A 57,671-nucleotide genomic window follows, 5' to 3' on the forward strand; every position below is an offset into this window, starting at 1 on the left:
AGCTGCAACAAGCTCTCGACGAACCCGGTCGTCTGCCGGAGCGCTATGCCGAACAGCACCTTCATCGAGAGGCACGTCTGTATGGCGGCGTCGCTGTAGCTCTGCTGGCGGCCACGCCTGCCAGTTGGTGCGGCCTCCCAGCTCATCTCGGGATCGAACCAGATCATCAGCGATCCGCGGCGCTTGAGCGCTTCATTGTAGGATGGCCAGTTCCTGGTCTTGTAGGTTGGAGGTGTGGGTCTGCTCATGGATTCCAGCTACCACGCTGGATTCATGAGATGAATCCCACAAGGGATTTGTACAATAGAGCCAGGCTCACCCGAAACCTATCCCGATTGCGCTGACAGCGGCGGGTCATCTCGGCGGTAGCATGACCGAGCTGCTTTTGGACATGGCGCTCGTCGATCTCGGCTGATGTCGCGAGGCCTACGCGCAGCGAATGCCCCGCGAACAACGCCCGGCGCTCGGACTCCGGCAGCCCGGGCCGCAGCCCGGCGGCCAGTGCCGTGCGCTGCACCATCATTGCTATCGCACGAAGGCTGATCACCATCGCAAACGCGAACTTCAAACCGGCAAAACATGGCAGCATCAGCCGCGCTGACAGACGCAATTGCTTGTTTGTAATCATTTCAATACCTTGACTGATTTCCGGGGGACAACACTTTTTTCTTGACCGTACTAACATGTTACCTGTTAAATCGGCTAAGCGATTGCATAGTCGCTAGGGAGGAACAATGTCATACGATTACATCGTCGTCGGCGGTGGCTCTTCGGGGTCTTTGCTGGCTTCAAGGCTGGCTGGTGCGGGTTCGCGAGTTCTCGTGCTCGAAGCTGGGGGAAGCGATAATAACCCGCTCATTTCCATGCCTGCCGGTTTCGTGAAGCTGCTTGGTGTCGAGAAGTTCATGTGGTTTTACCACTCTACGGTTCAGAGCCAGTTGAACGGGCGGAAACCTGTCGTTCCGACTGGGCGCGTCGTGGGCGGTGGATCTTCTGTCAACGCGATGGTCTATATCCGGGGGCAGAAAGCGGACTATGCCCCTTGGGCAGAAACCACGAAAGACACCTCATGGGACTGGGACTCGCTTCTTCCGATCTTCCGCGGCATGGAAGACAACAACCGTTTTCATGACGACCTTCACGGAATTGGCGGACCCTGGACGATTTCAGATCCGATCCAGATCTGCGAACTGAGCCGGAAGTACGTCCTCGCCGCTCAGGCGATCGGACTGCCGTTCAACCCGGATTTCAACGGGCCGGTACAACGCGGTGCTGGGTTCTTCCAGCTGTCGATCAAAGACGGCAAACGCTGTTCTGCCGCGACAGCATTCCTGCAACCGGCGATGAAGACCGGAAATATCCACCTTTTGACCGGCTGTCTGGTTCACCGGATCATTGTCGAAAACGGGCGCGCGGTTGGCGTGCAGTTTTCGCGGAACAGCTCTTTAGAGACTGCACGCGCCTCGGGTGAGGTGGCACTGTGTGCCGGTGCGATTGCGACGCCTAAGCTGATGATGCTCACGGGGCTTGGCCCGCAGGATCATCTCTCGGAGCACGGGATCGACACGTTGGTTGATCTTCCGGGGGTCGGTCAGAATCTTCAAGACCACACCGAAGTTCCAGTATTGGCCTTTACCAAGCCGGGCTATGGGTATTTCGGTGAGGACAAGGGCCTGCGCCAGATTCGCAATGGTCTGCAATATATGATGTTCAAGAATGGCCCGGTGGCGTCCAACGGCGTTGAATCCTGTGCATTTTTTGATCCTGACGATCTCTCTAAAGAGGCCAAGATTCAACAGTTTTGCGTGCCTTCTGTCTATCTCGATCCGGACACCACGGATATCAAGCCGACTTACGGCATTACGATCAATTCGAGTGTCGCGCGCCCCGGCTCCAAGGGATCGGTCCGCTTGGCGACAGCCAGCGCTCAAGACCAACCTCTGGTCGATACGAACTATTTTGACGACCCCGAGGATCTGCGTCTTTCCATCGAAGGGCTGCGCATCGCGCGACGCATTCTCGATCAGGAGCCGCTCAAGAGCATCATCACCAAAGAGATATTTCCCGGAACCGGGGTCGATGACACCGCCGCGTTGGAAGCGCACGCCAAAAAGTTCGTCAAGACGGTCTACCACCCGACCGGCACCGCCCGCATGGGGCATGACGGCGACGAGATGGCTGTCGTTACCCCGGATCTCAAGGTGCGCGGTATTGATGGTTTGCGCGTTGCGGACGCATCCGTCATGCCGAATATCATCAGCGGCAACACGAACTCGACGACACTTGTAATCGCAGAACGTGCCGCGCGCTTTATGATTGGCGAGGAGTAACCCATGACAGCCGTGCGCAAAATCGAACGTCCGAGACAAGTGTCGGAAGTCGTTCTCGAGCGTCTCCGAAAAGACATCGTCACGGGTGTTTTTGCGCTCGGGGAGAAAATCTCGGAAACCCATGTCGCAGAGACCTATGGGGTCACCAAGGCGCCCGTGCGGGCTGCGTATGTTCGATTGCAATCCGAAGGGTTGGTCGAGATACGCCCACAGTCCGGAACCTTTGTTTTCGCGCCGACCCAAGATGATCTGCGGGCGCTGTGCGAACTCAGAATCGCGCTTGAATTGGAGGCAGTTCGTCTGTCACTTTTGCGGAACCCCGAGGGTCTCAAATCGTCCGTCTACAATATTTGTGCCCGTATGCAGGATGCCTTGGCAAAGGGAGAACAGGATCGCTACCAACGCCTTGATAACACGCTGCACCTCATATTATTTGAATTGGCGAATTCGCCTTATCTGAAAGAGACTTACGAGGCGCGCATTTCGAGCGCTTTCGCTGCCCTGCGTCATCGGTTTGCGCAGGATGCGTCCCATAATAGTGCTTCAATCAAGGAACACACGGAAATCGCCGACCGCATCGGAGCGGGCGACATCACCGGACTTCGTGCCATCCTGCGTCAGCACATCCAAAACACAGAGGCTTACTACGAAAAACTTCTGAGCGCGGATTGACCTGAGCTCTCAATACAACGGGCTCCCACCCAGAACTAACATGTTACATGACAGAAAGGTCGCGAAAATGCCCCTTCAAGACGACGATATAGACCCACGGACGCCGTATCAGCTCCCATTCCCGCAGGATGCTCTGGAAGAAATCGTGATCCCGAATGCAATGGAGTGCGATGAGCGTCTCTGGGTGCCCCAGGCGGAAAATGTCTGGTTTCGTCCTCTGTGCCTCAACCGCTCGCAAGGCTACTGGATGAACCTTCTTAAGGTGCGCAAATCCGGAGTCCTGTCGCGCCACCGCCACCCTCAAGCCGTGCATGGCTGGGTCCTCAAGGGGCGCTGGCACTATCTTGAACACGATTGGGAAGCGATCGAGGGCGGCTATGTCTATGAGCCGCCGGGAGAGACCCACACGCTCATCGTGCCTGAGGGCGTAGAAGAAATGATCACGTTTTTTCAGGTCAACGGTGTCATGTGCTACGTTGATCCGTGGGGCAAAGTGCTCGGCTACGAAGACGTTTTCACGAAAATCGACATGTGCCGCAAGCACTTCGAAGAGGTCGGTCTCGGAGCCGACTATGTCGAACAATTCATCCGCTAAGACTTACAACGGAGACACACCATGCCCGAACTTCGCATGATGCACACAATGCTGCGGGTTGGCGATCTGGACAAATCGCTGGCCTTCTACACCGAACTGCTTGGGATGCAGATGATCAAGAAACTCGATTTCCCGGAAGGCGAATTCACCCTCGCCTTCGTCGGCTACGGCCCCGAGGAAAGTAACACGGTGATCGAGCTGACCTACAACTACGGCACGACGAGCTATGATCTTGGCAAGGGTTACGGTCATATCGCGCTCGAAACCAGCGATATCTATGCCACCTCGCAGGTGCTCAAGGATGCCGGTGCAGAGTTCACCCGCGAGCCGGGGCCGATGAAACACGGCAAGACGCTCATCGCCTTTCTCAAGGACCCCGATGGCTACATGATCGAACTTGTGCAGCCTGACTGGCTCAAGGACGCACAATGACTCTCCTTACGGCGGCATTTCCGGCCCGTTATGTCCAAGGCCCCGACGCGCTTGGCCATTTCGGCGAAGAGGCCGCCCGGTTCGGCCAGCGTATTCTTGTGCTGGCCGACGCAACGCTCCCTGAGGAGATCGTGGCCCGCCTCGATCCAACGGGCGTCGAAATGACGGTCGAAACGGTAGAGCCTGCCGCGACAGAAACTGCCATTTCCTATGCGGTGGATCGCGCTAAAGCGCTTGGCGCCGATGCGATTGCGGGCCTTGGTGGAGGTAAAACGCTTGATCAGGCCCGCGCCGCAGCCGACATCTGTCGGCTTCCCTTTATTTCCGTTCCATCCTCTGCTTCCTCGGACGCGCCCTGTTCTGCCCTTGCTGTCATCTACGGCGAAGATGGCGAAGTGATTGAAGACCGCTTTGTGCGGACCAACCCTGCCTTGGTTCTCGTTGATAGCTCCGTGATCCTCAGTGCGCCCGCACGCCTTCTGGCCGCTGGGATTGGTGATGCGCTCGCCACTTGGTTCGAAGCGCGCGCATGCCTGATGTCCGGGGCCAACAACATGACTGGCGGTCGCCAGACACGCCTCGCGATGCAGATCGCGGAAACATGCTATGACACTTTGATCGAATATGGTGTGACCGCACTGGCTGATCTCAAGGGCGGATTTCTATCCCCCGCACTCGAAGCGGTGATCGAAGCCAACATCCTGATGTCCGGTCTCGGCTTTGAATCCGGCGGCGTCGCGGCCGCCCATGCGATCCACCACGGCCTGGCCGAATTGCGCGAGACGCACGGAGCCTTGCACGGCGAAAAGGTCGCTTTCGGGGTGCTCGTGGGGCTGGTGCTCAATGATGCGCCCATCGAAGAGATCACCAAGGTTCGCGAATTCCTGGCACAGACCGGATTGCCGACATACCTCGGTGCCGTCGGAATCACCGATGCCGACGCAGCCATCCCTGTCATTGCGAAACGCGCCTGTCGGGCGGGGGAAATCATTCATAACGAACCGATCGAGATTACAACAGCGCTGGTCGAAGCAGCCCTTCGCGAAGCGGATCTCATCGGACGCCCCAAGGAGCTGAGCAATGCCTGAGTGCAACACCTTTGCTCCTGATCTGTTCCAAGGTCGCCATGTGCTCATTACTGGCGCGAGCAGCGGAATTGGTGCGGCCATCGCCGCAGCCTTTGCCGCACATGGGGCATGTGTGACGGGAACGGCAAGCACCCACGCGCGTGCTGCAGCTATCGAAATTCCGGGCGTTGCTCTCAAAGCCTGTGATGTGCGCAAGGATACCGAAGTTGACGCACTTCTTGAGAGCCTGCCGCAACTCGACATTCTCGTGACCGCCGCAGGGATCGCGCGCCGTGTCGAGGAATATGATTGGGATGTGTTTCAGGATGTCGCCGACGTGAACCTTTACGGGACGGCCCGCTTTGCGCTCCGCGCCCGTGAAGCGCTCAAGACGACCAAGGGTTCAATCGTGACCATTGCATCCATGCTTTCGACCTTCGGCGACCGCCTCGTTCCGGCCTACGCAGCTTCGAAAGGTGGGGTCAGCCAACTCACGAAATCCTTGGCAATTGAATATGCGCCTGACGGCATTCGTGTGAACGCCATCGCGCCGGGCTGGCTCCATACGGATATGACCGACAGCCTCGTGCAGGACAGCCTTCACGGTCCAACGATTGCCGAACGCACGGCGATGAAACGTTGGGGCGCGGCGGATGAAATCGCCTCCGGAGCTTTGTTCCTGAGTTCTCCGGCCGCCTCCTACATCACCGGATCAACCCTCACAATCGATGGCGGCTACGCGATCACCTAGCCGCAGATCACCTCCAAGAGATAGCGCGTAGAAATGCGCAAATAAGGATAAACGCACATGTCCATCTGGCCCACTGACTGTTTCAAAGATCGCCACATTCTCGTTTCTGGCGGCACCTCGGGAATCGGCGCAGCGATTGCAAGTGCCTTTGCCTCCGAGGGGGCGCACGTCACCGTCACCGGGGCGAGCGAGAAAGAAGCCGAAGTTGCGCGCACCGCGATGCCTGGAATTACCGCAAAGGCGCTTGATGTCCGTGACGCTGAAGGGGTCGCAGAGTTCGTTGCAGGGTTCGATCAATTGGACCACCTCGTGAACTGCGCAGGCGTCATTCGTCGCGGCGACGAGCTTGAACCTGATGTGTTTGCCGATGTCGTCGACATCAACCTCAATGGCTCCATGCGTATGTGTGCGGCGGCGCGTCCGCTTCTGGCGAAAAATGGCGGCACCATCGTCAATACCGCGTCGATGCTGAGCTTTTTCGGCGGCGGTCTTGTTCCGGCCTATGCCTCGTCGAAAGGTGGCATTGCACAGCTCACGAAATCGCTGGCAATTGCCTACGCAAAAGACGGTATCCGTGTGAATGCGATTGCGCCCGGCTGGATCGCGACGCCGCTCACACAGGCGCTCCAGAATGATCCGGAGCGTGCGGGACCGATCCTCGCCCGCACACCGGCGAACCGCTGGGGCACGCCGGAAGATCTCGCAGGGGGCGTGGCCTACCTGTCTTCACCGATTGCGTCCTTTGTCACGGGCGCGGTGCTGGTGATTGACGGCGGATATCTCATCACCTGAAGCTGCCCAATTTCAAATCCGAAATCCCGATAAGACAAAACAAGGGAAGGACATTAAATGCGCACAATCCTTTGCACCAACCCCGGCGGGCCGTTGAGCGATACCCGCGTGGAAGACCGCCCAAATCCAACACCCGGCCCAGGCGAAGTCCGCGTGCAGATGCGTGCGGTGTCGCTCAATCCGGTGGACTGGAAGCTCTGCGTTGGTGTCGCCCCTTGGTGGACCGAACCTATGATCGTGGGCGTCGATGGCGCCGGTGTGGTGGATGCTTTGGGTGAAGGCGTTGAAGGGGTCGCGATCGGCGACCGCGTGGTCTGGCACCACAACCTATCTAAACAAGGCGTCTTTGCCGACTATGCCATCGCACCCTCACATGTGCTTGCCCGCATTCCGGACTCCGTGTCTGACGAGGCCGCCGCCGCGCTGCCCTGCGCCGGTATGACCGCCTATCAGGGGCTCGTGCGTAAGGCGCGTCTTGGCGCAGGTGAAACGGTGCTGATTCAGGGCGCATCGGGCGGCACAGGCGGCTTTGCGCTCCAGATCGCGAAAGCGCTGGGGGCCACAACAATTGCTCTCGCACGGACCAAAGATCATGACCGTGTCCGCGCCTTGGGGGCCGATCATGTGCTGGATTACACCGCAGACGACCTCCACGACCAAGTACGCGCCATCGCGCCTGATGGGGTCGACCTGATGTACGAGGTTGTCAAGGCAAAGGATGCCAACGTCAATTTCCGCCACATCCGCTACAACGGCCAATTCGTGACGACCGACCCGCTGCCGGATTTGTCCAACGTTCCGGCCTACACCTATGCGCTCTCCATGCATGAGGTTGCACTTGGCGGTGCCTACGGTGCGAGTGACATGCGTACCCAGAAAGATTTCGCCGTGATGCTCGAAGCGATGCTCGAGATGGTCGCACAGGGCACACTCGACCCGATGATCGAAGCTGAAATCGGGTTCGACGACATCCCCAAGTATTTGGGCCGCCTCATGGAGCGCAAGGTCACTGGCAAGATCGTGGCAAGGCTCTGAGATGTTTGAGGGAGGACAGACCATGACCCGAACCGCCGTGATCATCGAACCGGGCTACGCGGATTACAGCCATGAGCGGGATATTCTTGGCCGGTTAGGCTTGGGGCTCAAACCTGTGGATGGGGCCGGGGATCGCACCGCGCTCAAATCTGCGCTGTCAGAGGCGGAAATCGTCTTCGTGCGCGATACGGTGCTCGACGCCGAGCTGATTGACGCCATGACACAGGCCAAGGGCATCGTGCGCTACGGCATTGGCGTGGATACGATTGATCTCGATGCGGCAAAGGCGAAAGGCCTGGTTGTCGCGCGCGTCAATGACTACGGCGCGGATATCGAAGTGGCTGATCATACTGTCGCGCTGCTTTTGGCGGCGCAACGCCGGATCGTGAGCCGCGACCGTGATGTGCGCGCAGGCGCGTGGCAAGTTGGTCAGAAAGAGCCGATCCGCCGGATTGCTGGCTCCACGATGGGCTTTCTTGGGTTCGGCCGGATCGCCCGGTCCGTGGCCGAGCGGATGAGCGGCTTTGGCGTGACCGATTTTATCGCGCATGATCCTTATCTGGGTGACGCGCCCGACGGCGTGCGCCTAGTCTCACTCGAGGAGCTCGCCGCACAAGCCGATCTTCTGTCGCTGCACGCACCAGCGACAGATGCGAACCGCGGCATCATCGGGGCAGAGTTTCTGTCCCGCATGAAACCGCACGCGATCCTCGTGAACACTGCACGTGGACCGTTGATCGACGAAACAGCCCTGCACAAAGCGCTCGAGGAGGAGCGTCTGCGTGGGGCCGCTCTCGATGTCTTTGCGATCGAACCGCCAGTGGGCAATCCGCTCCTGTCGCTCGACCGCGTGGTGATCTCGGATCATTCCGCCTGGTATTCCGAAGCCACAGTCGCCGCCATTCAAAGCGGCGCGGCACGGGAGGCAAAGTTGATCTTAGAAACAGGCGACGCGGAACACCGTATCGTTTGAATAACAAGACCGTCATCATCTCAGGGAGGAAATAAGATGATTTCGAAGAAAGCACTTCTGGCTGCAACCACCATTCTTGCTGCGCTGTCAGCACCGGCATTTGCCGACGTGGACCTTCAATGGTTCGAAGCGCAAACTGAGGACATGACCGCTGCGGGCGCCTATCAGAAAGAAGGTCCGTGGACCGTCGCACTGGTCTTCCCCGACTTATCGAATTCATGGCGTGTGCAGGCTGTCGAGGAGGCCCGTGTCGCGGCCGCCAACAATGGCAACATAAAAGAACTGATCGTTACCAATTATCAGGAAGACGTATCGGTCATGGTTTCGGATATGGAAGACATGGTCGCCCGTGGCGTGGACGCAATCATGGTTCACACCGGCCAGATCGGCCTTCTCGGAGAGGTGGTAAAAGCCGCAAACGAGAAAAATATTCCTGTCATCAATCTGGGGCAGATTGACAGCGGTATCGATTATCCCGTGCAGATGGGCGCGGGCGGAGCCTCCTATGGGCGGATCGGTGGCGAATGGCTCATCGAACAGCTCGGGGGGGAAGGCGAAATCTGGGCGTTGCGCGGCATTGCAGGTCATTCCGAGGACGTCACCCGTTATCAGGGAATGCAAGAGGCCATCGCCGACAGCAACTTGACAGTCACGCGGGAAGACTACGGCACATGGTCCTATGAAAACTCTAAACCTCTGTGCGAGAGCTGGGTTCTTTCCGGTGAACTTCCTGATGCGATCTGGTCTGCAGGCGCGGATATGACCCGCGCTTGTGTCGATGTTTTCGAAGAACTGGGCGTGCCTCTCATCCCGATGACTGGCGAAGGAAACAATGGCTTTCTACGGCAATGGAGTGATCGTGGGTTCGAGTCCGTCGCAGCCCCGTTCCTACCATCGATGTTCGCCGTGGGCTTGGATGCCGTCGAAGAGCTTTTGAACGGTGGGTCACTGCATCGCGTATACTGGGCCGAACCGGAGGCGATCACGAACGACAACCTGGCCGAATACTACCATCCGGAGGCGAACGACAACCTCTGGGTGCCCACCACACTCACCGACGAAGACATCGCACGTCTTTTCCCGCGTTAATCCCTCGAGCGATGTCAAATGTCGAGACCGGCATGGCCACGCGCCATGCCCCCGCCGGAGCCCTAAGCTCTGGCGGGTCCCCCAAAAAAGAGAGCGCATTGCTCCGCTTCCAAGGCGTCACCAAGATCTTTGGCGGCACGAAAGCCGTCGATACCGTCTCGCTCGACGCCTATGCCGGGTCCGTTCACGCGGTCACCGGCGAAAACGGAGCGGGCAAATCGACGCTTATGAAAATGTTGTCGGGTGTTCACATACCCGATGGCGGCCATATCACTCTGGACGGTGCGCCGTTCGAGCCCAAGAGCCCGAAAGACGCACAAATGATCGGTGTGTCTACGATCTATCAGGAGTTGAACCTGATCGGGAATCTCACCGTGGCCGAAAACCTGTTCTTCGGGCATGAACCTATCCGCGCCGGTGTGATCAATCGCAAGGCACTGGTGCAAAAGGCGCGGACCTTGATGGCTGAAATCGGTCTCGACATCGACCCGAACATGCCCTGTGCCAAGCTGTCGATTGCCGAACAGCAATTCGTGGAGATCGCAAAGGGCCTCGCTTTTGACGCAAAGGTCTACATCTTCGACGAACCGACCGCGGCGCTCAACACAGCCGAGGCGGAACGCCTGTTTGAGCTGATCCACCGCCTGCGCCGCGAAAACAAACTGATCTTCTACATCTCGCACCGCCTCGACGAGATCTTTGATCTTTCCGATCGCATCGCGGTGATGAAAGATGGACGTCTGTCGGCGCAGTTCGAACGGGGCGAGACCGATGAGGCGGGTCTTATCCGTGCCATGGTTGGTCGTGATCTCGGGGACTATTTCCCGCCGCATCAAGACCGGCAAAATGCGCCGGTCAAACTCTCCGCCCGGGATCTGCAGCCGAAGGCAGGGACACCGGCGGTGTCCTTCGCGCTCCACCAAGGTGAAATCCTCGGGCTGGCCGGACTGGAGGGGCAAGGGCAGCGGGACATCATTCGCGCGCTTGTCGGCATCGAAGGCCCTGTTTCCGGCGAAGTCACGCTCGATGGCGTACAGATCGATCCACGCGCAGGTATCGTCGGGACCGTGCGCGCCGGGATCGGGTTTGTTCCGGAAGATCGTAAAACCGAGGGGCTTTTTCTCGAAGACAGCATCGAAAAGAACATCGCGCTCGGCCAGTGCCGTGAGCGCCGCTTGTTCAGTCGCGCGAACTGTCCGCCCGACGATATCGTCTCGATCTCGCAGAGGATCCGTCTCAGAGCCGAAAGTCTCGTGCTTCCGGTTGGCAAACTGTCCGGCGGCAATCAGCAAAAGGTCATGCTCGGCCGCTGGCTCGTCTCCGGTGTCGAAGTACTCGTCGTCGAGGAGCCAACCCGTGGCGTCGATGTCGGCGCGAAAGCGGAGATATACGCAGCCCTTCGTGACTTTTGTGCGCAGGGCTACTCCATCGTGCTGACGTCGAGTGAGATGAACGAGGTGATCGGCCTGTGTGACCGCATCCTGGTGGTGCGTGGCGGGCGGATCGTGACCGAAATCCATGGCGGCGACGCGGACGAGGAGAGCATTCTCGCCCATGCCATCACAGATCAAGAGGAGTTTACTGCCCAATGACCCGGCTCCGCTTTAGAACCGCCCAATACCGCAGCCGCAATGCGGTCGGCCCCTTCGTCGTTCTGCTTCCTCTTGTCATCGCCGGGTTGGTTGCGTTCCTCGCGCCGGGGTTCTCCTCCTCCGAGAACCTGTTCAACCTGTTTCCGCAGGCCACGCCGCTTCTGATCCTTTCCCTCGGGCTCATGTTTCCTGTGATTGCCGGGGGCATCGACATTTCGAACGGGGCGCTTGTTTCCGTTCTGGCCGCGATCCTCGTATCCTACGGGCAGGCCAACGGTATGGCCATCGCCATTGTGGTGACGCTTTTGACGGGCCTCGCCAACGGGATCGGCGTCACCTATTTCCGCGTGCATCCCATCGTTATGACGCTCGGTGTCATGATTGTGTTCAGCGGGGCGACGCCGCTTATCCTTCCTGACGCCGCAGGCCAGATCAAAACCTTCCTCGCGCCGCTGACACGCTCTACTGTTTTCGGTCTGCCCGTGGCGATCATCTGGTGCGCCGTCGGGATCGGGTTCACGTGGTTCGTGCTGTCGCGCACGGCCATCGGCACGCGGATCTATGCCATCGGCGCGAATGAGAACGCGGTCTGGCTCTCGGGCATTTCGAGCCGCCGGATTGTCATTGCCTGCTACATGTTGTCCTCCATGTCCGCCCTCATGGCCGCGATGTTCATCGTCGGGCGGGTCGGATCGACCACGGCCAACATCGGCGAACCGTTGATCCTGAATTCGATCACAGCCGTGGCAATCGGGGGCGTGCTGCTCTCCGGCGGGGTCGGGTCGGTTGTGGGCGTCGTTTGTGGCGTGGCTGCTCTGACCTTCGTGAACAACGGCATGAACCACCTTTCGGTCGATCCATTCCTCCAGCGCGTGGTGACTGGTGCGATCCTTCTCGTCGCCATCGGCTTTCAAAAGCGTGAGGAGATCGGCGTATGACCACCGCGGAAAACTCATCTCCACATAGGGAGACCTCCCTCATGTCCAAGCTGACCCGTGTTCTCAAACAGATTGGCGGCGTGCCATTTGTGTATCCGCTTTTTGCGCTTTTTCTTGTGATTGTCTGGATTGAGCGTCCGGTCATGCTCAAACCGATGTTCTTCTTTACCATCTTGCGACAGGCGGTCCCGCTGATCCTCGTCGCAGTGGGTCAATCGCTCTGCATGCGCGTGCGCTCGATTGATCTCAGCTCCACGGGCGTGATTGTCGGTGCCGTCTATATCCTCACCGGGGGTTGGATCGAGGCGCCGACGCTCGTGCTCTGCCTTCTCGCCATCGGCCTCGGCCTGTTCGTCGGGGCGGTCAACGCATGGTTCATTGCCATTCGTCGCTCATCTGCGGTGCTCGTGACCCTGGCCACGGCCATGATCGTCAGTGGGAGCGTTCTCATTCTGAGCGGCATCCGTCAGCCGGATCGTGCGCCCGCAGACCTCGTTGAATTCGCTCGCCTTCGGTTCGAGGGGATGCCGGTCATTGCGCTCTTGACCATCGTTCTGGTGATCCTCTTCGCCATCGCGTTGCGGATGAGCGTGCTCGGGCGTGTCATGAATGCCATCGGCACAAATCCGAAAGCGGCCTGGACCTCCGGTCTGCCTTATGTGCGCACCGTTTTTACGGTCCATATGCTTTCGGGTGCATTTGCATCTCTTGCCGCCATCGTTCTCATCGCCTCTCTGGGCAAAGGCAGCGTCACGCTAGGGGCCGATCTTGCACTCTTCTCTCTCGCGGCGGTCGTGCTCGGCGGTGTGAGCTTTGGGATCTCGCGCGGCGGGGTCATCGGGCCTGCTCTCGCGGGGGCGATGCTCACTTTCCTGTTCAACTTCCTCACGGCATATGACGTCGCACAACCCGCCCGCCTGATTGTGGTCGGTCTCGTGATCATCGTCGCCGCTATCGTGATCAGCATGCGTGAGAACAAAGCGCATTAAATGCCGGGGGCGCCGCTCTGGTGCCCCCTCACCTGCACCGAGGACATCACCCCATGCACCGAAGCTATCGCAGCGGTCGAGACGTCGCGCGGGCCCTCTCGATCGAAGAATTACGCGTTATGGCCCGAAAGCGCTTGCTGGCCTTCTGCCTCGAATATCTTGAGGGTGGCGCTGAAGACGAGCGTAGCCTCCACGATTTGCCGTAGGGCCTTGCGTAGACGGCTGATGTCGCGGGCGATCACAACGCCATGTTCGGCCAGCAAGCCTAGGATCTGGTTCACAAGCCGCGTCCGGTCCGAGATCAGCCTCTGCCGGATGCGGTGGACGGCTTGTATCTCCAACTGTCCCGGTGATTTCTGTGGAACGAACCGCATCGAAGGACGGCCGACGGCCTCACAGATCGCTTCGGCGTCGTTGCGGTCGTTCTTATTGGATTTGACGTAGGGCGCGACGAATTGCGGTGAGATCAGACGGACTTCGTGCCCGAGTTCGGACAGCACCCGCGCCCAGTAGTGCGAGCCGCTGCAGGCTTCCATGCCAACGAGGCAGGGCGGCAAATCGGCGAAGAACGGCACGACGGCATCGCGGCGCAGCGTTTTTCTAAGCACGGTACGATCATCACTGCCAACGCCGTGGACCTGAAACACAGTCTTGGCCAGATCCAGGCCGATCCTAACGATATCCATGGCATGTCTCCTCTCTCATCCTGTGGATGTCGAAGTGTCACCGACGCCGGGCGGCGGGGTCCATACCATTGGCCCCTTGGCAAGCATAATCTTCGATTTGTCGGGCAGGTCTTCGATCGGACGTGTGACAGGCCTCTGAACGTGGCCTTCATGACGCCACGGGCCGGTATGCTGTTCGGAAGGCTGGGTTCACATCGGTTCAGAGAGCTGCAAGCGCTCGAGGCCCGGGTCTGAATCTTCCTGCCTTGAACTTCGAAGCCCGTGTCGCCTACTCCTCGTCGATCGCTCACCCCGGCCTTGCGGCCATGTCGTGTCGTTCCCCTTCGTGGGCTCGGTTCACGCCATTCTGTAATCCTGCTCCTTTGTCGTCAGCGCCCAGATCATCCGTGCCATTTTGTTTGCCAGCGCAACGGCCGCGACCATCCTTGGCTTGCGCATCACCAGCATTGCCAGCCAGCGGTTCGCGCTGCCACCCTTGCGGACGACCCAGCGTATCACGCTCATGGCGCCCACAATTAGCAGGCGGCGGATGTCGGTCTGACCCATCTTGCTGACCGAACCCAACCTGGTCTTGCCGCCAGTGGACCTCTGTCGTGGCACCAAACCAAGCCAAGCGGCAAAGTTGCGCCCGCTGTCGAAGGTGTCGAGATCTGGCGCAAACGCAGCGACGGCGCCCGCGGTGATAGGCCCGATCCCCGGGATCGTGCAGAGTCGACGTAGTTGATCGTCCGTCTTCGACGCTGCCTCAAGCTCATTAGCCAAACGCACGATCACTTCCGTCAACGTCGCAATCTGATCGAGATAAATCGCTCCCATCCCCCGAACCTGCCCAGGCAGGACGCTGTTCTCGTCGGCCAGCGCGGTCTCGAGCACCTTCAGGCTCGCCGGACCTTTCGGTGCCACCAGCCCGAACTCGGCCAAATGCCCCCGCAGCGCATTGATGAGCTGTGTACGCTGCCTGACCAGACACTGGTGCGTCCGAAAGGCTACTGCCCGTCCTCGGGTTTCAGCGCTTTTCACGGAAACGAACCGCATGGTCGGGCGAGAGGCCGCCTCCGCGATGGCTTCAGCGTCTGCTTTGTCGTTTTTCTGGCGGTTGACAAATGGCTTCACATACACCGCCGGCACCAGACGCACCTCATGACCATGGGATTTCCCCAGTAGTGTGACGTGGCGCAGGCCTCCATCGCCACGATACAGGATTTCTGCTCAGCCAGCAGCGACACTAGCCGGGTGCGCGACAGAACACGGTTATATAGAACCGCCCAATCCAATCCTATTGGGCAGATCTGAAAACTGCCCTTCGCCAAGTCGATTGCCAAGCATGTTGATCGGTGTCGTGATCGATGTGCCCTCCCTTCGGTTCCGATGAAACCATCATGGCATAAGAAATGCCGTTGGGTGGGGGCATCCACCGCATCAGTTCACGATCACGCTGCCTTCCGCCTCGTCGAGCCAAGCAAGGATGCGCGCGAGCAGGCGACACGACACTTCTTCAAACGAGCGCAGCGGTAGGCGCGAGATGCATGACCTTCTCCAAGCCGTTTTGAAACTCTCGCGTATCTTTTAGTTCGGTTCTGCCCCAATCTGGGTGGCGGAACAGCAGCATTCTCACCCCAGGCCCTTCCGGGCAGTTGCCGCGTTCCAGTAAGAGCCTTCCTTACGATCGATATGGGAAGCTAGGAGGGACAGTGCTGTCGCGGTGTCGCGCTTCCGGACGGCTTTGCTGATCTCGATATGTTCGCGGAAGGATTTCTCCATGTGATCGGGATGCCGGCCGAGGCGATTTCGGATCGCGGCCATCTTCAGCGCGATGGTCTGAAACGCGTCGTTCAGGAACCGGTTGTCGGCATGATCAAAGAGGTGCTGGTGAAACACCGTGTCTTGGGCCAGGTATTCTGCGTCGTCCCCGACCTTTCGCGCCGTGGTCATTTTGGCCACGCAAGTGTCAAGCGCATCGGCCAAGGCATCGTGGTCTGCGACGATTGCCTGCTTCAGCGCCTCTGACTCCAAGCAGGTCCGCGCGTCGCACAACTTGGCAAGCTCTTCGGGTTCAAGATTGAAAACGTAAGAGCCGCGCTGAGGCTCGACCACCAGCAACCCTTCCATCTCAAGCCGGTTGATCGCCTCGCGCACCGGCGTACGACTGACGCCAAGGTCCTTGGCGATTCGGGCTTCTGACAGTTGTGAGCCGAGTTCGAATTCCCCGCCCACGATCCTGTCACGCAAGTCCGACGTTACAAGTTCCGTCAATGATTTAGGTCGATCAAGCAACACGGCAGGCGCCTCCTTTTCCGCATCTTAGCAGACCTGCATCTAGCATACAATATGCTGCCCCTTGACGGTTAGCATACTGTATGCCAGTATTGTTCCAGCTTCGGGTAGGGAGGGACCTTTGGCACGCATCGAACGCATAATCACAGAATTGAACCGGGCGCTGGTTGCCGGGCTGCTCGCTTCGGTCTTCGTGATCGTTTTTGCCAACGTTGTCGGGCGCTATGGCTTCGGCGCGTCGCTGGCTTGGGTGGAAGAAGCGGCGCGACATTTGATGATCCTCGGGGCATTTGCCGGCGCAGGGCTTGCCCTGCGTGAAGGCCGCCTCGTGGCGATCACCACGCTGCCTGATTTCCTGCCAGAGGGTGCACGCAAAGCGCTGCGCTGGGGCGTCGTTACGGTGATGTTCGCCTTTATGGCAACACTGCTTTGGCTCGGCATTCGTTTCGTAGACTTCGGCTGGAACAAGGAAACGATGTCGACCGGCATCTCACGCGGCATCCCCTACATGGCGATCCCGTTCGGCTGTGCACTGTTCCTGATCCATCTGGGGCTCTTCGCCCGACGTTTCGTGAAGCAGGACTTCGAGTTCGGCCCCGACGAAACCGCAACCGAAGGCGAGGTGTAGTCATGGCAAAGACGCTTATCCTTCTGTTCTTTGCAACTTTGCTGCTCAGCGTACCGGTTGCTTTCACGATGGGGATTGCGGGCCTTTCAGCGATCTTCCTGCATGGCGGACTGAACCCTCTGGTTGCGACCCAACGCCTGTTCGCCGGGATCGACAGTTTTCCGCTCATGGCGGTGCCATTCTTCATTCTCGCGTCGGAGCTGATGACTGCGTGCGGGCTGACAAACGCACTGTTGCGCTTTGCTAATGCGTTGGTCGGCCATGTGCGGGGCGGTCTGGGGCACGTGAACATTCTTGTGTCGATGCTCTTTGCCGGGATCAGCGGATCGGCATTGGCGGATGCGGCCGGACCCTCGGCCATCGTCATGCGGATGATGCGCGAAGCGGGGTATGAGAAAAACTACGCTGGCGCGCTTTCCGCCGCCACGGCCACCATCGGGCCGATCATTCCACCGTCGATCCTGGCCGTGATCTTCGCGATCTCGACCAACGGCGTCACCGTGGCCGGGCTATTCCTGGCTGGTATCCTGCCGGGCATCCTGCTGGGCCTGTCACTGGCACTCGCCAACCACGTCGTGTCGACCCGTCATGGCTATCGCGGTCGTGAAACTCGGGCAGACCGGGCCGAGCTTCGCCAGGCGACCCTGGCAGCGCTTCCGGCGCTGATCATGCCCGGGATTATCCTCGGCGGCATTCTCTTTGGGGTTTTCACCCCAACAGAGGCGGGCGCGGTCGCCTCGGCCTATGCGCTTCTGCTCGGCTTCGTCCTGCGCGCCTTTAGGCTGCGCTCGATCTACCACGCCTTTGTGCGAGCCGCTGTGATCACGTCTTCCGTATTCCTGATCGTGGCGATGGCATCGATCTTTGCCTGGCTTCTGACCTACCTGCAAATTCCCCAATCGTTGGCCGAGGTGATCACCGGCATCACCGAGAACCGGATAGGAATCCTTCTCATCTTGGCAGGTTTCGCGCTGATCTGCGGGTTCTTTATCGACACGCTTCCGGCGCTGATCATCCTGACACCGATCCTCGGGCCCATTGCCTATTCCGCCGGGGTCGACCCCCTGCAGTTCGGCATGATGCTGGTACTGAACCTGACCATCGGCATGATCACGCCCCCGGTCGGACCGGTGCTCTTCGTGGTTGCGGCGGTTGGACAACTTAAAATCGAGTCCCTGTCGAAGGCGGTGTTGCCGCTTCTGCTGGCAGAGCTTGTGGTACTTCTTCTGGTCATTCTCGTGCCCGAAGTCAGTACTTTCGTCCCTAACTTTTTTGGATTTGCAAACTGACATGAAAGGGAGGATCTTCATGAAAACCATGTCAAAAATGATGGCTGCCAGTGCCGCTATCGCACTCATCGCCGGCGCTGCTAGCGCCAAGGAACTGAAATACGCGCACTTCCAGTCGGCGGACCTCAGCTCGCCGAAACACGCCGCCGCGCTGGCCTTTGAATCCTGCGTTGAAGGCAAGACGTCGGGCGGAATCGACGTTCAGATCTTTCCGGCATCGCAGCTTGGCGGAGACTCAGAGATCATTGAGGGCTTGCAGCTGGGCACGGTGCAGATGGCCGCGATCCACGACGGGCCAATATCGGCGGTCTACAAGCCTTTTTCGGTGCTGGCGATCCCTTACCTTTTTGAAGATCACGCGATGGCCTGGTCAGTGATGGACGGTGATTTCGGCGACGCTATGGCCGAGGACATGCTGGCCAAGACGGGTATCCGCATGTTCGGCGTAGCCGACAACGGGGTGCGCAACTTCACCAACAACGTGCGCCCGGTGGCCGAGCCCAAAGACATGGAAGGTCTCAAGATGCGCGTCATGACCGCGCCGGTCTGGGTCGCGTTGGTCGAAAGCCTGGGCGCCTCGGCGACGCCTGTGTCCTGGCCGGAACTGCCGGGCGCCCTCCAGCAGGGCGTTGTCGACGGACAGGAAAACGGGGTGACCAACATCGTCAATGCCTCGCTCTACCAGCACCAGAAATACGTCTCGCTCGATAGTCACGTGTTCAGTTGGCACGCCTACCTGATGTCGGACATGTTCTATCAATCGCTTACGGCGAACGAGCAATTGGCCGTCGAGCAATGCGTTGAGACCGCCAAGGTGATCCACCGCGGTATGACCGCGGCGCAGGACGCCAATGCCAGTGCGATCCTGTCCGAAAAAGGCATGGAAGTCGTGCCAGTTAGCCCCGAGCAGAAGACGATGTTCCGCGAAGCGGCGCAGCCGGCTGTGCGGGCCCATGTAGTTGAGGACATCGGCGCGGAATGGCCGGATCGACTCGACGCGGCGATCGACGCCTACAGGGCGAACTGAGCCATGGGTCGGGACTGTCAAACCAGGATGGCCGATGTGGTCGTCCTCGAGCCGGGCTATGCGGCCTATGACACAGAGCGAGCAGTGCTTGCGGGCCATGAAGTGCAGATCACCCCGGTCAGTTTGGATGAACCGGCGGTCCCGGCCCTGCAGGCGCTTGACCCGGTTGCCCTCCTGGTGCGCGAGCGCCAGATCGGGGCGGCAGAGATAGACGCCTGTCCGAATCTGAAAATCATCGCGCGCTATGGCGTCGGATATGACAACGTCGATCTGGTATATGCCAAGGCGCGGGGCATCTATGTCACTAACGTGCCCGACTACGGCGCCGACCGCGAAGTCAGCGAACATGGCGTGGCGCTCTATCTTGCCGTGCAACGGCGGCTGGTATCACGTGACGCGGATGTCAGGGCAGGAAAATGGGGGATCGGTCAGGCCGCCCCGGTTCCGGGCCGCCAGGACGCTGTGCTGGGCCTGATCGGCTGCGGCAAGATCGGATTGCAGGCCGCGCGAAAATTCCGTGCGCTGGGGTTCGATCGCGTGGTGGTCTACGATCCATATCTCGAGGAGGCCATAGCTCGCGATGAAGGCATCGAGCGCACGGACCTCGACACCCTGTGTCGCGAGGCCGACGTGATCAGTCTGCACGCACCGCTTACCCCGGAAACCCGGCACATCCTGAACGCCGGGCGGATCGCCCTGATGAAACCCGACGCTATCGTCGTGAATGTCTCGCGCGGCGGACTGGTGGACGAGGCGGCGCTGGCCGCCGCGCTCACCGAGGGCCGTATCTTCGGTGCCGGGATCGATGTCTTCGAGCAAGAGCCGGTCCGCCCGGACAACCCGCTTCTCAAGGCGCCGAACACCATCCTGACCGATCATGCCGCTTGGTACTCGGAGCGTACGGTCGGGTTGTTGCAGACCAAGGCGGCAGAAGAGGTCAGCCGCGTGCTGAACGGCAAGCCCCCCCTCAACTGGGTCAACAAGTAGACGAAACTGGCGGCCGCCACCGCCGGACTTCATTCAGAAACGCAGAACAAGGAACAAAGTCATGGATACCAAAGAACTCGTCGCCGGTTTTCGGCAGGTTGCCACCGCTTCGGTAGCGGATGCAGTCGACAAGATCGCCGGGCGCGGCGGCTTTCTGCCCTCGAGTATCAAGCCGCGGATCAACGACAAGAAGATCGTCGGTCCCGCCGTGACCATTCTCGAAGGCCCAACCGATGAATTCCTGCCGCCCCAGCATGCACTGGACGCGATTGACGAGGCCGAGGAAGGCTCAATCATCGTAATTTCGACCAATGGCACCACCGAGGTCGCACTTTGGGGCGGTCTAATGACTGCCGGTGCCGTAGCCAACAAGCACGAGGCCGCAGTGCTCGATGGTGGCGTGCGCGACCTGGTCGAGATCAAACGCGACTACGACTTCCCGGTCTATTCGCGCGAAGTGTCGCCCGGAACAACGCTGGGTCGGATCAAGACGCTTTCGGCCAATACCGAGATCTCGATGGGCAACGTAATCGTGCGCCCCGGCGACATCGTCGTCGGTGACGTCGACGGCGTCGTGGTGGTGCCGCGCGGTCATGCCGAAGCGGTTCTCGAAATGGCGCAGGAAATCGACGAACGCGAAGCCGAGCAGGCCAAGCTGATCATCGCCAATGGTTCGCTGCGCGACGGGCTGGCAAAGTACGGCCGCATCTGACCGCAGGCCTCTGCAGGCCAGCCATAGCGGCCTGCAGAGGCCAATGAACAAAGGGGGGGGGGAGTATGCGACACAAACTGACCAAATCCATCGGCGCAGCGCTTTTTCTGGCGCCACCATTGTGGGCGGCTGAGCCCGAGGTTATCGCCGAATGGGTGAGCCTGCCCTATATCGTCGTGGACACGGCCACCAAATCCACTTGGGAGAACAGCGAACTTTTCGGCAAGGCCCTTGTCCAGGGTGCCAAGGTGGACAGCCAAGGCAATTTCTATGTCTCGACGGCACGTTGGGGCGGCAAAGAAATTCCGGCTACCCTGTCCAAACTGGTGAAAACGGGCGACGGCTGGGCGTTGGAGGCCTATCCGAGCGAGGCAATGAACGACATTGCGAATGCCGCCGGGCTAAAAGCCGTTCTTGGCTTCGAAATTGATCGCAATGACGTGATGTGGATTTTCGACCAGGGCCATGTGGCGGGCGAGCCAAATGCCAATGGAGATGCGAAACTTGTCCTCTGGGATATCAAAGCTAACCAAGAAGTTCAGCGCTATAACTTCACGGCGGAAGACCCAGATCCGCAGTGCTCTTTCCTGAACGTCGTCGTCGTCGACAACGACAGCGGTTTTGCCTATATCGCCGACAGCGGCATTTTCTGTGATCCGCTGCATGGCGGCTTGATCACCTATGACATGAACACAAACTCTGTCCGGCGTCTTCTTGATCAGCACCGGTTTACCAATGACGAACCCAACTTCTTCTTCAACATCGGAGACCGACCGATTCTGAAAAACGGCAGGATGCGTACAGGTGCGGACGGCATTGCATTGTCAGCTGACAAGCGCACGCTGTATTGGACGAACCTGACCGGGAACCATCTCTACAGCCTGCCCACCCGGATTTTACGCGACTTCGGCACAAATGAAACGGTAATCGAAGGCGCGGTAGAGGTGGCGGCCGTCTTGCCAACGAACACCGATGGGATGACCGCTGACAGCGCCGGCAATATCTATATGACGGCGCTGTCGCTCGACGGGATCATGAAGTTCGACCCCTCCACGCGCCGCGTCAGTCGTTTTGCGTACCATCCTGACATGAACTGGCCCGACACGCTGGCCTGGGGTCCCGATGGCGAGATGTATGTGGTTTCCAACAACCTGCATCTCTGGGTCGATGGCGACATGACATTTGACGACTCGCAAAGCCCGAACTTCCGCATCTGGAAGATCCCCGACGTTGGTCAAAGCTACACCACGCAATAATTCTTCTGAAATCGCGGCCGTACTCATCGGGTGCGGCCCACTAAACACGAGAGTGACATGACACCTGACATCCTGTGCCTCGGCGAACCAATGCTGGAGTTCAACCAGAAACCCGACGGCAATTACCTGCCCGGCCACGGCGGCGACACCTCGAACGCGGCGATTGCCGCGGCGCGACAGGGTGCGCGCGTCGGCATGATCACCCACCTCGGCACCGACGCTTTCGGACAATCATTCCTTGATCTCTGGGCCTCAGAAGGTGTCGACACCACCTCTGTTCGGCAAGTCACGGACGCTCATACCGGCGTCTACTTCGTGACCCACGGGCCGGACGGGCATGAATTCAGCTATCTCCGCGCCGGATCGGCGGCCAGCCGTATGGGTCCCGGCGACCTTCCTGTAACCGCTTTGCAGCAAGCGAAAATTCTGCATGTTTCGGGCATCAGTCAGGCCATTTCCGACACCGCCGCAGATGCGGTGTTCGAAGCGATCCGGCTGGTCAGGGAAGGGGGAGGCCGGGTGTCCTATGACACCAATCTTCGCCTGAAACTCTGGCCGCTCGAGCGGGCGCGTGCCGTAACCCATGCCGCCATGGCGCAATGCGATATCGCGCTTCCCGGTCTGGAAGATGCGGTGCAGCTGACTGGCCTTGAAGCGCCCGAAGACATCGTACAATTCTATCTCGACCTTGGACCGAGCATCGTCGCGCTGACTCTCGGCTCCAAAGGAACGCTGGTCGCCACCTCCGAGAAACAGAGCATCGTGCCCGTTCGCGAAGTAAAGGCGGTCGATGCAACCGCGGCAGGTGATACCTTCGACGGAACCTTCCTTGCTCGTCTCGTCGCTGGTGACGATCCGTTCGAAGCCGCGCGTTACGCTAATGCTGCCGCCGCCCTCACTACGCTGGGGTATGGTGCCGTGGCTCCGATGCCGCGCAAGGAGGCCGTAACCGAATTTCTGGCGCAGGAGGCCGTTTGAGGCAACAGGCTGTAATCATCGGAGGCACACGTGGTACTGGCGAGGGCGTCGTCTCGGTCCTTCTGGAAGAGGGCTGACGCGTGTTGGCCACCGGAGTGTCGCAGGACGAGATTGATGCCGTTGAGGGTGACCATGAAGCCGTCAACGCCGCAGTGCTGGATGTGCGCGATACCATGGTGGTGAAGTTGAGCAGCCTCATCTGACTGGTCCAAGCTGATTGTTAGGTTCCAGACCCATTGATTTCAGGCCTTTAGCGTGATTCAGGTTCCGCAAGGAGACCTGATTGATGAGCAACCTTTTCTGGCTGACGGATGCACAAATGGAGCGTCTGAAGCCGTTCTTTTCCAAGAGCCATGGCAAGCCTCGCGTCGATGATCGCCGCGTTCTCAGTGGCATAATCTTCATCAATCGCAATGGGTTGCGGTGGTGTGATGCGCCGAAGGAATACGGCCCGGCGAAGACCCTTTACAACCGTTGGAAACGCTGGAGCGACAATGGCGTGTTCGCCCGGATCATGGTGGGCCTGGCCGCCGCGAGCGCCGAGCACAAGACGATCATGATCGACGCGACGTATCTGAAGGCGCACCGCACGGCCTCGAGCCTGTGCGTCAAAAAGGGGGGCGTGGGCGTCAGATCGGGCGCACCAAAGGCGGTATGAACACCAAGTTACACGCCGTTGCCGATGCCAAAGGTCGGCCGATCGGGTTCTTCATGTCCGCCGGCCAGGTCAGCGACTACACCGGTGCGGCGGCGCTGCTGGGCAGCTTGCCGAAGGCCGAGTGGCTGCTCGCCGACAGAGGCTATGATGCCGATTGGTTCAGAGAAGCGTTGAAAGACAAGGGGATAAAAGTCTGCATCCCAGGCCGGAAGTCGCGCAAGAAAGCCGTGAAATACGACAAGCGGCGCTACAAACGGCGCAACCGCATTGAGATCATGTTTGGGCGCCTGAAAGATTGGAGGCGGATCGCCACCCGATACGATCGGTGTCCGGAAACCTTCTTCTCCGCAATCATGCTCGCCGCAACCGTCTTGTTCTGGCTGTGATCAAGAACGAGTCTGGACCCTAGCGAAGAAGGCGTCCACGAAACATGGGGCTATTCAATGCAGAACAGCCCGCAGAAGGCGCGACGGTATTGTCACGTAAACTCGGCGTCGGTTGTCGGTGTACCGACATCAGCGTAAGCGAAGTCAATGAGCCAACCCTCGATCAGCTACAAACGCCACCGGTTCCCACCCTCGATCATCGCCCACGCGGTTTGGCTGTATGTCCGTTTCAATCTCTCCCTGCGCGAAGTCGAGGAAATGCTCCTGAAGCGTGGCATTTACGTTTCCTACGAAACGATCCGGCGTTGGGTGACGAAATTCGCCCCGCAGATCGCCCGAAACTTGCGCCGGCGGCAGGCGCGTCCAGGGGATGTCTGGCATCTCGACGAAGTTGCGGTGACGATCTCGGGTCGGAAATTCTGGCGCTGGCGCGCGGTTGACCAAGAGGGGGTCGTTCTGGAGGAAATCGTGCAATCTAAGCGCGACAAGCGTGCCGCAAAACGTCTTTTGAGATCGCTGATCAGGCGGTTTGGCCTGCCCAAACGGATCGTCACGGACAAGCTGCGCTCCTACGGAGCGGCCAGACGCGAGATCGCGTCCGGACTTGAACATCGCTCCCACAAAGGCCTGAACAATCGGGCCGAGAACAGCCATTTGCCGTTTCGAAAACGAGAGCGGTGCATGCAAGGGTTTCGTTCTCCGGGCGGGTTGCAGCGGTTTGTGACATGTCTGTCTGCCGCCAGAAACCGCTTCTCGATACCTGCTCGCCGGCGTTCCGCAAACGCAACACGCTATCATAGAATGGAGGCCTTCGACGCCTGGAAGGCGGCCGCGAGCATCTGACGATCCAAGACCGGTCATCTCTTCGCGGCCAGCGAGTTAAGTTGACAACACCATCGCGGAAGCTTGTATCGGACATGTGCGTAAGGGTGACGCTGCCATCGACACCTATAAACGCACGGATTACGTGGAGCGGCGGGCACCTCACATGTACGCGTGGACCAAGTTCATTACCCGTCAAGACCAAACTGCCTAAAATTGAAAACTGGTTTTAACTTTAATGTGACAGAAGGACGTATTGGTAAAAAAATGAGGAATTGAATGACCAACAAAATTCTACGTCAAAAAGATGTACAAAAAATTACCGGCCTGAGCAGGTCCACGATTTACAGACATATCAATGCGGGCACATTTCCGACCCCTGTCAAACTGACCGAACGTCTTATTGGATGGCATTCCAGCACCATATCCGAATGGATGGCCAGCCGCCCGGAGGTCTGAGTACATGCTCTCCCATGCAAAAAACCGCCCGGCGTCATTTGCGCCGGGCGGTTTTGGTTTTCATACGGGTTTCGGTTTTCATCCGATGGAGCCAACGGAAGGGCCGCAATCAGCTTTCCAGGCAAGTGCTTTGCCCGGCACCTGATGCCTCGATTGAGGGCACATCGTCGTTGCTGGCCATGAGATCCTGTTCAAGCAGTTCGATATCCCGCCCGGACATGTCCCTGACGCGGAGCAACTGTTCGGCCAACGCCTCGAGGACATTTCGATTGGACCTGTCACGCTTTCGTGCCGCTCCGATTGCTCATTTAAGCGACCTTTCGTTCGAAGGCCAAGGGGCTTTTCCAGCCCAATGCTGAGTGCCTTCGACGCGGATTGTAGAAGCCGTTGATGTATTCGAAGATCGCCATCTCAGCTGTCGCGTAGCCCTTAATTGTGAGATGCGAAATCCAACGAAATCAACGGCTGTGCTTTGCTCTTAAATGTGAGATTTTGCTTTTAATTCTGAAGTTTTTGGCCTTAAACCTGAGACAAGGTTCACAGGCTCGTGCGGCAAGTATCGATGGATGATGATGGCGAAGACTCCGTTGCCGTTGGTGCTGAGGAGGCGCGCAGGGCCGGCGTGTTGCGCCCTCTTGTTCAGGCATATCTCAATGGGACTGGCAGTCTGGAAAGTAGCATCAATGATGCCGTTTGGGAGCTTGGTGTCAGTCGGGCGACGGTCTGGCGTTGGATAAAGCGGCTAGCTGAGGAGGATGGGCGCACCAGCGCCCTGGCTCCGCGGAAACGGGGCCGCCCGACAGGTACGACTTTGATATCCAGCAAGGTCGAAGCGGTGATCGAAGAACATCTTCGCCGTTATTTCTTGCGCCGGGAGCGTTCGAGCCTCTCGCGCGTCGTGACAGAGATCCGCAGCGCCTGCTGGCAACAGGGCCTGCAGCCACCGACACGGCGGACGGTTCAGAGCCGTCTTGACGCAATGGATGCCCGCGAAGTTGTGAAGGCACGAGAAGGCGCAAAGGCGGCCCGCCAGAAGCTTGCGCCGGTCACAGGCGAGAACAAGGCCAGTCAGCCACTGGAGATCGTGCAAATCGACCATACGCCCGCGGACACCATTCTTGTCGACAGTTTTGAGCGTCAACCAATTGGCCGGCCTTGGGTCACGCTGGCGATCGACATAGCAACGCGGATGGTAACCGGATACTACGCCTCTCTCGAGGCACCTTCGCGTCTATCAGTAGCGCTTTGCCTGACGCAGGCGGTGGCCCCGAAGGCGGAACTTCTGGCGGAATTGGTGTGCAGTGTTCCTTGGCCCGCACAGGGCAAACCGCACAGCATCCACGTCGACAATGGCCGCGATTTCAGGTCACGGGCCTTTCGGTCGGCATGTGCGGAATGGGGGATCGATCTGGTCTATCGACCGCCGGGAAGTCCTCACTTCGGAGGTCATATCGAACGGTTGATCGGGACGATGATGGGGGCCGTTCACCTGTTGCCGGGAACAACGCAATCCTCGATCGCGGCCAAGGGCGACTATGACGCCGAAGGAATGGCCACGATGACCTTGAGCGAATTCGATCGCTGGTTTGCTCTGGAAATCTGCCGTTACAACAACAGCATTCATTCAAGTCTTGGCTGCACGCCCGTTGCCAAATGGGAGGCGCTCTCTGAGCAAATGATGGGCGACATCCCCTTTGAGATGGAAGCCTTTCGGGTGAGCTTCCTGCCGAGCGAACTGCGCAAGGTTAGGCGTGACGGCATTCATCTGTTCCAGATACGGTACTGGTCGGATGCCCTTGCAGGCCATATTGGGCGCGGGAACGGAAAGGTGGTCGTTCGTTACGATCCTCGCGATATCTCAATGATCTGGGTCGAATTGGACAATGGCCGATATGTTGAGGCGCGGTACAGAAACTTGGAAATTCCGCCCGTGCCGCTCTGGGAATATCGCGAAGCCATGAGGAAGGCCCGTGCCCTTGGCAAGTCCGGGTCCAGTGAGATGGTCCTCGCTGAGCTGATCCGACAGCAACGCCAGATCGAGGCTGAAAGCCGGGGCCTGACGAAGGCCGAACGCAGATCCCGTGAAAGAAAAGGGACATTGGAGGGCACCAACTCGGCTGTCTCGACAACCGAAGGGCTGCGAGCGATCGACACGGGTGATACATCGCGCCCATTGTTCAAGGTAGAGAGATGGTGAATTGACGGCAGGGACAACTGAGGAAGACGGTCGGATCGCCCTCATTCAATCGGACATCTGGATCGGCTTTCCACGGGCCGAACAAGTGTTGGACCGTTTGCAGGGCATGATCGAAGCGCCACGGCAAACCCGTATGCCGGGCCTTCTTGTGCATGGGGCCTCCGGGATAGGAAAGACGATGATCGCCCGAAACCTGTCGCGCAAGTACGCACCAGAATACGATCCGCCGTCAGGCATCACCCGCACACCGCTGCTGCTGTTGCAAGCGCCGCCCGCACCCGACGAACGGCGGTTCTATCTGCACATCCTGGCCGCCGTCGGCGCCCCGGCGACGGCACTGAGTGCCCGCGCTCAAAATGTGGCTTCCCTCGAAGTCCGTGTAATCGCACTCTTACGCGACCTTGGCCTGCGGATGATCATGATCGACGAGGTCCACAACCTCTTGGCCGGGACCCACCGCGAACAGCGCCGCTTTCTCAATGTTCTGCGATATCTCAGCAATGAACTCGAAGTGTCGCTGGTATGCCTCGGGGTCAGCGAGGCCGTCGATGCCATCCGTGGTGATATCCAGCTTGCCAGGCGGCTGGACGAACATCACCTGCCAAACTGGCGCGACGATGCCGAGTTCTCGGACATGATTCAGACACTCATCGCGGCAATGCCCCTCGAGAAGAAATCCAATCTGAAGGTCAAGTCGCTCAAGCAAATACTTGGAATGACCGGCGGGGTGACCTCGCGCATCTTCGCCCTGATCAAGGATCTTTCCATCGACGCCATTGCTACCGGTGAGGAATGCATCACCAACGACGCAATCGCAAAATGGACGCCGGTTTGGTCGCGCCATGCGAACGCCCATCGGCGGCTCGAGAAGTCCGGCGTGTGAAGCCGCTGCCCAAGACTGTCGCACCGTTGCCAGACGAGTTGTTGTCAGGTTGGTTGTCTCGGTTAGCTGTGGCCAACTACTGTGATGATGCCGAACTGATGACTCATATCGAAATCGATACCGCGTATGGCACCGCCTTGGACTTCAGCATCGACGCGGCTGCGGCAGAGAAGATTGCGAGCGCTGCACGTGTCGCCCCAGATGTCGTGCGATCTTTGACCTTTCCGGCAATGACGCCAAGAGAAGCCTCGCTGACGGCCCAGATGCCATTCCAGCATTGTCTGCAATGCTCCCAAGAGGGCCTTTCGCTCAGGCATTGGAGGCGGGCCTGGGCATTCGACTGTCAGGTCTGCGGGACGAGACTGGTGCAGACCCTTGGCAAGACCGGTGGGGAACAAATATCCGACAAACTGATATACCGAGCGCGTCGCGGGGCGGGGGTGCTTGAGTGCGCCGCGCGATCACGCAGCCCCAAGCAACTTCGGCGCGCAAGGCGAGCGGTCACCTTTGCCATGTCACTTAAGGGCTGCCACGGGGAGCCGTTGTTCGCTCTTCAGAGCCACAGACCAGAAGTGAGGCTGTTTTGCCTTGCTGCCATTGATGCAGCCCAATCTCGCCCACTGATCAAAGCGGCCATCTCAAGCTCCGGCATCGACGACTATGCAAAGGTTGCTCTCTTGCGCACTTTCGAGAAGGAGCCACGTCTGCTTTCCGCAGTTGATCACATTGCGCAAAGACGCGCGAGCAGCAAAGGCCCCATGACAGCCGAATCTCGCAATTAAGGGCAAAACTCGATGCCGAAAGCGTCTCGTCTCAGATTTAAGGGCAACGCGACAGCTGGTTAACGCAGGACCGGATCGGCCTCGACCGGCTGTCGCTCTACATGGCGCTGCGGATCTCGACCGCAACGGATGATGCGCAGGCCATGTACCGGATCGGCTGGGCCGTGCGCCGACTGTCCGGCGGACTCGCGCTGCTGACGCTTCGGCCTGGAACGCACGACCTGGAAACCTTCCTTGATCGGCGCGACCGGCCGGGGCAGGGAGAGCATTTCGAAGAGGCAAAGGCTTCTTCGCGCGTCGTCGACATGGCAGAGCGCGAAGCCTTCGAGGACCGGGCCGCCGGATGGCTCGCGATGATGGATCAGGCCGAAAACCTCCACCCCGTGACACGGGCCTGCATGGGTTTCCATCTCTGGCACGTCGCGGAGCTGTCGCCGATCGATGATCCTCTGGAGGCCGCGGTGACAGCGGCGCATGTCGCGATCGGCGATCTCGCTCCGTCAGGAAGCACGCCCGGCGCGATCTTCGCACCGATCGCAATGGGCGGGGGAGGGGGTTTCCGGGCGACCGGTGACCCGTCCGCCCGGTTGGCGCGCTGGCTCAACGCGATGGAGAGCGCGACATTCGCAGCCCTGCGCCGGCTCGAGGAGATCGAGGCCTGGTCGGCTGCCGCGGAGCGAACGATGGCGCCGCTCTCGGGCAAGACGCCGCCGATGCTGCGTGACCTTTTCACCAGCTGGCCGCTGGTCTCGGTCCAAATGGCCGAGAACCTGACAGGCACGCATCGGGCAACGGTTCAGCGCAACATCGACTGGATGGTCGAGCGGGGCCTTATCCGGGAGGTAACAGGGCAGGGGCGATACCGAATGTGGCGGGCGGCGGCGTGAACATCACGGGAAAGCGCCCCCTGCACGCCTGCCAAGTTGCGACAGCAGGGCAGAATTGTTCGACGGCAACCACAGAAGCCTACCGCGTGGTCGTTGTCCGCGCCGCCGTTTTCGACGGTTGGTTTACCGCCGCCTACAGAAGAGCAGCCGCATGACTCCCAAGATGGTGTTGTCACATTAACGGGTCGGACGTTGCTGGTTCATCAATCTCGGCGTAGTCGGTGTCGATGCAGACACAAAACCCGACGAGAGACATCCGCATCACCGTCCAACGATGCAGGTCCCGTCCGAGAGCCGGAAGCCTTGATTGCAGCTCCAGCGGTTGCCGGATCGGTCGAGATAGGCGTTCTCTGGCAGATCAATGGCGACGCAGGCGCCATTCAGCACCTCGTATCCGCGCTCACAGCTCCAGCCCGGTCCATAGGATGCCTCGTCCAGATAGGCATTCGATGGCACGACAACGGCGTCGCATCGGTCGTCGATTCTGACGAAACCTCTCTCACAAGCCCAGGCGGCGCCGTAGTCTGCGTTGGTCAGATACGCGTTCGCTGGAACGGCAATCGGAGAACATGTCCCTGCAGCAGCCTCATAGCCACGATCACAGGTCCATCCCGTCCCCGAGTCATTGCCTGTCAGGTAGGCACGCTCGGGAAGAACGATGAGCACGCATGTCTCGTCCTCCCGCCGGAACCCGCGTTCGCACTGCCAATCGTAACCGGAAGACCGGAGGAAGGCATTGGGGGGCACCGGGATGCGATAGCATGATATCCCGTTTACCTCTTCATATCCACGGTCGCACTTCCACCCCGTCCCGTAGGAGCGACCGGTTGGATAAGCATGCTCGGGGATGTCGAGAGGCAGGCATTCAGCGGCCTGTACCCGGTATCCGAGATCGCAGACCCATCCGCCGCCATAACTGCGCGGCTGCGCGTTCTCCGGCATTGGGCCGGTGCCTTCCTGCGCAAGCACGGGGAAGGCGAAGGACGCGATCACACCGGCTATGACTGCCGTCCTCGCGATCAGCCTCGCCAAGGGATGTCTCATCGCCGCTTGCTCCCTCCGGACCAGAGTCCGCCGGTTGCCGCGCGAGTCCTCGATAGTCCAAGCGTGAGAGTTCCGGTCAGCCTCCGAATGGGCGCGGGCAGTAGCGGGGTGCCACTGGAATTCGATCTCGATGGCATGCCTTCGTTCTCGGCCACCTCTATCGCGAAGTCCGGCGGGACTGTCGGCTGGGGGCTTGCGGTCATTGCTGGGACAACTTGTGCGAGGCGCTGCTGCAAGAGCATGTTTCTTCTGGTGGTAGTCGCCGTGAAACCTGTCATCGCCCTTCACCTCCCAGATGCAGTTTCTTTCGCGTACCTGCCGCCAAATCTCGCTGCACCGGCCGGTCCGCGGAAGCCGCCTGTTCTCCTACCCTTATCGGTGGCACGGGTTCCTCGTCGGACACGTCCGGCTCCTTCGCTTTGAGCGCGCGCAATTCTCCAAGGAGAACCACCGTGCGAATGATTTCTTCCGCGTAGCGGTCCGTTTCGCGGTGCTCGTGTTTGTGCCGGGCCATGCTTATCGGTTCGACGAACCGTTCTCGCAGGTGGACGATGAAACGTGGTTCGGTGCGGGCCATGTAGGCAATCAGCGCCTGAAGCACCTTTTCATGGGCGAGCACGCGCCGCTCGAGAACGGTTGTCTCGCGAGAGGGTATCGGCATGGTGCGGTTCATCCTTCATCGATCGCGTTTTTCGCGTCCTCCGAGGATTGATCGACATCGAGCGCTGCCAGGCAAGCTTGTGCGATATCCCGGTTCGGTCCATCGGCTTCCGGCATGGTCGCCCAACCGGATGACATGAGAGCGTCGCGCCTCTGGTAGGTCGATGCTGCCCGGATCGCTGCAAGCTTGTCCGCCCGAGCCGGGTCTGACCGCGCCATGTCGAGGCAGACCGGTACCATTGAGGCGACGACATCGTTCCGGGACATCGCCATCGCCCTGTCATTCGAAGTGCCGCCGGTCACCCAGCCGCCCCACGAAAATCCGGCGACGCCGACAAAGACAGCGCCGATCGCGGCACCATAGATGCCGGGCTTGAGCCATTCGGGAGCATTCATTTCAAGTCCTCCTGCGGAGAAAGCGCCGCCTCGCTGTGATTGTTTTTCTCAGTCGCGTCCCGATCCCGGCTCAGCGCCTCTTTCAGGTCGCTGTCGGAAATCGCCCGTAACTCTGTCCATCCCGCATAACCGCCCCTTTCGCGCACCGTCAGATAGGTCGCCGTCCGGCGATACGCCTCGAAGCTCAGCCCCTGAAGAAGCTCCTCTTCGACAAGAACCTCGTAGTCGCCGGCGGGTAGATTGCCCGGGCATCCCGGCAAGGTGAACGGGTTCGAAAACGTCACCGTCGATCTGGTCGACCGCATGTTCATCTCTAATCTCCGCGATGTTGGCAGATCCGTCGCTCGCCACTTTTGACGGCCCATTGGAGTGCGGGACGGAAAAGTCGAACGATGTATTTTCTTATACATCGGGATCATCCGAGTGGCGCTGACGCATGTTAGTCCCGGGCACCGAACCGGCTGCGACGTTCCTGGGGGCGGTCGCCCGCATTGACCTGTGTAAGGGCGGCGAAACCGACCTGCGCATATCCTTTGGGAAACAGGGATGATCTGCATTCCTGCACCCCTCGAAAGGACTAGCAATGGCCGACCCCAATGCTCTCAACCCGCACCCGCCCGAGTTCGATCGGTTTCTCTACGCTTTCGTCGGCGAGGACCGGAAAGGCTATGCCGTGACGGTGCTCTCCACGCTTGCGCGGCTTGGACTCGATCCATGGAAGGAAACTGCTGAACTGGTCACGCTGGAGCGCGACGCCGCACGAACACGCTTGGGAACACTGCTTGCCCGGTTCCGGGACGTTCCTGCGCTCGCCAGCGATCACGGCAGGATGGCACGAGACTTAAGCCAGCTGCTTCCCGAAGGACCGACGTCAGGTTTCCTGCAGCGCGCTGCCTCGACGGTGGTCGATGGCCGCCCGCGAACAAGCGGAGCGATCTGGGCGGTGCTCGCGATTGTATTTATACTGTTTCAGATGTTCATGGTTGGCGGGTCGGGGTCAGGCGAATGACCGCATCAACCGCGACCGCGAGGAGACCGGCCCATGCAGCGCACGAGTCCGGCACACTTTCTCCACACGAACAGGGCATACTCTGGGACATGGAGGAACACTTCTGGACCAGTGGCGCCGACAACGCGCGGGCGACGACAGCGACCAACGCCGTCATGGTCTTCCCCTATCCGCCCGACATCCTCCAGGGTGACCAGATCTGGACCCACCTTCGCGAAAACACTGGCTGGCGCACCGTTGTCATGTCCGAACGGCGCGTGATGCGGTGTCATGACATCGCGATTCTCACCTATCGCGCCTCGGCGGAGAAGGCCGACGTACCGATCTACGAGGCCCTCTGCACCTCGACCTATCTCAACGATGAGGGCATATGGCTGAGGATTTCCCACCAGCAAACTGCGGTGAGTTGAGGTGCGCACGGACAACCGACCTGCCGCAGGCGCCGGGGCTAACCTGCGTCAGTGCGGCGGGGTGCCGACTCTGCTTAGATGAGACACGCCGCCGAACATTCGGTGGTGCATTTTTCCGAGTACCCGAGAAGCGTGTGGGCGTGCCGATCTCCAAAGGACGGCATGTCGACACGCTTCTTATTCTCGGAGCGTCCAGAAAGGACAAGTCCAATGACCCCCGAACAGAACAAGACTGCCGAGAAGATGAAGTCCGTGAAAGCCGCGTGGGACCAAGCGCCCCCCGGCCCGAAGAAGGATGCGGCGCTGAAGCATTATCAGGCAGCTGAGAAGGCCAACACGGCCGAGAATGACGCCGAGACCAACAAGGAACTCGATGCGGCGACCCACGCCCTCGCGTGACTTCCGGCGTCTGAAGTGATCACCGGGGCCGCCTGCCGAGCAAGAGGGCGGCCCTCTCATTTCAGGAGCGGCCCGGTCTGGTCCAGATATGCCGGATCGAACTCGGCAAGGTCCACAAGACCGCCATAGTCGTGAAAGGTCACGCGGCCGTCCCGAAAGGTCACCAGCCCTTCCTCGCGAAGATGCCGGAGGACGCGGTTCACATGGACCGCGCTCAACCCCAGCGTATCGGCGAGGTGGTATTGCGTCAGAGGGCAGTCGAAACCTTCCCCGCTGCCGACGCCGACCAACGCAAGCCTCGATCCCAGCTCCAGAAGGAAATGCGCCATTCGGGCGTCCGCATCACGCCGACCAATCCCGACGAGATGTTCCACGACCATCGCCTCGTCCCTTGACGCCGCCCAGAGGATGGCGGTCGCAAGACGCGGCGTCCGCGCGAGGGCACCGAGAAGATCGCTCGCCAGCACTTCGGCGGCCTCGATGTCGACGATAGGTTCGAAGCTGTGATCCGACGTGCGCAACAGGACGCTGCGCAGTCCCAGGAAATCCCCCGGCACCTGGAAGTCCACAATCTGCCGGGTCCCGTCGGCCTGCAACTTGTACGAACAGACCCAACCTGACGACAGAATGTACGCGGCCTGAGCCGACTGGCCCTGATGCACCATGTCACGCCCCGCGACGAATAAGCGACGACGCTGGTGCAGTCGCTCAAGCACGGCCAGCTCGACCTCCGACAGAGCGACGAAGGCCGAGAGCTTGCGGGTCAAGGGGCTGTGTTCTGCTGATGTCATGGAGGCTCCTAGCGTATCGTGACCCAGGAGCGGAAATCGGCCCGGACACTGCTCTGGATCAGTCCAGCATAGAGCGCCTCCTGCGAAAAGTACGGATGTATCTGAACCTCGCCTTACACGGGGATCACGCTGCCAGGGAAGGGACGCCAGATGTCGACCGCGAGCGAACATGCAGGCAGGGCCGCCCTGTCAATCTGCGAGGCGCTCCTGCTTGCCTTGAAAGATCGCGGGGTGCTGCCAGAGCACGAGATCGTGGGGGTTCTTCGCGACGCCGCGGCGACCCATGAGAACGCCGTTGGTACCGACCTCGAAATGGAAAGGCATCGGGCCGTCGCCGAAATTATCAACTCGATCATCGCTGGCGGAAACTCGGTTCGACGCTCGTGATGCCATACCGCGGCGGTCTTGATCCGCAATCCCGAAGAATAGTCCCACCAGGTTTTCGCCGCATTGCGCGCATCCAAGCCGGGCATTCGAACAAGGCACTTACGCCCGACAATCCTCGACAAGGAGCAAGTCGATGTCATTCAGTCCCTTCCACGATCGGGTGCTCGTCCGCCGCATTGAAGGCGACGAGACGACCAAGGGCGGCCTCATCATTCCCGATACTGCCAAGGAGATGGTCTACTGGTATCCAGCGTCATCAGCTTGTTCTTTCATTCATCTAACGGGAAATAAGAAGCGCACGGACATACCGACCTTTTGGGAAAAGTATGCCCCCACGCCTCTCAGGTACTCGCAAATACTGTGCCCTCAATGTACGGCGGGCACGTCTCCATATACGGCTTCTCAGAACGTGACGGCACTAACGCAGATTAGCCCGGGCGCTTGGCGCAGCTCGATCTTGTCCACGACTAGCTCTCGTTCAACTGAACGCAGTCGATTTCGGCCCCAGCACAGCGGTTTTGACCGGGAGGTATCGAGACTATGCACATGTCGTGATCACTCTCTGCCTGCCAAGGAGTTTTCCAGACTGCTCTTTCATCGGCTGATTTAGAAGGGAAAGAACGTCGGAATTGCCAGGACTGCGGCGCCCCCCACGATGATATTCATTGGAAGGCCGATCTTGATGAAGTCCATGAACTTGTAGTTGCCGGCGCCATAGACCAGTGTGTTGGTCTGATAGCCGATCGGGGTCGCGAAGCTTGCGCTCGCTCCGAACATGACTGCGACAACGAAGGGGCGTGGATCAACCCCGATCTGGTCCGCCAGTCCGATCGCCAGAGGGGTCACGACGACCGCGACCGCACTGTTGGTGACCGCCTCCGTCAAGGTCGAAGCGAGCAGATAGACCGCGGCCAGGGCGATGATCGGGGGCATGTCCGCAAGCGGCGGGGCAATGGCACCGACGATCAAGGCAATCGCGCCCGAGTGCTGCAGCCCCGCACCAACCACCAGCATCGAGAAGATCAGAACGAGCACGCCCGCGTCGATGGAACTCCAGGCCTCATCGTTGTCGATGCAGCGCAGGATGAGGATGAAGGCCACGGCGACGAGGGAGACAAGGCTGATGTCCGCCACACCGATGGCGGCCAGGGCCACCACTGCAAACAGTGCCGCAAGCGCAAGCGGGGCCTTGCCGCGTCGAAAGGGGCGCCCTCCGGCCATCGTGACGCCAGCCAGGTCCCCCGCCTCGATCAGGCGGTCGTAGCTTTCGTCGGTTCCCTCCAGTAGCAGTTTGTCCGCTGGTCTGAGGAGCGTGGTCGAGAGGTCGGGGCCAAGGCTTTCCCCATGACGATGTGCCCCAAGGACACGCATGCCATACCTGAACCCGATGGTCAGTTGCGCGATCCGTACACCGCGGCTGCGATGCGAGAGCGTGACGATCGCCTCTGCGACTGTGGTTTCTGAGTTTTCCCTGGCTGTCGGTCCCTGACGCAGTCCGACATCCCATCCTTTCCGGTTTCTCAAGGTCAGAAGTTCGGAGGTGCGGATAACTGCGATCAGCCGGTCACCAGCGGCAAGGATGTGATCGAGCACGTCGTCACGTCTAACCTCTGCACCGGAACGTATTCCGACCACAGTCACACCCGGGCGGGTCAGATCATCGATATCCCCCAAGGCGTGACCCAGCCCCCAGAAATCATCCTTTGGGCGCAACTCGGTCAGGAAATCCGCCTCACCTGCCGCACCCAGATCCGTCTGATCCTTGCGGTTGGGAAGCAGAAGCGGTCCGAGTAGCAGCAGGGTCAATCCGCCGGTAGCCGCGGCCACCAGACCGACCGGTGTGATTTCCAGAATCGAGAAGGGCGTCAGCCCGATCTCTCTCGCAACGCCATCGACCAGCAGATTGGTCGAGGTTCCGATCAGCGTGCAAGTCCCGCCGAGCACCGCCATGTAAGAGAGCGGGATCAACAGGCGTGTCGCTGCGAGGCCGAGGCTTTGGGCCAGTCTTATGGCGACCGGGATCAGCACCAGGACGACAGGTGTGTTGTTCATGAGCGCCGAGGCCACGAGGGTTGAAGCCAGAAACACGCCCGTTGCCGCGATGGGGCGCTGGCCGGCGGCGGCGACGACCCGGTTCGCCAATGCATCGAGTAACCCGGTGCGTACGAGGGCGCCGCTGAGAATAAACATTGCGGCGATGGTAATCGGCGCGGGATTCGAAAAAACCGACAGAACAGTGTCTTGAGGCACCAGTCCAAAAACGACAAACAACGCCGCGACCGCTGCGGCCGTCACCTCGGGGGCGAACCGCTCGTAAAGGAAGCCCGCGAAGAGAACCAGAAGAAGCGCGAGCGCAAGATAAGGCTCAAAGGGGTACAGGTGTGTCATTCCGGGGTCTCCAGTGCATTGACGGCGGAGAGGTCCTGACGTCGCGCAATATGTGGTCTTTCGTTCTCACTCTACCCCGAAAACCGGCGCAGGGCGCTCTTTGATCGGTAGCCGCGGATCGAGGTCGCGATGATCAGTATGCGATGACCATGTGGCGTACCTCTACGGTCATGCTTCGCAGGGCGTTTTCCGACCCCGTGAAGCTCCCGGTGACCGGGACGACCTGATGAATGCCACGGGCGACCGCCACGGGAATGAGGTTCTTTGATCCGACGCTCCGGTTTGTAGGGTCGAACGCGACCCACCCGGCACCGGGAACGAACACTTCGGCCCAGGCATGGGTAGAAGCCGCCCCTTCGGACCCGACAAGGCGCGTTTCGGGATCGAAGAGGTAGCCGGAAACGATGCGGGCCCCGAAGCTGAGCATGCGCGCGGCTTCGGCAAACAACACCGCAAAGTCACGGCATGAGCCCCAACCGCGGGAAAGTGTTTCCAGCGGCGACTGTGTCCCTTCCATCTCTCGCCCCTGATATGCGATCTGCGTCGACACCCCGTTGGCGATATCCTTGAGCAGAGACAACGTATCCGTGGGGCGCTTAAGGATGTAGGCCTCGACCCAGCTGGAAAACTTGCCGTCAGGGTCGGGATATTGTGGTGCCGTCAGGGCGCCGAGGTCGGCCCAATCGTCGCCTGAATAAAGGAAGGGAAAACTGATTGCCTCCGCCGCTATGGCGAATACCGGCCAGACCGCGGCGGTCAGATCGACCGTGGCACGGCTTTCGATGATCAGATGGTCGCTCGGCTGATTAAACTGTGCCGTGGCGACCGCATTGCCCGCAACGTCATGGGCCCAGGTGATATCGGCATGGGGCGTGAGGGTGATCTCATGCGACACCAGCCGCAGGTCCCGGGCTTCGCGCGGGCGCAGCATCATCCGATGAGGTCCAAGCAGAACGGGTTCGCCGTAGCGGTATTCGGTCTTGTGATAGGTCGTCAGCGTGGTCACGTTAGGTGCCTTTCGGCTGCAATGCGGTCACCCGGTGTCGGGTCGATTGAGTGGCGACGGTTGGACGGGCGGTCAATCCGGCGGGATCGGGAGCACAGAACTGTCGATTTCGGCTGACGTCTCGGCCGACACAAGGGGGCCGAGAGTCAGGTTCAGGTCGTGAGACCCGCCGTCGAGGGGCAGGAACACCACCGGCCCGGCCGTGATGGGGTGGCCATCCAGCGTGGCTCTCGGATGATCCGCTCTCTCGATCCGGATCCTGCACGACGTGCCCGCCACCCTCAGCGTCATGGAAAATCCCGGCCAGTCGGGTGGCATGGTGGGGGCGATCCGCAGACGATCTCCGTCCCGGGTCACGCCGAGGATGCCTTCGATGGCCGCACGGTGCATCCAAGCGGCCGCGCCCGTGTACCAGCTCCAGCCGCCGCGTCCGATATACGGGGCAACGGAATAGACATCGGCGGCGACCGCATAGGGTTCCGTCCTGTAGCGCTGTACGTCCTCAGGCGACCGGGCGTGATTGATCGGATTGAGCATCGCGAAGAGCTCCGCAGCGCGCGCTCCATCCCCCAGTCGCGCCCAGGCCAGAATGGCCCACATCGCGGCATGGCTGTATTGCCCGCCATTCTCTCGCAGCCCCGGCGGATAGCCGGCGATGTAGCCCGGATCCTGCGAGCCCGAGGCGGGACCGATCCCGAATGGCGGCGTGAACAGCCGCGCCAGATCGTTTTCGCGATCGACCAGAAGGCTGTCGACGGACTCCATCGCGCGCCGCGCGCGATTGGGATCTGCCTGTCCGGACAGCACCGCCCAGCTTTGCGGGATCGAGTCGATGCAACAGGCCGGGGAGCCGGCCGCCCCCAGCCATGTTCCGTCATCGAAGGTCGCGCGGCGGTACCAGTCCCCATCCCAGGCATGGGTCTCCATGGAGAGGCGCAGCGTTTCGGCCTGCTCGCGCCAGCGCCGTGCCCGGGCCGGATCGCGCTTTTCCGCAAGCGGCACGAAGGCGCCGAGCGTCTGGAGCAGCAACCAGCCCAGCCAGACGCTTTCGCCGCGGCCGGCGGCGCCGACGCGGTTCATACCGTCGTTCCAGTCGCCGCTACCGATCAGCGGCAGACCGTGCTCCCCGGTCAGGCTGAGCGCGCGGTCCAGCCCCAGGGCGCAGTGAACGAACAGCGACGCGCCGTGGCCAGCATCGTCGGGCAGGAAGAACGCGTCGTGCTCGGTCTCTCCGAGGCGATGTCCTTCGAGGAAGGGCACCTGTTCGTCCAGTATCACCCCGTCGCCGGTGCTCGTCACATAGGCGGCGACTGCATGCCCCAGCCAGACGCAATCGTCGGAAATGCGCGTCCGCACCCCTTGGCCGGAATGCGGCAGCCACCAGTGCTGCACGTCGCCTTCCGGGAACTGGCGGGCGGCGACACGCAGCAGATGCGCGCGGGTAAGGTCGGGGCGCGTCAGCATGAAGGCCATGTTGTCTTGCAGCTGGTCGCGGAACCCGTAGGCGCCGCTTGCCTGGTAGAAAGCCGCGCGCGCCTCGATCCGGCAGGCGAGCGCCTGATAGGGCAACCAGCCGTTGACCATGATATCCATCGCCCGGTCCGGCGTGGTGATCTGGAGATTTCCCAGCGTCTCGTTCCAATAGGTCTGAACCGTGGCCAGTTCGACCTGCATGTCGGCGGACCGCAGCCTTTTCAGAAGCGGGACGACCGCCGCCGCGTCGGCGCATTGGCCGAGGAGATGGACGAGCTCGACGCCTTCGCCAGGGCTAAGGGTCAGGGGCCTCATCAGCGCCAAACAAGGATCGAGTCCCGCTCCGACTCGCCCCGACATCACGGTACCCAAACGCAGTGCGGCGGGGTCGGCATGGCTTCCGCCCGAGCCCAGAAATTCGCTGCGATCTCCGGTCCAGGCCTCGGCCGGACCGGAAGGCGCGTCGAGCGCGGCGAACATCACCCGGCCGGGAAAGGCGGTGTTCCACGGGTTCCGGACCAGAAGCGCGCCGGTTTCCGGCTCATGCGAGGTGACGAGAAACGGGGCCGAGGCGGCGCGCGATGGCCCCATGACGGGTTCGCCATAGGCGACGACGCTCAACCTCCGGGGCCGCGTCCCTGTATTGCGCAGGAACAGCCGCGAGACCCTGACCGGATCGGCGCGCGGCACGAACTGGACCAATTCGCAGTCGATGCCATTCGCCTGATGCTCGAACCGGCTGTAGCCGAAGCCGTGGCGCACGACGTGCGGACCGGCCCCTGCAGAAGGCGACAGAGGGTGCGCAGTCGGTGAAAACAACACGCCGCTGTCGTCGTCTCGGATGTAGATTGCCTCGCCCGGAGGGTCTGCCACAGCATCATTGGACCAGGGCGTTAGCTGGTTGTCGCGGCTGTTCTCGGCCCAGGTAAAACCGCTGCCGCTGGCCGACACCTGGAATCCGAAGTCCGGATTGGCGATCACGTTGATCCATGGGGCAGGCGTACTGTCCGGTGGGCCAAGGCGGATGACATATTCTCGTCCCTCCCGGTCGAACCCGCCTGTGCCATTGTAGAACTCGAGGTCCCGGCGGTCGGATAGCGGCCTGGCCTCGTCCCGCTGCGGGGCGGTTCTGTCACGTCTGTTCGCGCGCAGTCGGAGCGCATTGGCGGGTTGCGGGGCGGGGCCAATCTGTCGCGTGTCTGCGATCATGGTGTCAGCCGTAACAGGATCGGCAAGAAGGGCGTCGAGCTGTTCGCCGATCATGCCACGCCGGGCCAGCATCACAACCCGCGCCGCAGCCAGGAGAAGCGCCCGCGTATCTGGTGCGATCAGGTCGGAGCGCAGCGCAAACACGGCGCCCCGGGCCGGTCGCGTGTCGTCGCCGGGACGGGAATGGCTGCTGCGCAAGGCGATGTCGATGGCGGTCTGCAGATCCTTGACATAGGAGGCAGGGTGCTCGTTGAGGATCACCAGATCGACCGCAAGCTGCCTTCCCAGCCAGTACTCATGGGCCTGTAGCAAGGCACGAACCTGTCCGATATCGGCGGGATCGTCGATGCGCAGCACTACGATCGGCAAGTCGCCGGAAATCGCGAGCGGCCAAAGGCCGGATTGACGTCCGGCGCCCCGTATCAAGGTGGCAGAAGGCAGGCGGAAACGGCGATCATGATAGAGGACAGGGGCGGCGAGACGTTGGAAGTCGGCGGCTTCGGTCGGCGAGATGCCTAGATGGCGCAGTTGCACCTGAGCCTGGGTCCAGGCCAGGGTCCGTGCGCGGTCATAGGAGCTGCGGTCGTGATGCCGGTCGATCAGATCCATCAGCGCTTCGCGGCTGTCGGCAGCTACCATCCAGACCAGGATCCGTGCGGTGCGCCCAGGCGCGATCAGGAGCCGGTTGCGCAATGCGAAAACCGGATCCAACACCGTGCCCGTGGTCCCGGCGAGGGGCGCCGGATCGGTTATGGCGCGCGGCTGGGCCTGGTCATGATCGCGGCCGAAAGCGCTGTTGCGATCACTGTCATATTGCAGCGGCGCGACGGTCGTCCCCTCGACCACGCTGAACTGCGCCACCCAGATTCCCGGTTCGTCGAGGTTGCGCCGCCTTCGCCACGCAATCAACGCGCCGTATTCGGGCACGAACTCGGTCTGAACGAACATCCGCGAGAAGGCCGGGTGCGCCAGTTCTGAGGCCGGATCCGCCAGCGTCAATTCGACGTAGGACGTTAGATCCAGTTCCCGGGGTTTGCGCCCGCCATTGGTCACCGACAGGCGTCGCACCTCCGCATCCGCCTCGCCCGAGACGAGAACATCCAGCAACGTTTCGAGCTGGCCGGTTCGGGCGGTGAAGGTCGCGTGATCCTCGAAGAACTGCACGTCCTGCGCGTCGGCAGTATCCGGCGCGCCAGGTCCGAACCTCTGGTCAGAGCCGTCGGAGAGATTCCGGATGTGGAGGATGGCGCCATGTGGATCCCGGGTCGCGTCCTCGCGCCAGCGGGTGAGCGCAATATCGCCCCAGCGGCTGTAACTCCCGCCCGTGGCGGTCAGCATAACCGCGTAGCGTCCATTCGATATGAGATGGGTGACCGGGGGGCCGCCCGGGCGGCCGGCAATCCGGCGGCCCCGGTCCGCTTCGGACGGCGTCGGACCGCCGGGCCTGGCGTCCTCAAGAGGCGGCAAGGCGCGGTCGATATCGCGCGGCAGCCGTTCCTGGAGCAGCAGTTCGCTGGCATGGATCATCGGTTCGTGGTGGAACCTCTGGCGCATCAGGCCGCCGGTCAGGGCGTTGGCGATGGCGACGATGGTCATCCCCTGATGATGCGCCATGTAGCTTTGCACCACGGCAACGCGGCGACCCGGCAGCACACGGTCGGGGGTAAAGTCGAGGGCTTCATAGAAGCCACAGAGCCCACGGCCCCCCATGGCCTCCAGGTCGTCGTAGTTCCGCCGTGCAGCACCGGGATCCAGCATCGCGGCCAGCCCGGTTGCATAGGGCGCGATCACCAGATCCCCGGCGAGCCCGCGCTTGAGCCCAAGTCCCGGAACACCGAAGGTGGAATACTGGTAGTTGAAATCCACATCCCGCGCGTTGAAGCCGGATTCCGAAATGCCCCAAGGGACGCCTTGCGCCCGTCCGTAGGCGATCTGTCTCTCGACGACCAGTCGACAGGTGTGACCCAGCTGACCGCCTTCGGGTTCTCGCATCACCAGCCCAGGCATCAGGTATTCGAACATCGAGCCGGCCCAGGAGACGAGAACGGCGCCGCCACGGGTTGCGGTGACCGTCCGCCCCAGACGGAACCAGTGCCGCAGCGGCAGATCCTGTTTGGCGACGGCGAAGAGACTGGCCAGACGCGCCTCGGAGGCCAGGAGGTCATAGCAGGACGGATCGAGACTGCTCTCATGGACCGAGTAGCCGATGGACAGCAGCTTGCGCTCGGGGTCAAGCAGGAAGCCGAAATCCATGTCCACTGCGAGCCGGCGGGCCTGCACTCCCAGCCGATGCAATTCTGCGGCCAGAGCGGCATGGTCGGCCTCGGTTGACGCGGTATCTGTCGCGGCTTCGGCCAAGCCGTCGCGAAGCAAGGACAACCATCGGGGCGCATGCGGGGGCATAGCCGCCGGAGGCGGAGTGGCGTGTTCGGCCTTGGCCGCCAGGCGTTGCAGGAAGGGCCAGTTCACGTCAGCCTGTTTCAGGCCATCGCGCAGCGATCCAATCGCCTCGGAGCAGGAGTCACTGAGCGGGGACTTTAACCGCTCTGCGTCACGCTCCACCAGGTCAAGAAGATCGGTCAGCCCCTGAGATCTCTGACGTGGCGTCGCGCCGGAATGCGCGGCCCAGTCCTCGCAGGCGTTGGCCAGTGCGATCAGGTGGCCGGCCAGATTGCCGCTGTCCACCGACGAGACATAGGGCGGGTCGAGAACCCTGCCGTCTCGCGTGTCGTACCAGTTGTAGAAATGTCCCTTTACCCGCGGCAGCGCTTGCATCGTGCCAAGGGTCGCGGCGATCCGGCTGGCCGCCTGACGCAGGCCGATCCAGCCGAGATCGCAGGCTGTGACAGTGGACAGAAGATAAAGCCCCATATTTGTGGGCGAAGTTCTGTGCGCGAGCGTCGCGTGTGGTTGCTCCTGAAAGTTGTCCGGGGGCAGATGGCTGTCTTCTGGCGTGACGAAGGTCTCGAAATAGTGCCATGTCCTGCGTGCGATCAGGCGCAATTCCTGGGCGTCCTGCGGGGTAAGGGCGGCGTCGGGTTGTGCGCGGGAAGGCTGACTGACTCGAAAGGCGATGAGCGGCGCGGCAAGCCAGAGGGCTGCAAAGGGCAGGATCAGGGGGAGCGCACCGGGGGCGGCCAAGCCGGCCAGGCCTGTGGTCGACAGTCCCAGCAGGATCCCCGGCGCCATGGCACGGGAAAATCCCCGCAGATCGGGACGCGGAGCGGCCGAAACCGAGGCCGCCGTGGTCCATTCCAGGAGATGCCGCCGTGAAACCGTCAATCGCCAGAGTGTGCGGGCGATGGCATCGAGCGCGCGCCAGGCGGCGTCGGCGAGAAAGCTGACCGCCAGCCCGGTTTGCATCACGGCAAGCGACAGGTCTTCCTGCATCAGGCGCAGGTGGTTGCCCATGTGAAGGCGGCGCCGATGCGGAATGGCGGAAAGGGCTGCATGCAGGAAAGCGGGCAGGCTCATGGCGACCAGCGCCAGAGCCGTCGCCAGCAAGGCCGCCGGGCCAGGCAGAAGCCACCCCAGTGTCAACAGGACAAGCGTGGCCGGGGCCAACAATGAGCGGCGCAGCGTGTCCAGCACCTTGACCCGTCCCAGCGCGCCCAGCCCGCCTTCCCGGCCAAGCCAGGGCAGCAGTTGCCAGTCGCCGCGACACCAACGATGGATGCGCCGCGCGGCGAGGTCCTGTCGGTCGGGGAAGGACTCGATCAGTTCCACGTCCGAGACGAGCCCGGCCCGGGCGAAGATGCCTTCAAGCAGGTCATGGCTGAGAAGGGCGTTTTCCGGCACGCGCCCGGCCATCGCCGCCTGGAAGACATCGACGTCGTAGATACCCTTGCCGGTAAAGGAGCCCTCGCCGAAGAGATCCTGATAGACGTCCGACGCAGCAGCTGCATATGGATCCATCCCGCCCGGACCCGAGGTCGCGCGCTGAAATGCCGTGCCGTGCCGTTCCGGTGTCAGGGCGGGGGTGATCCTCGGCTGTAGAATGGCGTGACCGGCACTGACCCGGCTGAGGGCCGTATCGAAGATCGGCTGGTTCAGCGGGTGCGCCATCTTGCCGATCAGCCGCAAGGCCGCGTCACGCGGCATCCGGGTGTCGGAATCGAGCGTCAGGACGTAGCGCACACCGGGGGGCACGGCTGGCACATGACCCTCTGCCGTGCGGTAGTCGGTATCATCGGCACCGCGCAACAGACGGTTGAGCTCGTGCAGCTTGCCGCGTTTGCGCTCCCATCCCATCCAAATCTGTTCGGCGGCGTTGTAACGGCGGTCACGATGCAGGTGCAGAAAGCGGGCACCGGCGGGACCCGCGCCGTAGACCTGGTTCAGTCGGGCAACCTCGACGTCGATCAACGCGACAAGTGGCGCATCCTCCGGCATGTCCTGTCCGGGGGCGTCCAGCCCGTCGGTCAGGATTGCAAAAGTCACGTCTCCTTGGGCGCCGGACAGATAATGGACTTCCAGCCCTTCGAGTTGTTCGGTCAGCTCTGCGCCATTTGTCAGCATTGTCGGCACAACCACGAGCGTGCGCAGCGAAGACGGCACGCCGCTCTCAAGCGCCAGTCCCGGCAGTGCCGTGGCAGGTACGGCCCAGGCCACCATGCGATCAACGATAAGTTGAGCGACGGCGCTGGCCGGGATGACCGCTGCGAGGAGCCAGAGCGCAAGCATGGTCCATGACGCGGATGGGCCGGAAAGAGCCACCAGACTCCATGCGCTCAGCGCGAGCAGCCCAAGAGTGACACAAAGAATGCTGCCAAGGTATCCTGCGAGACCAGGCCGGAACTGCGGGCGATGCCATCCCCTATATCGATAGCCGATCTGGCGTTCGAACGCCTCCCGGCCCTCGGCGAGGAGATGCCAGCCCGGATCGCTTCTCCGCAGGATTTCCGGCTCGGAAATCCGGTCGCCATCCGCTTCCGGCGCAGCCACCGCCGTCGCCAGCACCTGCTCGGCCAGATCCAATTCGCTGTAGTCACTGTGACGAGCGAGATCCTCGAGGGCATCGCGATAGAGGTTGCGGCTGGCGAAATCCATCGCCGAAAATCCCGGATGCTCCCGCAACTTCGCATCGACCAGGCTGACACTTTCAAAGAGCTCTGGCCAGTCCGTCTCAGCGATCGTGCGCAGGCTGGTGATGACGTTTCGAACCGTGACGTTCGAGGCGCCCTGACGCTCCTGTGCATGCCGGACCGCCAGGTCGACATTCGACCCCTGCTTGGCCAGCCGATCCTCCAGCCAGCCGATGGCCGGTGTTGTGACAGGGTCGCAATCACGTAGCCGCTTCGCCAACTGCGCGGCAAAGATCTCAGAAAGTGGCTCGGACGCGCCAATATCTGCAGGGATCCCGATCTCGGTCTGGCCGGCCTCCAGGAGCCGATCCGCAAGGGCATCCGCCGACAGGCGCATCCTGTGACCGAAGGTGATCTGGTCGGCCAGCCGCCGCAGGTTTTCCAGAAGGACGAGGCGGAGCGTTATCGGAACCGCCCAGAGCTCTCCTATCGTTAGGGGCTGGACCTGCTGATAGGCGCGCAGAAAGCGGGACAGGGCGGGGGCGTCGAGATGGCTGTCCGTATGGGCAACATAGGCCCAGATCAATTCGAACACTCGTGGATAACCGTGAAACGGCCCTTGGGCAAGTTTCGGCAGAAGCTTGTAGTAGCTGGGCGGCAAATCCGTACGGCAGTCGCGCACCTGCGCCTCGACCCTGTGAAAATTGTCCACCAGCCATTGGGCGGCGGGGGCAATAGGTTTTCCCGCCGCCAGCTCTGAGAGACAGGCCTTGCGAGTGGCCCTCAGAGCCGTCGCATTATCGTCCAGTCGCTGATGCAGTGATGCGACACGCGGTGAAGAGGCGCAGATACGCTGCACTTCGGCCAGGCTGACGGCATGTTGCTCCAACCTTTCGATACCGAAGAGCTCCGCGCGCACTGGCGCGATGCTCTTCCAGGGTGAGGTGCGGGTGCCGCGGAGATTGAGTTGAGGTAGCGCCCAGGCACTCATGCTAGGAACCTGTCGGCAAGTGGGTAATTTTGCCGACTTGCCGCTTGGTTGCACGCTCTGCGGCCAGGACCAGACGATCACACAAGAAGAGTTGGGTCAGGCCTTTTTCCCCTTTGGCTTTGTGTCGACCGTCAGGCCCCTGCTAAAGGAGGGCGCCAGAACCGGTTCAGCCTTCTTCTGCTTCTGCTTCTGCTTCGGCTTCTTGTCTTCTCGGCCGCGACGGCTTTTGCCCTTCGCCATGGTATTCTCCTAATTGTCTTGTGTGCGTGGAAAGTTCTCTCACCTCGATGAGGCGAAGATGGCATGCGTCACGGCCCATATTCCGAGGGCCGCGCAGTTCCGCATCGATACTATTCAGGAGTATCGCCGAGGCCGGCCGATTCCATGCTGATCCAGATCAGCCTTCAACGGATAGTTTTTCTGCTGTGGGTCTCGATGTATGGTCCCGAGACAAGTCTGAAGGGCTTTGTCAGGTTGCAGACGGTCCGATCGCCGAATAGCGAAGGGTGATGCTGGATCTATGCGACCTGTCCCGCATCAAGGGCTTCCGATTTCCGCGCTCCGTAATCGGCTACGCCGTGTGGGCGTAGGGAGTGGGCAGGTCTTGGGAGACATGCGGCGGCTGTTTGGTACCCTATCACGTCGACCACCAAGTTTTGCCCATTCCCGGTCCCCCTGAATCAGCACGTATCTCGAGCCGCCATAGCCGCAGACAGATCCTCGCCTCGTCTGTTGTCGCGTTGCGCTTAAATCGGGTCATCCTCAATATGTGTGGTGGAGCGGAAGCATTCGAGCCCTGAGCAGGTTCGGGCCGGCTCGACCGTACATCGCGCGCTTCAAGGTCTTCAGTCGGTTGATCTGGCCTTCGGCTTGACCATTGCTCCAATGCATTTCGATCGCATTCCTGACCGCATCAATGTCCCTGTTTAAGGTGCGGGCGAACCGCACGATGGGCGCAAGGTCAGTTTCGATCGCGTCGTCGATCCAGGCAGGAAGCGGGTCTGCTTTGCGACCACGCAAGATACCATTGAAGCGCATGGCGAGATGCCGCATCGTTGTAAAGGCCTTCGAGCCAGCCTTGAGGGCTTCGACTTTTCTCACCTGTTCCAAGGTGAGTTTTCCTCTTGGCTTAATGCAGAGCGCAGCCGCGATGACCGGAGATATCGCGTGTCCCGTTTCCGGATCCCGGACCGGTTCAAGGATTTGGTACTCGTTGATGGCCCCCCCTTGTTCCTGTTTTTCGGCTCGGCGCCATCCAGCCAAGAGCCGCTGCAGATTTGACAGGCTGCCCTCGTAACCACGCTCTCGGATCAAAGGAAGCAGTGCATTGCCGCTGCGAATGCCGTTTTCCCAGCTTTGCTTCAGGTACTCTTCAAAATACCACGCAGAGGAGCGTTTGAGGACAGCGCGCTTTCGGTCCGGTGGCGTCTCGAATTGCAGCCATTTCGCGACGCTACGCCGGGGAAATCCCGTTCGCCGTCCAATCTCGCTGCACGTCAGCCCTTGTTCTCGAAGTGCCCAAATGGTCTTGAATATCTCCTCCCGCGACTTGCGGTGCGCAAGACGTGATTTCAGAAGGTTTTTGGCCGTGCTGATGTTGTCTGCCTCGGAGAGCAAGGCCCTGCCAGTTGGGCGACCGTGCAGGTTCATTTGCTCCTCGATTGCCATGCGAAGGTTCTGCACGATATGGAACCGATCGGCGACCTGCTCCGCTTGCGGCGCGCCTTGTCGGGCAGCTTGGGCGTAGATACCGCAACGATCCCGGCTTATGACCTCTACCTCAGGATGACGCTTTAGCCAATCAATGCAAGTGACGATATCACGATCTTCGAGAACATCAATGACCGCGCGACGCTCGAGGTCGATGATGATCGTGCCGTAGGTCTGCGATTTCCGCCAACTCCAATCATCGATCCCTATGATCCGCGCGCGAGGTGGAGCAACTTGAGCCGCACGCAGCAGTTGCCGGAGAATAGTATCGTCGCTGACCCGGATACCCAGCCGCCGCAAAAGCCGTTCAGCTGGGCTGCCACCGGCGGCGTGCGCCATATGGCCCAAGAGTTGCGCCTGTCTAGATGTGCGGCGCGCATAAGGAGCCGCCACCGCGGTGTCGTGATCGGAAAAAGTACGACGGCTGCAATCCGTGTTCAAACATCGCCATCGACAGACACTAAGCTCGACCCAAACCGCTTGACCCTGAGCGGGAAAGTCCTCGATCCGCCGCCGCCTCCAACCATGTCTCTGGCTAGAAAGCATCCCGCACTCAGGGCAGATGCCATTCGGAGCCAGCTTGCCTGAAACGACCCAAGCGCTCGTCTCAGACTTGCGGACCTCACCGACCTCGACGTTGCCGGTTGGCGACCAGTGTTTCTTCGATACCACAACCTGATCCCTTCAATCTGCGAGGCTCTGTCAGATCGTGACACACAAATTGAGGATGACCCCCAAAAGGGTAGGAATGGCTTTCAGCATGGGTCTTCCCGTTCAATAAGATTGTCAGAGGCGAAGTTCATGCCCGGCGCCTGCTGCCAGCTCGGGCAGCAAAGACCATCAGGCGCCTGAACTTCGGGCAGTCCATGTGGCTTTCGGCCGGACAATCCGCCACGTGGCGCAGAACAAAACACCGGTGGCCAGGAAGTTCAGGCGGATATCGGGCGCGGCACCGGGTTCGGGACGCGACAGGCCGACGCTGCCACGGCTGTCGGGACGGCAGGAATTGAAGCACAGCAGAAAGCCCGGATAGGGTTCGGGCAGCAGCCGCGCCTTGGTGCTTTCGGGGATGCGATAGGACATCGGGTTGAAATACAGCTGGATATTCGGCCCGTCCGTGGCCGATTCCGTCCGAAAGAACCCGCCCGCCTGATTGACGCTGAGGGCCAGCGGACCGCGCCGCGTGGTCAGATAGCGCAGCCCGGCCATCGCCTGACCCCACAGGGGGCGCAGCTGATCGTTCAGCGTCGGGACCGTCGCACGATAGTAATAGCTGGCGCAGAGATGGTCCTGAAGGTTCTGGCCGACTGCCGGCAGGTTGCGCCGCGTGTCGATGCCAAGCCGCTGCAGATCGCCACCCGCGCCGATGCCCGATTGCTGCAACAGCATGGGCGAGCCGATGGCCCCCGCCGACAGGATCACCTCGGCCCGCGCATGCACGTCGTGGCGGCTGCCATCCTTGGCACGCAGGGCGACGCCCGTGGCGCGGCCTTCGGCGTCGAACAGCACCTGTTCGGCTTGGGCGACAAGGCGCAGATCCAGGTTGGGGCGGCCAAGCGCGGGGGTCAGATAGGTCTTGGAACTGGACTGCCTGCGGCCCCGGGCGATGTTGGTTTCATAGATGCCCGCGCCCTCGAACCGGGCGCCGTTCATGTCCTCGGTCACGGGCAGCTGGCTTTCGCGGGCCGCCGTCAGGAACCGGTCGCAGATCGGATGGGTCTGGCCCTTCATCGGCGTGATGCCGACCGGACCCGAGGCGCCATGCCATTCGGTGTCGCCTGCCGGGTGGTTCTCGATCTTGCGGAACCAGGGCAGCACATCGTCGAAACCCCAGTCGGGATTGCCTGCCGCCTTCCAATCGTCGAAATCGCTGCGCTGGCCGCGCACCCAGATCATGGCGTTGATCGAGCCCGATCCGCCCTGCACCTTGCCGCGCGGGCAGTACAGTTCGCGCCCCGCCATGTTCGGCTCGGGCTGCGATTTGAACATCCAGTTGGTCGCGGGGTTGAAATAGGATCGGGCATAGCCCGCCGGCATGTCGAACCAGAAGGACTTGTCGCTGCCCCCGGCCTCGATCAGCAGCACGCGGACCGATGGATCCTCGCTGAGGCGGGCGGCAAGAATGCAGCCCGCCGAACCCGCGCCCACGATGATGTAGTCATAGTCAGCCATTGGCCGGACGCCTCCAGCGATCGTCCGACTGCGCCTTGAAGTCATGCGGCGTGTCGGCCATCGACAGGTGCAGGCGCGTGTCGCGATAGGGCGAATGGGCGGCGACGACTTCCTTGTTCAGGGTGATGCCAAGGCCGGGCTTGTCTGACGGGATGATATAGCCATCGCGCCATTCCAGCTTTTCCTCCAGCACCTCGGCGTGGAAACCGTCCCACTGGCCGATGCTTTCCTGGATCAGGAAATTCGGCGTCGCGGTCGCAAGCTGGATGCTGGCCGCCGCGCCGACGGGGCCGTTATACAGATGCGGCGCGATCTGGGCATAATGGGTTTCGGCAAGGGCCGCGATCTTCTTGCCCTCGAGGATGCCGCCGACGCGCCCGAGGTTCATCTGCAGGATCGAGGCGCCCTTGTGCGCCAGCAGATCCGCGAATTCGTACTTGGTGGTCAGACGTTCGCCCGTGGCGACGGGGATGCGGGTGTTCTGCGCCACCTGCGCCATGGCGGCGCTGTTTCCGGGGGGCACGGGTTCCTCGAACCACAGCGGATCATAGGGTTCCAGCCGCCGCGCCAGACGGATCGCGGCCGAGGGCACCATCTGCCCATGCGTGCCGAACAGCAGGTCGCAGCGGTTGCCGACCGCCTCGCGGATCCGGCGGCAGAAGGTCTCCGACCGGTCCATGTCCTCCAGCGACAACTGATGGCCGGAATAGGCGGTATAGGGCCCGGCCGGGTCGAATTTCAGCGCGGTAAAGCCCTGCTCCATGCAGTCCAGCGCGGTTTCGACGCTGAGTTCGACATTGTCATAGTCGTAATCGCCCGCCGCGTTCCTGGGATACAGATAGGTATAGCAGCGCAGCTTGTCGTGGATGCGTCCGCCGATCAGTTCATAGACCGGCTTGCCCGCCGCCTTGCCGATGATGTCCCAGCAGGCCATTTCCAACCCGCTGACACAGCCCATCATCGTCAGGTCCGGGCGCTGCGTGAAGCCGCTGGAATAGGCGCGGCGGAAGAAGCGTTCGATGTGATGCGGGTCCTCGCCCTTCAGCAGGCGGCCGAAGACATCCGCGATGGCGGCTTCCATCACGGTGGGGTGGAACGATGCGGCATAGACCTCGCCCACGCCCTCGATCCCGCATTCGGTGCGCAGGGTGACGAAGATCCAGTACATCCCGCCGATATGCGGGGGCGGGACGGCGACGACATGGGTTTCGCAGCTTGCCAGTTTCATCGGGCGGCTCCTTTGTCGGTCAATAGCTTTGGACGATCAGGCGGGTCTGGGTGAATTCCAGCATGCCATGCTTGCCGTCATCACCGCCCAGCCCGGACCGTTTCCAGCCCGCGTGATAGCCCTGATAGGGGTCGGCGGGGGTGCGGTTGATATAGACCTCTCCGGCCTCGATATTGTTCGCAAGGCGCAGGGCAGTGCGGTAATCCTCGGTATAGACGACCGAGGCCAGCCCGAACTGGTGGTCGTTCGCCATGTCCAGCGCATCCTCGATCCGGTCGAAGCTGAGGACGGGCAGGACCGGGCCGAACACCTCTTCCTGCACGATCTCCATGTCCTGCCGGCAATTGGTCAGCATGGTCGGCGGATAGAAGAAGCCCGGACCCTCGGGGATGTAGCCGCCGGTCTGAAGGGTCGCACCGTCATCGATGGCGCGTTCGACCATCTGGTGGATGTTCAGCCGGGAATTGGCATTGATCAGCGGGCCCATATGCGACGGCGTCCGGGCGCGGTCGCCAAAGCTGCACGCCTCCATGTGCTGGCGCAGTAGCTCGACGAAACGGTCATGCACCTCGGCCTGGACATAGACACGCTCGACCGCGGTGCACAGCTGTCCGCAATGGCTGGTGCGCGAGGCGACGACGGCCGCGGCCGCGGTTTCCAGATCTGCATCCGCGGCGATGATCGCGGGCGTCTTGCCGCCAAGCTCCAGCGAGGATTTGGCGATGTTCACCTGGCTGTATTCCAGCACCTTGCGGCCTGCGCCGACGCTGCCGGTCAGGGTGATCATGCCGACGCGCGGATGGGTGCAGACGGTCTGGGCGGTCGCATGCGACATCGCCAGGATGTTGATCGCGCCCGGCATGAAGCCCGCATCCTTCACCGCCCGCGCGATTTCCAGCGCCGAACAGGGGGTGTTGTTGCTGGGCCGGGCGACGACCGTGTTTCCGGTGATCAGCGCGGGCGCGATCTTGCGCATCAGCGTATAGACCGGGAAATTGAACGGGATCAGCGCGGCGACGACGCCGATGGGTTCGCGCTGCAACAGCAGGTTTTCATCGGGTGAGTCGCTCGGGACGATCTCGCCCTCGATCCGGCGGGCCCATTCGGCGTGATAGCGGGTGATATCGGCGGCATAGACCACTTCGTTGGTCGCATCCTCGACGCTTTTGCCGGATTCCAGCGCCAGGATCTGTCCGATGCGGTCCTTGCGTGCGATCAGCGCATCGGCCAGCGCGCGCAATTGGTTGGCGCGTTCGATGCTGGTCATGCGACGCCATGCCTTTTGCGCCTGTGCTGCGGCCTCGACCGCGGCGCGGGCTTCAGCCGCGCTGGCGGCGGGGACTTGGGCGATCTGTTCGCCGGTCGCGGGATTGACGACCGCGATCAGTTCATCCCCGTCCGAGGTCAGAAATTCGTTGTTGATGAAATTGCGGTCGATACGCACGCCGTCCTCCACCTGTTGGCTGCAAGGCGGCATTCGCACCCTGTCACCGACCTGTCAACAAAAATTCCATAAGCGGAATTACTATTCCATATATGGAAACATACGGATACAGATGAGGCGAAGGTTCAAGCAGGGCGATTCCAATGGCTTCGGAACAAAAGACGGCGGCACCGGCGATCGACGGATCGGTCGCGATCATGGAGGTGCTGGGCCGTGCGCCCTATCCGCTGCAACTGTCCGAGATCTGCGAGCAGACCGGATTGGCTTCGGCCAGCGCGCATCGAATCATCGGCGCGATGCTGCAGCACAACCTGGTCGCGATGGCGCCGGGGCGGCGCAAGACCTACATCATCGGTTCGCGGGTGTTTCAGCTGTCGTCGGCCATTCTGGGTCGCCAGCCCATCGTGCCCTATTTCAACCCCATCGCGGAAATCCTGAAGAACGAGATCCACCGCACGATCCTGCTGAGCCTGCCGGTCGGCAATCAGGTCGTGATCGTGGCCAAGCATGACGCCCCGGCCAGCAAGCCCTTCAACGCCTATGTGGGGCGGACCATGCCGATGCATCAATCGGCATCCGGCAAGGCGATCCTGGCGGCGCAGCAGCCGTATCCGCGGATGTCCTATTTCGCCAATGAGGGCCTGATCGCCGAGGGCGATCCCTTGCCCCCGCGCATGGCCGACGACCTGGAGCGTTCGGCAAGGCTGGGCTATGCCGTGACCGTGAACGAGATCCAGCAGGATGTCGGATGCGTAGCCGCGCCGGTCCTGAACCTGAAGGGCGAACCAGTTGCCGCGATCAGCGCCTGTTTCACCGGCGAGATGCTGACCGATCAGAGCGCGCGCGTCTATTCCAAGAACATCGTTCAGGCCGCCCGCCAGCTGTCGTCCCACATCATCTGACCCCGTGCCCGGCCCATGAATTTTCGGAATGAGGTCTGCGCCGAAGTCGTTTGCGCAAATCACCCCGTCCGGGAAATAGCTGGCCCCACAGGCAGGGGGGATCAGGCCGATGGACATGGCGATCGGGACAGTTTGGCGCGACGAGGCTGACAGCCTTGGCCCCGTGCGCGTGCCTGCCGATACCGCGTGGGGGGCGCAGACGGCGCGGGCGATCACGCTGTATCCGGCGCAGGCCGGCGGGCGTTTCGGCGACTATCCAGCGCTGCTGTCCTCACTGATCGCGGTCAAGCGCGGCGCGGCCGCGACCAATGCCGCAATCGGGGCGCTGCCTGCCGATCGGGCCCGCGCCATCGACGCGGCGGGACAGAAGGCGTTGAGCGTCCCGGCCCTGCATTTCCCGGTCCACGCGCTGCATGGCGGGGGCGGCGTGTCCTTCAACATGAACGTGAACGAGGTTCTGGCCAATCTGGCGAACCGCGACGGGTTCGGTCGCGCCTTCGGCAGCTACGATCCGATCCATCCCAACGACCATGTGAACCTGAACCATTCCACCAGCGACGCGTTCTCGACCGCCAGCCATATCGCCGCGCGGCATGTCTGGGCCGGGCTGGGGGCGCAGATCGCGGGCCTGATCGCGGATCTGCGCGGGCTTTGCGAGGCTTGGGGTGCGCAGCGGAAACTTGCGCGCACCTGCCTGCAGGATGCGGTCGATATCCGGTTCGGCGACTATCTGGGCGGCGTGGTTGCCAATCTGCAATGCGGCCTGGACCGGGCGCAGTCCGATGCGCTGGCGCTGCGCCGGGTCAATCTGGGCGGCAACATCATCGGGCGTTCGCAGGACTGCGATCCCGCCTTCTTTGCCCGCGCCATCGACGATCTGAACCGCGTGCTGTCCGACGGCGGCCTGCCCGCCGACCTGACCCGCTCCGACGATCTGTTCGCGGCATCGCAGGCGCATGAAGGGCTGCTGAACCTTGCCGCGACACTGGAGCAGTTGGCGCGGGGACTGATCCGGTTCGCCAAGGACCTCCGCCTGATGGCCTCGGGGCCGCATTGCGGGCTTTCGGAACTGCGGCTGCCTGCGGTGCAGCCCGGATCCTCGGCCATTCCGGGCAAGATCAACCCGACGCTGCCCGAATTCATGATCCAGATGGCGATGACCGCCTGCGGTCGCGCCGCCGCCATTCGCATGACGCAGGATCATGGCGAGCTGGATTACAGCCCGTGGCAGTCGGTGGTGATCGTCAACCTGCTGGACATGATGGCGCTGCTGGACGGCGGCATCGCCAGCCTGCGCCGCCACTGTGTGCAGGGCATGCTGCCCGACGCGGCCAGAAACGATGCCAATGCCGACAGCCTGCTGCCTCTGCTGATCCGCCTGAAACAGGTGGCGGGCTACAGCGCGGCCACGGGCATCGCGAAACAGGCAGGTGGCGACCTGGCGGTGATCCGTCAGCATATCGCGCGCCTGTCCGAACCCCATAACGACAAGGAAGGAACCCGCAGATGAAGGACGTTCTGCATCAGGCCGATCTGGAATGGGCCAATGACTGGCTGACCCAGCCCAAGCGGCATTATGTCGACGGAAACTGGGTTGATGGTGCGGGCCGCGACTGGGCTGTCACCAACCCTGCGGATGGGCGCAGCCTGTGCCAGATCGCACTGGCCGACGCCGCGCAGGTCGATCAGGCCGCCGCCGCCGCCCACCGGGCGCATCGCAGCGGCGAGTGGTCGCGCAGATCCTCGCGCAAGGATCGCGCCGACATGCTGCATGCCATCGCGGACCTGATCCGCGAGAATGTCGAGGGGTTGGCCCTGCTGGAAAGCCTTGCCAATGGCAAGCTGTATCGCGAGGCGTTGGCCGACGACATTCCGACCTGTGCCGATATCTTCGACTATTACGCGGGCTGGACCGACAAGTTCTATGGCGAGGTGTCGCCTGTCGAGGACGGGTTCCTGAACTTCACCACGAAAGAGCCCGTAGGCGTCTGCGCCCTGATCGCGCCGTGGAACTTCCCGCTGTATCAGGCCAGCCTGAAGATCGCGCCGGCGCTGGCGATGGGCAACGCGGTGGTGATGAAGCCGTCGGAATACACGCCCCTTGCGACGCTGTTCCTGTTCGAGCTGATCGACCGCCACCTGGACCTGCCCAAGGGCATCCTGAACCTCGTGCTGACCGATGGCGAGGCCGCGAACCAGCTGACGCTGAGCCGCGACGTCCACAAGGTGTCCTTCACCGGCAGCACCGTGGTCGGGCGCAAGATCGTCCAGAACTCGGGGGCGTCGAACCTGAAGGCGGTGACGCTGGAACTGGGGGGCAAATCGCCCTGCATCTTCTTCGACGACACGCCCGATCTGGACGGGGCCGTGGATCGCGCCTTCACGGTGATGTTCTCGCACAAGGGCGAGAAATGTTCCGAGCCGACGCGGTTCCTGATCCAGCGCGGCATCTATGACCGCGTGCTTCAGCGGCTGATTGACAAGGCCGATGCGGTGGTCTGCGGCGATCCGCTGTCGCCGCTGTCCGATCAGGGCCCGCAATGCAACGAGGCGCAGTTCCGCCGCATCATGGACTATATCGAGATCGGCAAGACCGAGGCCGAACTGGTCGCGGGCGGACATGCGGATCGCGCTGGCGCGAATGCCGACGGCTTCTACATCCGCCCGACGATCTTTTCGAATGTCCCGAACACGGCCCGCATCGCGCAAGAGGAAATCTTCGGCCCGGTCCTGTGCTGCACGCCCTTCGACACCGCCGAAGAGGCCGTCGCGATGGCCAATGACACTGCCTACGGGCTGGCCGCCGGCGTCTATACCCGCGACATCAGCCGCGCCCATCGCGTGGCCGACCGCCTGGATGCG

At 61.3% G+C, this 57,671-nt stretch carries 50 protein-coding genes and 4 pseudogenes (1 of these 54 running past the window's edge); 36 read left to right on the forward strand and 18 right to left on the reverse strand.

Features of this window, described 5'->3' with window-relative positions:
• A partial coding sequence (locus BMX67_RS16365; RefSeq protein ID WP_175479945.1) for a transposase occupies positions 1–248 on the reverse strand: 248 nt, incomplete at its 3' end.
• A 23-nt stretch (positions 249–271) separates the two neighbouring features.
• Positions 272–511, reverse strand: a pseudogene (locus tag BMX67_RS16370) (hypothetical protein); the annotation flags it as partial.
• A gap of 223 nt (positions 512–734) precedes the next feature.
• Here BMX67_RS16370 and BMX67_RS16375 point away from each other — a divergent pair.
• The 13 genes from BMX67_RS16375 to BMX67_RS16435 all read left to right on the forward strand — a co-directional run bounded on the left by BMX67_RS16375 (position 735) and on the right by BMX67_RS16435 (position 13,255).
• Positions 735–2,330, forward strand: a complete 1,596-nt coding sequence (locus BMX67_RS16375; protein ID WP_090737296.1) for a GMC family oxidoreductase — start codon at positions 735–737, stop codon at positions 2,328–2,330.
• A 3-nt stretch (positions 2,331–2,333) separates the two neighbouring features.
• A complete protein-coding gene (locus tag BMX67_RS16380; protein ID WP_090737297.1) occupies positions 2,334–3,002 on the forward strand; it encodes a GntR family transcriptional regulator in 669 nt (222 codons plus the stop codon).
• Between the two features lie 67 nt (positions 3,003–3,069).
• Complete coding sequence (locus BMX67_RS16385; protein WP_090737299.1) at positions 3,070–3,597, forward strand: 2,4'-dihydroxyacetophenone dioxygenase family protein; 528 nt, start codon at positions 3,070–3,072, stop codon at positions 3,595–3,597.
• A gap of 21 nt (positions 3,598–3,618) precedes the next feature.
• Entirely contained in the window at positions 3,619–4,029 is a 411-nt protein-coding gene (gloA, locus tag BMX67_RS16390) for a lactoylglutathione lyase (protein WP_090737301.1), read from the forward strand.
• Positions 4,026–5,117 carry a glycerol dehydrogenase gene (locus tag BMX67_RS16395; protein ID WP_090737303.1) on the forward strand — a complete coding sequence of 364 codons (1,092 nt, stop codon included), beginning with the start codon at positions 4,026–4,028 and terminating at the stop codon, positions 5,115–5,117. Before gloA ends, BMX67_RS16395 begins: the two co-directional genes overlap by 4 nt.
• Positions 5,110–5,847: an SDR family NAD(P)-dependent oxidoreductase gene (locus BMX67_RS16400; RefSeq protein ID WP_090737305.1), complete on the forward strand. Its 738-nt coding sequence runs from the start codon at positions 5,110–5,112 to the stop codon at positions 5,845–5,847. The genes BMX67_RS16395 and BMX67_RS16400 overlap by 8 nt, the downstream gene beginning before the upstream one ends.
• Positions 5,848–5,904: 57 nt before the next feature.
• Positions 5,905–6,639, forward strand: coding sequence for an SDR family NAD(P)-dependent oxidoreductase (locus BMX67_RS16405; RefSeq protein WP_090737307.1), 735 nt, complete (start codon positions 5,905–5,907; stop codon positions 6,637–6,639).
• A 93-nt stretch (positions 6,640–6,732) separates the two neighbouring features.
• Positions 6,733–7,674, forward strand: a complete 942-nt coding sequence (locus tag BMX67_RS16410; RefSeq protein ID WP_217645892.1) for a zinc-binding dehydrogenase — start codon at positions 6,733–6,735, stop codon at positions 7,672–7,674.
• A gap of 22 nt (positions 7,675–7,696) precedes the next feature.
• Entirely contained in the window at positions 7,697–8,647 is a 951-nt protein-coding gene (locus BMX67_RS16415; RefSeq protein WP_175479946.1) for a C-terminal binding protein, read from the forward strand.
• Between the two features lie 36 nt (positions 8,648–8,683).
• Positions 8,684–9,736 carry an ABC transporter substrate-binding protein gene (locus BMX67_RS16420; RefSeq protein ID WP_090737312.1) on the forward strand — a complete coding sequence of 351 codons (1,053 nt, stop codon included), beginning with the start codon at positions 8,684–8,686 and terminating at the stop codon, positions 9,734–9,736.
• A 32-nt stretch (positions 9,737–9,768) separates the two neighbouring features.
• Entirely contained in the window at positions 9,769–11,328 is a 1,560-nt protein-coding gene (locus BMX67_RS16425) for a sugar ABC transporter ATP-binding protein (protein ID WP_175479947.1), read from the forward strand.
• Positions 11,325–12,266 carry an ABC transporter permease gene (locus BMX67_RS16430; protein ID WP_090737317.1) on the forward strand — a complete coding sequence of 314 codons (942 nt, stop codon included), beginning with the start codon at positions 11,325–11,327 and terminating at the stop codon, positions 12,264–12,266. Before BMX67_RS16425 ends, BMX67_RS16430 begins: the two co-directional genes overlap by 4 nt.
• A gap of 41 nt (positions 12,267–12,307) precedes the next feature.
• Positions 12,308–13,255: an ABC transporter permease gene (locus tag BMX67_RS16435; protein WP_175479948.1), complete on the forward strand. Its 948-nt coding sequence runs from the start codon at positions 12,308–12,310 to the stop codon at positions 13,253–13,255.
• A 191-nt stretch (positions 13,256–13,446) separates the two neighbouring features.
• On the opposite strand, the pseudogene BMX67_RS16440 reads toward BMX67_RS16435, so the two are convergent.
• The 3 genes and pseudogenes from BMX67_RS16440 to BMX67_RS16450 all read right to left on the reverse strand — a co-directional run.
• Positions 13,447–13,941: pseudogene (locus BMX67_RS16440) on the reverse strand (IS110 family RNA-guided transposase); the annotation flags it as partial.
• 336 nt (positions 13,942–14,277) lie between these two features.
• Positions 14,278–15,263: pseudogene (locus tag BMX67_RS16445) on the reverse strand (IS110 family RNA-guided transposase).
• A 289-nt stretch (positions 15,264–15,552) separates the two neighbouring features.
• Positions 15,553–16,218 carry a GntR family transcriptional regulator gene (locus tag BMX67_RS16450; protein ID WP_090737322.1) on the reverse strand — a complete coding sequence of 222 codons (666 nt, stop codon included), beginning with the start codon at positions 16,216–16,218 and terminating at the stop codon, positions 15,553–15,555.
• A gap of 118 nt (positions 16,219–16,336) precedes the next feature.
• On the opposite strand from BMX67_RS16450, the gene BMX67_RS16455 reads away from it, so the two are divergent.
• From BMX67_RS16455 to BMX67_RS16520, 15 genes are all read left to right on the forward strand, one after another.
• Positions 16,337–16,843: a TRAP transporter small permease gene (locus BMX67_RS16455; protein WP_175479950.1), complete on the forward strand. Its 507-nt coding sequence runs from the start codon at positions 16,337–16,339 to the stop codon at positions 16,841–16,843.
• A 2-nt stretch (positions 16,844–16,845) separates the two neighbouring features.
• A complete protein-coding gene (locus BMX67_RS16460; protein WP_090737326.1) occupies positions 16,846–18,132 on the forward strand; it encodes a TRAP transporter large permease in 1,287 nt (428 codons plus the stop codon).
• Between the two features lie 19 nt (positions 18,133–18,151).
• Positions 18,152–19,159, forward strand: a complete 1,008-nt coding sequence (locus BMX67_RS16465) for a DctP family TRAP transporter solute-binding subunit (protein ID WP_090737391.1) — start codon at positions 18,152–18,154, stop codon at positions 19,157–19,159.
• 27 nt (positions 19,160–19,186) lie between these two features.
• Positions 19,187–20,146 (forward strand): C-terminal binding protein, encoded by a 960-nt coding sequence (locus tag BMX67_RS16470; protein ID WP_090737328.1) that lies wholly within the window; start codon positions 19,187–19,189, stop codon positions 20,144–20,146.
• Positions 20,147–20,207: 61 nt separating this feature from the next.
• Positions 20,208–20,858, forward strand: coding sequence for an RraA family protein (locus BMX67_RS16475; RefSeq protein WP_090737330.1), 651 nt, complete (start codon positions 20,208–20,210; stop codon positions 20,856–20,858).
• A 65-nt stretch (positions 20,859–20,923) separates the two neighbouring features.
• Positions 20,924–22,114 carry an L-dopachrome tautomerase-related protein gene (locus tag BMX67_RS16480; protein ID WP_090737333.1) on the forward strand — a complete coding sequence of 397 codons (1,191 nt, stop codon included), beginning with the start codon at positions 20,924–20,926 and terminating at the stop codon, positions 22,112–22,114.
• Positions 22,115–22,171: 57 nt separating this feature from the next.
• Positions 22,172–23,092 carry a sugar kinase gene (locus BMX67_RS16485; protein WP_090737335.1) on the forward strand — a complete coding sequence of 307 codons (921 nt, stop codon included), beginning with the start codon at positions 22,172–22,174 and terminating at the stop codon, positions 23,090–23,092.
• Positions 23,093–23,172: 80 nt separating this feature from the next.
• A complete protein-coding gene (locus BMX67_RS19995; RefSeq protein WP_281249179.1) occupies positions 23,173–23,295 on the forward strand; it encodes a hypothetical protein in 123 nt (40 codons plus the stop codon).
• Positions 23,296–23,378: 83 nt separating this feature from the next.
• A protein-coding gene (locus BMX67_RS16490; protein ID WP_090737337.1) for an IS5 family transposase occupies positions 23,379–24,136 on the forward strand; the annotation gives its coding sequence in 2 pieces (ribosomal slippage) (positions 23,379–23,703 and positions 23,703–24,136; 759 coding nt in all).
• Positions 24,137–24,283: 147 nt separating this feature from the next.
• Positions 24,284–24,979, forward strand: a complete 696-nt coding sequence (locus BMX67_RS16495; protein ID WP_090737339.1) for an IS6 family transposase — start codon at positions 24,284–24,286, stop codon at positions 24,977–24,979.
• Positions 24,980–25,237: 258 nt separating this feature from the next.
• On the forward strand, positions 25,238–25,417 hold the full coding sequence (locus tag BMX67_RS16500; RefSeq protein ID WP_090737341.1) for a helix-turn-helix transcriptional regulator: 180 nt from the start codon (positions 25,238–25,240) through the stop codon (positions 25,415–25,417).
• 562 nt (positions 25,418–25,979) lie between these two features.
• The gene (locus tag BMX67_RS16505) at positions 25,980–27,614 is read left to right on the forward strand and encodes a Mu transposase C-terminal domain-containing protein (RefSeq protein WP_090737343.1); all 1,635 of its coding nucleotides are present in this window, start codon (positions 25,980–25,982) and stop codon (positions 27,612–27,614) included.
• Position 27,615: 1 nt separating this feature from the next.
• A complete protein-coding gene (locus tag BMX67_RS16510; protein WP_090737346.1) occupies positions 27,616–28,497 on the forward strand; it encodes a TniB family NTP-binding protein in 882 nt (293 codons plus the stop codon).
• The gene (locus tag BMX67_RS16515) at positions 28,494–29,279 is read left to right on the forward strand and encodes a TniQ family protein (RefSeq protein ID WP_245739495.1); all 786 of its coding nucleotides are present in this window, start codon (positions 28,494–28,496) and stop codon (positions 29,277–29,279) included. The genes BMX67_RS16510 and BMX67_RS16515 overlap by 4 nt, the downstream gene beginning before the upstream one ends.
• A gap of 101 nt (positions 29,280–29,380) precedes the next feature.
• Entirely contained in the window at positions 29,381–30,166 is a 786-nt protein-coding gene (locus BMX67_RS16520) for a helix-turn-helix domain-containing protein (protein ID WP_090737350.1), read from the forward strand.
• A 261-nt stretch (positions 30,167–30,427) separates the two neighbouring features.
• Here BMX67_RS16520 and BMX67_RS19650 read toward each other — a convergent pair whose 3' ends face one another.
• The 4 genes from BMX67_RS19650 to BMX67_RS16535 form a co-directional block, all read right to left on the reverse strand.
• Entirely contained in the window at positions 30,428–31,198 is a 771-nt protein-coding gene (locus tag BMX67_RS19650) for a hypothetical protein (RefSeq protein WP_175479951.1), read from the reverse strand.
• A 286-nt stretch (positions 31,199–31,484) separates the two neighbouring features.
• The gene (locus BMX67_RS16525) at positions 31,485–31,871 is read right to left on the reverse strand and encodes a hypothetical protein (RefSeq protein WP_175479952.1); all 387 of its coding nucleotides are present in this window, start codon (positions 31,869–31,871) and stop codon (positions 31,485–31,487) included.
• Positions 31,872–31,879: 8 nt separating this feature from the next.
• Positions 31,880–32,266, reverse strand: coding sequence for a hypothetical protein (locus BMX67_RS16530; RefSeq protein WP_090737352.1), 387 nt, complete (start codon positions 32,264–32,266; stop codon positions 31,880–31,882).
• Positions 32,263–32,577, reverse strand: a complete 315-nt coding sequence (locus BMX67_RS16535) for a hypothetical protein (RefSeq protein ID WP_245739496.1) — start codon at positions 32,575–32,577, stop codon at positions 32,263–32,265. Before BMX67_RS16535 ends, BMX67_RS16530 begins: the two co-directional genes overlap by 4 nt.
• Before the next feature lie 272 nt (positions 32,578–32,849).
• Between BMX67_RS16535 and BMX67_RS16540 the strand changes: the two genes are divergently transcribed.
• From BMX67_RS16540 to BMX67_RS16550, 3 genes are all read left to right on the forward strand, one after another.
• Positions 32,850–33,275, forward strand: a complete 426-nt coding sequence (locus tag BMX67_RS16540) for a hypothetical protein (RefSeq protein ID WP_090737354.1) — start codon at positions 32,850–32,852, stop codon at positions 33,273–33,275.
• Complete coding sequence (locus BMX67_RS16545; protein WP_245739497.1) at positions 33,272–33,685, forward strand: hypothetical protein; 414 nt, start codon at positions 33,272–33,274, stop codon at positions 33,683–33,685. The genes BMX67_RS16540 and BMX67_RS16545 overlap by 4 nt, the downstream gene beginning before the upstream one ends.
• A gap of 210 nt (positions 33,686–33,895) precedes the next feature.
• A complete protein-coding gene (locus tag BMX67_RS16550) occupies positions 33,896–34,084 on the forward strand; it encodes a hypothetical protein (RefSeq protein WP_090737358.1) in 189 nt (62 codons plus the stop codon).
• A gap of 56 nt (positions 34,085–34,140) precedes the next feature.
• Here the strand turns inward: BMX67_RS16550 and BMX67_RS16555 are convergent, their stop codons facing one another.
• Entirely contained in the window at positions 34,141–34,875 is a 735-nt protein-coding gene (locus BMX67_RS16555; RefSeq protein WP_090737361.1) for a Crp/Fnr family transcriptional regulator, read from the reverse strand.
• Between the two features lie 150 nt (positions 34,876–35,025).
• Here BMX67_RS16555 and BMX67_RS16560 point away from each other — a divergent pair, with 150 nt between their 5' ends.
• Entirely contained in the window at positions 35,026–35,262 is a 237-nt protein-coding gene (locus BMX67_RS16560) for a hypothetical protein (protein ID WP_090737363.1), read from the forward strand.
• A 133-nt stretch (positions 35,263–35,395) separates the two neighbouring features.
• A pseudogene (locus BMX67_RS16565) lies at positions 35,396–35,494 on the forward strand (co-chaperone GroES); the annotation flags it as partial.
• Positions 35,495–35,868: 374 nt separating this feature from the next.
• Here the strand turns inward: BMX67_RS16565 and BMX67_RS16570 are convergent.
• The 8 genes from BMX67_RS16570 to aldA form a co-directional block, all read right to left on the reverse strand.
• Entirely contained in the window at positions 35,869–37,650 is a 1,782-nt protein-coding gene (locus BMX67_RS16570) for an SLC13 family permease (RefSeq protein ID WP_090737365.1), read from the reverse strand.
• A gap of 133 nt (positions 37,651–37,783) precedes the next feature.
• Positions 37,784–38,656: a transglutaminase family protein gene (locus BMX67_RS16575; RefSeq protein WP_090737366.1), complete on the reverse strand. Its 873-nt coding sequence runs from the start codon at positions 38,654–38,656 to the stop codon at positions 37,784–37,786.
• Positions 38,657–38,728: 72 nt separating this feature from the next.
• Complete coding sequence (locus BMX67_RS16580) at positions 38,729–47,353, reverse strand: glycoside hydrolase family 94 protein (RefSeq protein ID WP_245739498.1); 8,625 nt, start codon at positions 47,351–47,353, stop codon at positions 38,729–38,731.
• Between the two features lie 96 nt (positions 47,354–47,449).
• Positions 47,450–47,593 carry a hypothetical protein gene (locus BMX67_RS19655; protein ID WP_175479953.1) on the reverse strand — a complete coding sequence of 48 codons (144 nt, stop codon included), beginning with the start codon at positions 47,591–47,593 and terminating at the stop codon, positions 47,450–47,452.
• A 522-nt stretch (positions 47,594–48,115) separates the two neighbouring features.
• Positions 48,116–49,735, reverse strand: coding sequence for an ISL3 family transposase (locus tag BMX67_RS16585; RefSeq protein ID WP_090737370.1), 1,620 nt, complete (start codon positions 49,733–49,735; stop codon positions 48,116–48,118).
• Between the two features lie 168 nt (positions 49,736–49,903).
• Positions 49,904–51,235, reverse strand: coding sequence for a GMC family oxidoreductase (locus tag BMX67_RS16595; RefSeq protein WP_090737372.1), 1,332 nt, complete (start codon positions 51,233–51,235; stop codon positions 49,904–49,906).
• Positions 51,228–52,463, reverse strand: a complete 1,236-nt coding sequence (locus tag BMX67_RS16600; RefSeq protein ID WP_090737374.1) for a mandelate racemase/muconate lactonizing enzyme family protein — start codon at positions 52,461–52,463, stop codon at positions 51,228–51,230. Before BMX67_RS16600 ends, BMX67_RS16595 begins: the two co-directional genes overlap by 8 nt.
• Positions 52,464–52,482: 19 nt before the next feature.
• Positions 52,483–53,907 carry an aldehyde dehydrogenase gene (gene aldA / locus BMX67_RS16605; protein WP_090737395.1) on the reverse strand — a complete coding sequence of 475 codons (1,425 nt, stop codon included), beginning with the start codon at positions 53,905–53,907 and terminating at the stop codon, positions 52,483–52,485.
• Positions 53,908–54,050: 143 nt separating this feature from the next.
• On the opposite strand from aldA, the gene BMX67_RS16610 reads away from it, so the two are divergent.
• From BMX67_RS16610 to BMX67_RS16620, 3 genes are all read left to right on the forward strand, one after another.
• The gene (locus BMX67_RS16610; protein ID WP_090737376.1) at positions 54,051–54,809 is read left to right on the forward strand and encodes an IclR family transcriptional regulator; all 759 of its coding nucleotides are present in this window, start codon (positions 54,051–54,053) and stop codon (positions 54,807–54,809) included.
• A gap of 115 nt (positions 54,810–54,924) precedes the next feature.
• Positions 54,925–56,319: a lyase family protein gene (locus BMX67_RS16615; RefSeq protein ID WP_217645894.1), complete on the forward strand. Its 1,395-nt coding sequence runs from the start codon at positions 54,925–54,927 to the stop codon at positions 56,317–56,319.
• A protein-coding gene (locus BMX67_RS16620) for an aldehyde dehydrogenase family protein (protein ID WP_090737380.1) crosses the window boundary here: on the forward strand, positions 56,316–57,671 show its 5' portion. Its footprint extends 153 nt past the window's final position; only the first 1,356 of its 1,509 coding nucleotides appear in the window; it begins with the start codon at positions 56,316–56,318; the stop codon falls past the right edge of the window. The genes BMX67_RS16615 and BMX67_RS16620 overlap by 4 nt, the downstream gene beginning before the upstream one ends.

The organism is Paracoccus homiensis, from assembly GCF_900111675.1.
Taxonomy (GTDB): Bacteria; Pseudomonadota; Alphaproteobacteria; order Rhodobacterales; family Rhodobacteraceae; genus Paracoccus; species Paracoccus homiensis.

Bases quoted from the DNA above. Each gene is read 5' to 3' on its own strand.
- BMX67_RS16420 (WP_090737312.1), top strand. From the start codon at position 8,684: ATGATTTCGAAGAAAGCACTTCTGGCTGCAACCACCATTCTTGCTGCG.
- BMX67_RS16465 (WP_090737391.1), top strand. From the start codon at position 18,152: ATGAAAACCATGTCAAAAATGATGGCTGCCAGTGCCGCTATCGCACTC.
- BMX67_RS16560 (WP_090737363.1), top strand. From the start codon at position 35,026: ATGTCGACCGCGAGCGAACATGCAGGCAGGGCCGCCCTGTCAATCTGC.
- BMX67_RS16405 (WP_090737307.1), top strand. From the start codon at position 5,905: ATGTCCATCTGGCCCACTGACTGTTTCAAAGATCGCCACATTCTCGTT.
- BMX67_RS16400 (WP_090737305.1), top strand. From the start codon at position 5,110: ATGCCTGAGTGCAACACCTTTGCTCCTGATCTGTTCCAAGGTCGCCAT.
- gloA (WP_090737301.1), top strand. From the start codon at position 3,619: ATGCCCGAACTTCGCATGATGCACACAATGCTGCGGGTTGGCGATCTG.
- BMX67_RS16430 (WP_090737317.1), top strand. From the start codon at position 11,325: ATGACCCGGCTCCGCTTTAGAACCGCCCAATACCGCAGCCGCAATGCG.
- BMX67_RS16480 (WP_090737333.1), top strand. From the start codon at position 20,924: ATGCGACACAAACTGACCAAATCCATCGGCGCAGCGCTTTTTCTGGCG.
- BMX67_RS16460 (WP_090737326.1), top strand. From the start codon at position 16,846: ATGGCAAAGACGCTTATCCTTCTGTTCTTTGCAACTTTGCTGCTCAGC.
- BMX67_RS16415 (WP_175479946.1), top strand. From the start codon at position 7,697: ATGACCCGAACCGCCGTGATCATCGAACCGGGCTACGCGGATTACAGC.
- BMX67_RS16555 (WP_090737361.1), bottom strand. From the start codon at position 34,875: ATGACATCAGCAGAACACAGCCCCTTGACCCGCAAGCTCTCGGCCTTC.
- BMX67_RS16495 (WP_090737339.1), top strand. From the start codon at position 24,284: ATGAGCCAACCCTCGATCAGCTACAAACGCCACCGGTTCCCACCCTCG.
- BMX67_RS16425 (WP_175479947.1), top strand. From the start codon at position 9,769: ATGGCCACGCGCCATGCCCCCGCCGGAGCCCTAAGCTCTGGCGGGTCC.
- BMX67_RS16485 (WP_090737335.1), top strand. From the start codon at position 22,172: ATGACACCTGACATCCTGTGCCTCGGCGAACCAATGCTGGAGTTCAAC.
- BMX67_RS16535 (WP_245739496.1), bottom strand. From the start codon at position 32,577: ATGAACATGCGGTCGACCAGATCGACGGTGACGTTTTCGAACCCGTTC.
- BMX67_RS16540 (WP_090737354.1), top strand. From the start codon at position 32,850: ATGGCCGACCCCAATGCTCTCAACCCGCACCCGCCCGAGTTCGATCGG.
- BMX67_RS16385 (WP_090737299.1), top strand. From the start codon at position 3,070: ATGCCCCTTCAAGACGACGATATAGACCCACGGACGCCGTATCAGCTC.
- BMX67_RS16595 (WP_090737372.1), bottom strand. From the start codon at position 51,235: ATGGCTGACTATGACTACATCATCGTGGGCGCGGGTTCGGCGGGCTGC.
- BMX67_RS16550 (WP_090737358.1), top strand. From the start codon at position 33,896: ATGACCCCCGAACAGAACAAGACTGCCGAGAAGATGAAGTCCGTGAAA.
- BMX67_RS16570 (WP_090737365.1), bottom strand. From the start codon at position 37,650: ATGACACACCTGTACCCCTTTGAGCCTTATCTTGCGCTCGCGCTTCTT.
- BMX67_RS16395 (WP_090737303.1), top strand. From the start codon at position 4,026: ATGACTCTCCTTACGGCGGCATTTCCGGCCCGTTATGTCCAAGGCCCC.
- BMX67_RS16545 (WP_245739497.1), top strand. From the start codon at position 33,272: ATGACCGCATCAACCGCGACCGCGAGGAGACCGGCCCATGCAGCGCAC.
- BMX67_RS16475 (WP_090737330.1), top strand. From the start codon at position 20,208: ATGGATACCAAAGAACTCGTCGCCGGTTTTCGGCAGGTTGCCACCGCT.
- BMX67_RS16580 (WP_245739498.1), bottom strand. From the start codon at position 47,353: ATGAGTGCCTGGGCGCTACCTCAACTCAATCTCCGCGGCACCCGCACC.
- BMX67_RS16520 (WP_090737350.1), top strand. From the start codon at position 29,381: ATGGCGCTGCGGATCTCGACCGCAACGGATGATGCGCAGGCCATGTAC.
- BMX67_RS16610 (WP_090737376.1), top strand. From the start codon at position 54,051: ATGGCTTCGGAACAAAAGACGGCGGCACCGGCGATCGACGGATCGGTC.
- BMX67_RS16470 (WP_090737328.1), top strand. From the start codon at position 19,187: ATGGCCGATGTGGTCGTCCTCGAGCCGGGCTATGCGGCCTATGACACA.
- BMX67_RS16505 (WP_090737343.1), top strand. From the start codon at position 25,980: ATGGATGATGATGGCGAAGACTCCGTTGCCGTTGGTGCTGAGGAGGCG.
- BMX67_RS16380 (WP_090737297.1), top strand. From the start codon at position 2,334: ATGACAGCCGTGCGCAAAATCGAACGTCCGAGACAAGTGTCGGAAGTC.
- BMX67_RS16500 (WP_090737341.1), top strand. From the start codon at position 25,238: ATGACCAACAAAATTCTACGTCAAAAAGATGTACAAAAAATTACCGGC.
- BMX67_RS19655 (WP_175479953.1), bottom strand. From the start codon at position 47,593: ATGGCGAAGGGCAAAAGCCGTCGCGGCCGAGAAGACAAGAAGCCGAAG.
- BMX67_RS16615 (WP_217645894.1), top strand. From the start codon at position 54,925: ATGGCGATCGGGACAGTTTGGCGCGACGAGGCTGACAGCCTTGGCCCC.
- BMX67_RS16435 (WP_175479948.1), top strand. From the start codon at position 12,308: ATGTCCAAGCTGACCCGTGTTCTCAAACAGATTGGCGGCGTGCCATTT.
- BMX67_RS16375 (WP_090737296.1), top strand. From the start codon at position 735: ATGTCATACGATTACATCGTCGTCGGCGGTGGCTCTTCGGGGTCTTTG.
- BMX67_RS16600 (WP_090737374.1), bottom strand. From the start codon at position 52,463: ATGAAACTGGCAAGCTGCGAAACCCATGTCGTCGCCGTCCCGCCCCCG.
- BMX67_RS16530 (WP_090737352.1), bottom strand. From the start codon at position 32,266: ATGAATGCTCCCGAATGGCTCAAGCCCGGCATCTATGGTGCCGCGATC.
- BMX67_RS16525 (WP_175479952.1), bottom strand. From the start codon at position 31,871: ATGCCGATACCCTCTCGCGAGACAACCGTTCTCGAGCGGCGCGTGCTC.